46 protein-coding genes are annotated in these 47,529 nt (G+C 65.3%); 21 read left to right on the top strand and 25 right to left on the bottom strand.

The genetic code is table 11. From position 1 onward, the window contains the following. The 6 genes from ACTHN1_RS05250 to ACTHN1_RS05225 form a co-directional block, all read left to right on the top strand. A partial coding sequence (locus ACTHN1_RS05250; RefSeq protein ID WP_440469904.1) for an aldehyde dehydrogenase family protein occupies window positions 1–690 on the top strand: 690 nt, incomplete at its 5' end. 121 nt (window positions 691–811) lie between these two features. After that, window positions 812–1,840, top strand: coding sequence for an alcohol dehydrogenase AdhP (gene adhP, locus ACTHN1_RS05245; RefSeq protein ID WP_440469903.1), 1,029 nt, complete (start codon window positions 812–814; stop codon window positions 1,838–1,840). Between the two features lie 75 nt (window positions 1,841–1,915). Further along, on the top strand, window positions 1,916–2,269 hold the full coding sequence (locus ACTHN1_RS05240) for a DUF779 domain-containing protein (RefSeq protein ID WP_440469906.1): 354 nt from the start codon (window positions 1,916–1,918) through the stop codon (window positions 2,267–2,269). A gap of 122 nt (window positions 2,270–2,391) precedes the next feature. Continuing rightward, the gene (locus ACTHN1_RS05235; protein ID WP_440469902.1) at window positions 2,392–2,670 is read left to right on the top strand and encodes a hypothetical protein; all 279 of its coding nucleotides are present in this window, start codon (window positions 2,392–2,394) and stop codon (window positions 2,668–2,670) included. Window positions 2,671–2,799: 129 nt separating this feature from the next. After that, on the top strand, window positions 2,800–3,201 hold the full coding sequence (locus ACTHN1_RS05230) for a DUF4124 domain-containing protein (RefSeq protein WP_440469901.1): 402 nt from the start codon (window positions 2,800–2,802) through the stop codon (window positions 3,199–3,201). A 143-nt stretch (window positions 3,202–3,344) separates the two neighbouring features. After that, a complete protein-coding gene (locus ACTHN1_RS05225) occupies window positions 3,345–4,370 on the top strand; it encodes an NADP-dependent oxidoreductase (RefSeq protein ID WP_440469900.1) in 1,026 nt (341 codons plus the stop codon). 75 nt (window positions 4,371–4,445) lie between these two features. On the opposite strand, the gene ACTHN1_RS05220 is transcribed toward ACTHN1_RS05225, so the two are convergent. The 4 genes from ACTHN1_RS05220 to ACTHN1_RS05205 all read right to left on the bottom strand — a co-directional run bounded on the left by ACTHN1_RS05220 (window position 4,446) and on the right by ACTHN1_RS05205 (window position 7,961). After that, on the bottom strand, window positions 4,446–4,775 hold the full coding sequence (locus ACTHN1_RS05220; RefSeq protein WP_440469899.1) for a MoaF-related domain-containing protein: 330 nt from the start codon (window positions 4,773–4,775) through the stop codon (window positions 4,446–4,448). Beyond that, entirely contained in the window at window positions 4,772–5,887 is a 1,116-nt protein-coding gene (locus ACTHN1_RS05215) for an alkene reductase (RefSeq protein WP_440469898.1), read from the bottom strand. Before ACTHN1_RS05215 ends, ACTHN1_RS05220 begins: the two co-directional genes overlap by 4 nt. Before the next feature lie 9 nt (window positions 5,888–5,896). Then, window positions 5,897–6,700 (bottom strand): 2,5-didehydrogluconate reductase DkgB, encoded by an 804-nt coding sequence (gene dkgB, locus ACTHN1_RS05210; RefSeq protein ID WP_440469897.1) that lies wholly within the window; start codon window positions 6,698–6,700, stop codon window positions 5,897–5,899. Between the two features lie 76 nt (window positions 6,701–6,776). Then, a complete protein-coding gene (locus tag ACTHN1_RS05205; protein ID WP_440469896.1) occupies window positions 6,777–7,961 on the bottom strand; it encodes an MFS transporter in 1,185 nt (394 codons plus the stop codon). A gap of 114 nt (window positions 7,962–8,075) precedes the next feature. On the opposite strand from ACTHN1_RS05205, the gene ACTHN1_RS05200 reads away from it, so the two are divergent. Together ACTHN1_RS05200 and ACTHN1_RS05195 are read left to right on the top strand one after the other, a co-directional pair. Next, complete coding sequence (locus tag ACTHN1_RS05200; protein WP_440469895.1) at window positions 8,076–8,978, top strand: LysR substrate-binding domain-containing protein; 903 nt, start codon at window positions 8,076–8,078, stop codon at window positions 8,976–8,978. A 124-nt stretch (window positions 8,979–9,102) separates the two neighbouring features. Further along, window positions 9,103–9,879, top strand: coding sequence for a phytanoyl-CoA dioxygenase family protein (locus ACTHN1_RS05195; protein WP_440469894.1), 777 nt, complete (start codon window positions 9,103–9,105; stop codon window positions 9,877–9,879). Between the two features lie 13 nt (window positions 9,880–9,892). Here the strand turns inward: ACTHN1_RS05195 and ACTHN1_RS05190 are convergent, their stop codons facing one another. Beyond that, window positions 9,893–10,525: a DUF2306 domain-containing protein gene (locus ACTHN1_RS05190; RefSeq protein ID WP_440469893.1), complete on the bottom strand. Its 633-nt coding sequence runs from the start codon at window positions 10,523–10,525 to the stop codon at window positions 9,893–9,895. A 372-nt stretch (window positions 10,526–10,897) separates the two neighbouring features. Here ACTHN1_RS05190 and ACTHN1_RS05185 point away from each other — a divergent pair, with 372 nt between their 5' ends. Together ACTHN1_RS05185 and ACTHN1_RS05180 are read left to right on the top strand one after the other, a co-directional pair. Beyond that, window positions 10,898–11,155: a hypothetical protein gene (locus tag ACTHN1_RS05185; protein ID WP_440469892.1), complete on the top strand. Its 258-nt coding sequence runs from the start codon at window positions 10,898–10,900 to the stop codon at window positions 11,153–11,155. A 44-nt stretch (window positions 11,156–11,199) separates the two neighbouring features. Then, window positions 11,200–11,505, top strand: coding sequence for a hypothetical protein (locus ACTHN1_RS05180; protein WP_440469891.1), 306 nt, complete (start codon window positions 11,200–11,202; stop codon window positions 11,503–11,505). Between the two features lie 91 nt (window positions 11,506–11,596). On the opposite strand, the gene ACTHN1_RS05175 is transcribed toward ACTHN1_RS05180, so the two are convergent. From ACTHN1_RS05175 to ACTHN1_RS05160, 4 genes are all read right to left on the bottom strand, one after another. After that, window positions 11,597–14,266 carry a TonB-dependent receptor gene (locus ACTHN1_RS05175; protein ID WP_440469890.1) on the bottom strand — a complete coding sequence of 890 codons (2,670 nt, stop codon included), beginning with the start codon at window positions 14,264–14,266 and terminating at the stop codon, window positions 11,597–11,599. A 69-nt stretch (window positions 14,267–14,335) separates the two neighbouring features. Then, complete coding sequence (locus tag ACTHN1_RS05170; protein ID WP_440469889.1) at window positions 14,336–15,553, bottom strand: MFS transporter; 1,218 nt, start codon at window positions 15,551–15,553, stop codon at window positions 14,336–14,338. Between the two features lie 16 nt (window positions 15,554–15,569). Beyond that, a complete protein-coding gene (locus tag ACTHN1_RS05165) occupies window positions 15,570–16,517 on the bottom strand; it encodes a carbohydrate kinase family protein (RefSeq protein ID WP_440469888.1) in 948 nt (315 codons plus the stop codon). Window positions 16,518–16,578: 61 nt separating this feature from the next. Next, entirely contained in the window at window positions 16,579–17,829 is a 1,251-nt protein-coding gene (locus tag ACTHN1_RS05160) for an ROK family transcriptional regulator (RefSeq protein ID WP_440469887.1), read from the bottom strand. A 135-nt stretch (window positions 17,830–17,964) separates the two neighbouring features. On the opposite strand from ACTHN1_RS05160, the gene ACTHN1_RS05155 reads away from it, so the two are divergent. From ACTHN1_RS05155 to ACTHN1_RS05145, 3 genes are all read left to right on the top strand, one after another. Beyond that, window positions 17,965–19,821, top strand: a complete 1,857-nt coding sequence (locus ACTHN1_RS05155; RefSeq protein WP_440469886.1) for a glycoside hydrolase family 9 protein — start codon at window positions 17,965–17,967, stop codon at window positions 19,819–19,821. A gap of 145 nt (window positions 19,822–19,966) precedes the next feature. Beyond that, window positions 19,967–21,277: a hypothetical protein gene (locus tag ACTHN1_RS05150; RefSeq protein ID WP_440469885.1), complete on the top strand. Its 1,311-nt coding sequence runs from the start codon at window positions 19,967–19,969 to the stop codon at window positions 21,275–21,277. A gap of 106 nt (window positions 21,278–21,383) precedes the next feature. Next, window positions 21,384–21,800 (top strand): hypothetical protein, encoded by a 417-nt coding sequence (locus ACTHN1_RS05145; RefSeq protein WP_440469884.1) that lies wholly within the window; start codon window positions 21,384–21,386, stop codon window positions 21,798–21,800. Between the two features lie 567 nt (window positions 21,801–22,367). Here ACTHN1_RS05145 and ACTHN1_RS05140 read toward each other — a convergent pair. The 10 genes from ACTHN1_RS05140 to hxsD all read right to left on the bottom strand — a co-directional run bounded on the left by ACTHN1_RS05140 (window position 22,368) and on the right by hxsD (window position 29,816). Further along, window positions 22,368–22,706, bottom strand: a complete 339-nt coding sequence (locus ACTHN1_RS05140) for a hypothetical protein (RefSeq protein ID WP_440469883.1) — start codon at window positions 22,704–22,706, stop codon at window positions 22,368–22,370. Window positions 22,707–22,808: 102 nt separating this feature from the next. Continuing rightward, window positions 22,809–23,228 carry a hypothetical protein gene (locus tag ACTHN1_RS05135; protein WP_440469882.1) on the bottom strand — a complete coding sequence of 140 codons (420 nt, stop codon included), beginning with the start codon at window positions 23,226–23,228 and terminating at the stop codon, window positions 22,809–22,811. Between the two features lie 3 nt (window positions 23,229–23,231). Continuing rightward, window positions 23,232–23,705, bottom strand: a complete 474-nt coding sequence (locus tag ACTHN1_RS05130; RefSeq protein WP_440469881.1) for a hypothetical protein — start codon at window positions 23,703–23,705, stop codon at window positions 23,232–23,234. Between the two features lie 125 nt (window positions 23,706–23,830). Continuing rightward, entirely contained in the window at window positions 23,831–24,034 is a 204-nt protein-coding gene (locus tag ACTHN1_RS05125) for a hypothetical protein (protein ID WP_440469880.1), read from the bottom strand. Window positions 24,035–24,092: 58 nt separating this feature from the next. After that, on the bottom strand, window positions 24,093–24,305 hold the full coding sequence (locus ACTHN1_RS05120; RefSeq protein WP_440469879.1) for a hypothetical protein: 213 nt from the start codon (window positions 24,303–24,305) through the stop codon (window positions 24,093–24,095). Window positions 24,306–24,387: 82 nt separating this feature from the next. After that, window positions 24,388–26,148: a hypothetical protein gene (locus ACTHN1_RS05115; RefSeq protein ID WP_440469878.1), complete on the bottom strand. Its 1,761-nt coding sequence runs from the start codon at window positions 26,146–26,148 to the stop codon at window positions 24,388–24,390. A gap of 59 nt (window positions 26,149–26,207) precedes the next feature. Continuing rightward, the gene (gene hxsA / locus ACTHN1_RS05110; RefSeq protein WP_440469877.1) at window positions 26,208–26,846 is read right to left on the bottom strand and encodes a His-Xaa-Ser repeat protein HxsA; all 639 of its coding nucleotides are present in this window, start codon (window positions 26,844–26,846) and stop codon (window positions 26,208–26,210) included. Then, window positions 26,846–28,021: a His-Xaa-Ser system radical SAM maturase HxsC gene (gene hxsC, locus ACTHN1_RS05105; protein WP_440469876.1), complete on the bottom strand. Its 1,176-nt coding sequence runs from the start codon at window positions 28,019–28,021 to the stop codon at window positions 26,846–26,848. The genes hxsA and hxsC overlap by 1 nt, the downstream gene beginning before the upstream one ends. Beyond that, window positions 28,021–29,517: a His-Xaa-Ser system radical SAM maturase HxsB gene (hxsB, locus tag ACTHN1_RS05100; protein WP_440469875.1), complete on the bottom strand. Its 1,497-nt coding sequence runs from the start codon at window positions 29,515–29,517 to the stop codon at window positions 28,021–28,023. The genes hxsC and hxsB overlap by 1 nt, the downstream gene beginning before the upstream one ends. Then, on the bottom strand, window positions 29,514–29,816 hold the full coding sequence (hxsD, locus tag ACTHN1_RS05095) for a His-Xaa-Ser system protein HxsD (RefSeq protein WP_440469874.1): 303 nt from the start codon (window positions 29,814–29,816) through the stop codon (window positions 29,514–29,516). Before hxsD ends, hxsB begins: the two co-directional genes overlap by 4 nt. 556 nt (window positions 29,817–30,372) lie before the next feature. Between hxsD and ACTHN1_RS05090 the strand changes: the two genes are divergently transcribed. The 3 genes from ACTHN1_RS05090 (at window position 30,373) to ACTHN1_RS05080 (ending at window position 32,799) form a co-directional block, all read left to right on the top strand. Further along, complete coding sequence (locus tag ACTHN1_RS05090) at window positions 30,373–31,011, top strand: acyltransferase family protein (RefSeq protein WP_440469873.1); 639 nt, start codon at window positions 30,373–30,375, stop codon at window positions 31,009–31,011. Window positions 31,012–31,134: 123 nt separating this feature from the next. Further along, complete coding sequence (locus ACTHN1_RS05085) at window positions 31,135–31,518, top strand: nuclear transport factor 2 family protein (protein WP_440469872.1); 384 nt, start codon at window positions 31,135–31,137, stop codon at window positions 31,516–31,518. Between the two features lie 162 nt (window positions 31,519–31,680). Beyond that, window positions 31,681–32,799, top strand: coding sequence for a serine hydrolase domain-containing protein (locus ACTHN1_RS05080; RefSeq protein WP_440469871.1), 1,119 nt, complete (start codon window positions 31,681–31,683; stop codon window positions 32,797–32,799). Between the two features lie 143 nt (window positions 32,800–32,942). Here the strand turns inward: ACTHN1_RS05080 and ACTHN1_RS05075 are convergent, their stop codons facing one another. The 4 genes from ACTHN1_RS05075 to ACTHN1_RS05060 form a co-directional block, all read right to left on the bottom strand. Beyond that, on the bottom strand, window positions 32,943–33,149 hold the full coding sequence (locus ACTHN1_RS05075) for a hypothetical protein (RefSeq protein ID WP_440469870.1): 207 nt from the start codon (window positions 33,147–33,149) through the stop codon (window positions 32,943–32,945). 314 nt (window positions 33,150–33,463) lie between these two features. Then, entirely contained in the window at window positions 33,464–34,000 is a 537-nt protein-coding gene (locus ACTHN1_RS05070) for a GFA family protein (protein WP_440469869.1), read from the bottom strand. Between the two features lie 154 nt (window positions 34,001–34,154). Then, window positions 34,155–35,114 (bottom strand): alpha/beta fold hydrolase, encoded by a 960-nt coding sequence (locus ACTHN1_RS05065; protein WP_440469868.1) that lies wholly within the window; start codon window positions 35,112–35,114, stop codon window positions 34,155–34,157. Window positions 35,115–35,571: 457 nt separating this feature from the next. Beyond that, complete coding sequence (locus ACTHN1_RS05060) at window positions 35,572–36,618, bottom strand: LacI family DNA-binding transcriptional regulator (protein ID WP_440469867.1); 1,047 nt, start codon at window positions 36,616–36,618, stop codon at window positions 35,572–35,574. 461 nt (window positions 36,619–37,079) lie between these two features. Here ACTHN1_RS05060 and ACTHN1_RS05055 point away from each other — a divergent pair, with 461 nt between their 5' ends. Next, the gene (locus ACTHN1_RS05055) at window positions 37,080–38,915 is read left to right on the top strand and encodes a CocE/NonD family hydrolase (protein WP_440469905.1); all 1,836 of its coding nucleotides are present in this window, start codon (window positions 37,080–37,082) and stop codon (window positions 38,913–38,915) included. A gap of 42 nt (window positions 38,916–38,957) precedes the next feature. Here the strand turns inward: ACTHN1_RS05055 and cueR are convergent, their stop codons facing one another. Further along, window positions 38,958–39,413 (bottom strand): Cu(I)-responsive transcriptional regulator, encoded by a 456-nt coding sequence (gene cueR, locus ACTHN1_RS05050; protein ID WP_440469866.1) that lies wholly within the window; start codon window positions 39,411–39,413, stop codon window positions 38,958–38,960. A gap of 9 nt (window positions 39,414–39,422) precedes the next feature. After that, a complete protein-coding gene (locus ACTHN1_RS05045) occupies window positions 39,423–41,843 on the bottom strand; it encodes a heavy metal translocating P-type ATPase (protein WP_440469865.1) in 2,421 nt (806 codons plus the stop codon). Between the two features lie 158 nt (window positions 41,844–42,001). Here ACTHN1_RS05045 and ACTHN1_RS05040 point away from each other — a divergent pair, with 158 nt between their 5' ends. The 4 genes from ACTHN1_RS05040 (at window position 42,002) to ACTHN1_RS05025 (ending at window position 47,353) form a co-directional block, all read left to right on the top strand. Beyond that, the gene (locus ACTHN1_RS05040) at window positions 42,002–42,253 is read left to right on the top strand and encodes a heavy-metal-associated domain-containing protein (protein ID WP_440469864.1); all 252 of its coding nucleotides are present in this window, start codon (window positions 42,002–42,004) and stop codon (window positions 42,251–42,253) included. A 225-nt stretch (window positions 42,254–42,478) separates the two neighbouring features. Next, window positions 42,479–43,048 (top strand): RNA polymerase sigma factor, encoded by a 570-nt coding sequence (locus tag ACTHN1_RS05035; RefSeq protein ID WP_440469863.1) that lies wholly within the window; start codon window positions 42,479–42,481, stop codon window positions 43,046–43,048. A gap of 28 nt (window positions 43,049–43,076) precedes the next feature. Continuing rightward, window positions 43,077–44,006, top strand: a complete 930-nt coding sequence (locus ACTHN1_RS05030; protein ID WP_440469862.1) for a FecR family protein — start codon at window positions 43,077–43,079, stop codon at window positions 44,004–44,006. An 89-nt stretch (window positions 44,007–44,095) separates the two neighbouring features. Next, the gene (locus ACTHN1_RS05025) at window positions 44,096–47,353 is read left to right on the top strand and encodes an outer membrane beta-barrel protein (RefSeq protein ID WP_440469861.1); all 3,258 of its coding nucleotides are present in this window, start codon (window positions 44,096–44,098) and stop codon (window positions 47,351–47,353) included. The last annotated feature ends 176 nt before the right edge of the window (window positions 47,354–47,529 follow it).

Here is a 47,529-nt window from a genome sequence, read left to right as displayed (position 1 = left end):
CAGGACGATGCGTATCTCGACAAGGCGCTCGAAGGGTTGGCGATGTTCGCGCTGAACCAGGGCGAAGTGTGCACGTGCCCGTCACGCGTTCTGATCCAGGAATCGATTTATGACCGGTTCATCGAGAAAGCGATCGCGCGTGTCGGCAAGATCAAGGCCGGGCATCCGCTCGATCCGAATACGATGATCGGCGCGCAGGCTTCGCAGCAGCAACTCGACAAGATTCTGTCGTACATCGATATTGGCCGCGAAGAGGGGGCGACGTGTCTGACGGGCGGTGCGCGCACGGCGCCGCTCGCCGAACTCGGGGATGGTTTCTACGTTCAACCGACGATGCTGCTGGGCAACAACAAGATGCGCGTCTTCCAGGAAGAGATCTTCGGGCCGGTCGCTTCGGTGATGACCTTCAAGGACGAGGCGGAGGCGATCGAACTGGCCAACGACACGTTTTATGGCCTGGGCGCCGGCGTTTGGACGCGTAATGGCACGCGCGCCTATCGCATGGGCCGTGAGATCGAGGCGGGCCGCGTCTGGACGAACTGCTATCACTTGTATCCGGCACATGCTGCGTTCGGCGGCTACAAGCAGTCCGGCATCGGCCGCGAAAACCACCGGATGATGCTGGACCACTACCAGCAGACCAAGAACCTGCTGGTCAGCTACTCGCCCAAGGCGCTGGGCTTCTTCTGACCTCCCCGAAGGGCGTCGTCCGACGGACGGCGCCTCCGTACCGGAAACGATTGATTGGAATCAACGAGCGCCGGGAACCATCGCGCTACGGTGGTTCCGGCCCAGAGACAGGAGAGAACACATGGACAAGACGATGAAAGCCGCGGTGGTGCGTGAATTCGGCAAGCCGCTGGCGATTGAAGAGGTCGCCGTGCCGCGTCCGGCGGCGGGCGACGTGCTGGTCAGGATTGAAGCCTGTGGCGTCTGCCACACCGACCTCCATGCCGCCGAGGGCGACTGGCCGGTCAAGCCCAACCCGCCGTTCATTCCGGGCCACGAAGGCGTCGGCCACGTGGTCGCGGTCGGCGCCGGCGTGACCCACGTGAAGGAAGGCGATCGGGTCGGCATTCCCTGGCTGTACTCGGCCTGCGGGCACTGCGAGCACTGCCTGGGTGGCTGGGAAACCTTGTGCGAGCAGCAGCAGAACACCGGCTATTCGGTCAACGGCGGCTTCGCGGAGTACGCGCTGGCCAACGCCGACTACGTGGGGCATCTGCCGAAGGCGATCGGCTTCGTCGAGATCGCGCCCATCCTGTGCGCCGGCGTGACCGTCTACAAGGGCCTGAAGGTCACCGACACCCGTCCGGGCAACTGGGTGGTGATTTCCGGCATCGGTGGATTGGGACACATGGCGGTGCAGTACGCCCGCGCGATGGGCCTGAACGTGGCGGCGGTCGACGTGGACGACGCCAAGCTGGACCTGGCCCGTCGCCTCGGCGCGACGGTCACCGTCAACGCGAAGACCACCGACCCGGTGGCCTACCTGAAGAAGGAAATCGGCGGCGCCCACGGCGCACTGGTCACCGCGGTCTCGCCGAAGGCGTTCGAGCAGGCCATCGGCATGGTCCGGCGCGGCGGCACGGTCTCGCTCAACGGTCTGCCGCCGGGCCAGTTCCCGCTCGACATCTTCGGCATGGTGCTCAACGGCGTGACCGTGCGCGGGTCCATCGTCGGCACCCGCCTGGACCTGCAGGAATCGCTGGACTTCGCCGCGCTGGGCAAGGTGAAGGCCACGGTATCCACGGATCGGCTGGAGAACATCAACCAGGTCTTCCAGCGCATGCACGAGGGCCGTATCGAAGGGCGCGTGGTGCTGGACCTGGCCGCCTGAGCCTGCCTCGCCGACTGGAAGGCACCGCCCGTGACCGAAGCCTCGTCCACCGCGAACACCCCTCCCTTGCAGGTGATGGCGACGCTGCCGGCGTTGCAGCTGATCGAAACGCTGCGCGCCCGGCACGGGCCGGTGTTGTTCCACCAGTCCGGCGGCTGCTGCGATGGCTCCTCGCCGATGTGCTATCCGGTGGGGGAGTTCATCGTCGGCGACCGCGATGTCCGCCTGGGCGAGATCGGCGGCGCCGGTTTCTACATCAGCCCATCGCAGTTCGAATACTGGAAGCACACCCAGCTGATCATCGATGTCGTTCCCGGGCGGGGCGGCATGTTCTCGCTGGAGAACGGCGAGGGCGTCCGCTTCCTGGTGCGTTCGCGACTGTTCAGCGATCAGGAATACCTCGCGCTGGAGCGGGCCGGGCGACTCTGACGTCCGCGCCACGACGACGGTGCTCACCAACGTTCACGGCGCCGGACGAGATAACCAACGATCATTTGTATTTAGTGACGCGTCACGTAATATGCCGCCATCAACGGACAGGAGCTTGCGTGATGCGTGACGAAAAGGATCCCGGCACCCTGGAAATGGTGTTTCCCCGTCGTCGCGGCCGTCCGCCGCTGCATGGCGTGGCGATGACCGCCGCCGAGCGCGCCCGCAACTATCGCGCCAACCGGCGGCACCGGCGGGAGAGTGGAACCCGCGTGCTGCATGTGCAGAGCGATACGACGCTGCTGGACAAGATCCGCGACGCGATCAGCGCCGGACGATCGCCCTCGGTGATCGCACGCCTGGTGGCGGAGCTGGCGGCCCGGTATCCGTCGGCGGACTGAGCGCGTCCGTCGACACCGGCTTGCTCCCCCTGAGGGCGCGCGCGCGGAGGCTGTGGGGCGGTTCGCGACCGGCATCGCGCCAGGGAAAATCCCTGCGTGCTAGGGTGCCACCTCCAGGAGGAGCGTTTCATGATCAGGATGATCGCCGGGTTGCTGCTGGCATGGCCGGCCACCCTTGCCGCACAGCAGTTGCACAAATGCGTGGATGCACGCGGACATGCCAGCTACCAGTCCGCGCCCTGCGAGGCCGGCCAGCGGCAGGTCTGGGTCCGTGATGCGGCACCGGAACCCGTACAGCCAACTCAACTCGTGCGGCCGGCGACGGCACGCCAGGTGGACCCGCCGCCCACGTCACCGCCGCTGGCCTCCGGTCCCGCGTCCGCGCAGCTGCCGGCCTATCCGGCGCGCGAGCCCTCCGCCTGCGAGGCGGCGAAACAGCGGCGCGAATCCACGCTGCGGAAAGTCGGGCTGAAGCGCGATTTCAACCTGCTGCGGCGGCTGGACGACGCGGTCTGGAACGCCTGCAGGTAAGCGCGGCGGAGAGCGGAGGAGACGCGTCCGGTCGGCTCGAAAGGCGGCGACCGCACGGCGATGGAACACAGTTTTCGCGCCCGCCCGGTGTCATCGCCACGGACCGGATGCGATGCTGGCCCGCCGTCCGCGAGCGTTCCCGCATGAGCGAACTTCTCAACACCCGCATCGTCCTGGCGTCCCGCCCGCGCGGAGAACCCGATGCCTCCAACCTGCGCCTGGAACGCGTGCCGATCGCCACGCCCGGACCGGGCCAGGTGCTGCTGCGCAATCGCTATCTTTCACTGGATCCGTACATGCGTGGACGCATGGACGAAGGCCGTTCGTATTCCCCGCCGGTGGCGATCGACGACGTGATGGAAGGGCGCACGGTGGCCGAAGTGCTGGCTTCGGAGCACCCGGGTTTCAGCGTCGGTGACCAGGTCGTGGCCACCGGCGGCTGGCAGACGTACGCGCTGGTGGACGGCGACAGCGTGACCCGCAAGCTCAATCGCCTCGATCTTCCCCTCAGCACCGCCCTGGGCGTCTACGGCATGCCTGGATTCACCGCATACGCCGGCCTGCACGAGATCGGCAAGCCGCAGCCGGGGGAAACGCTAGTCGTGGCCGCGGCCAGCGGACCGGTCGGCGCGACGGTGGGGCAGATCGCGAAGATGCAGGGCGCGCGCACGGTCGGCATCGCAGGTGGCGAAGCCAAGCGCAGCTACCTGGAAAGCCTGGGCTTCGACGTGGCGCTGGACCATCGCGCCGAGAACTTTGCCGATCGCCTGCGCGCCGCCGTCCCCGACGGCATCGATGTCTACTTCGAGAATGTCGGCGGCAAGGTGTTCGACGCCGTCATCCCGCTGCTCAACGATTTCGCGCGCATCCCGGTGTGCGGCACCATCGCCACCTACAACGAGCGCGGCCGCGTGCTGCCGGGCCCCGATCGCCTGCCGGGCTTCTTCAGCCAGATCCTGCGCCAGCGCCTGACCGTGCGCGGATTCATCCAGCGCGATTTCATCCATCTGTTCCCGCGCTTCCTGGAAGACATGGGGCAATGGCTGCGGGACGGCCGCGTGCAGTACCGGGAGGACATCGTCGAGGGACTCGAAAACGCGCCGGAAGCCTTCTTCGGCCTGCTCAAGGGCCGCAACTTCGGCAAGTTGGTGGTGAAGCTGGCCGGGTGACAAAGCCCCGCGGCCGGACGCGGTGGCGCCGACGACGTCTGCCTGTCGTCCGCGCCATCGCGGCAGCGTGTTTCCTCAATCCAGCCGTGCGCGCAGCCGGCCGTCCAGCCGGTGGAACCGCCCGTCCGGCGTGGTGAAGAAGGACAGCGAGGTGCCCCGGTCGAAATCGTCCACATGCACCACGGTCGAGCCGTCGGCTTCCTGCCAGGAAATGGCGAATATCCCTTCGGCCACGCGCGTCCACTGGTAATGCGCTTCGCCCTCGGCGCCACGCAGCGGCCCTTCGGTGATCCGGTAGCGCATCGTCCGGCCGTCGGCGTCGTACTGGTTGATGGCGGCGAGGCCCTCGTAGCGGACTTCGAAACTGCGGCCCGCGAAAGGCGCGGATACGGCGAAACCCTTCATGCGGCGGCTCGCAGGGTGGGGTAGTCGGTGAAGCCGCGCGCATCGCCGCCGAACAGCGTGGCGCGGTCGTGCGGCGCCAGCGGCGCGCCGATGCGCAGGCGCTCCGGCAGGTCCGGATTGGCGACGAAGGGGCGGCCGAATGCAATCAGATCCGCCCAGTCCGCCTCCAGCGCGGCGCGCGCGCGTTCGGCGGTGTACTTGCCGGCATAGATCAGCGTGCCGGGGAACACCGCACGCAGTTGCTGCTTGAACGCGTCGGGCATGTGCGGCGCGTCGTCCCAGTCCGCCTCCGCGATATGGATGTAGCCCACGCCGATCTCGGCCAGCTTTTTCGCGGCCGCGATGTAGGTCGTTTCCGGATCCGCATCGACGCAGCCGTTGAGCGTGGTCAGCGGCGCCAGGCGGATGCCGACGCGCGCGGGATCGCCGGTGGCCTCGACCAGCGCCCGCGAGACCTCGTCCAGGAAGCGCAGGCGGTTGTCCAGCGAACCGCCGTAGGCGTCGCTGCGATGGTTGGCGTTGGAGTCGATGAACTGGTTGACCAGGTAGCCATTGGCGGCATGCAGTTCGACGCCGTCGAAGCCGGCGGCCATCGCGTTGCGCGCGGCCTGGCGGTACTCCTCCACGATGACGCGCACTTCGGCGGTCGACAACGCGCGCGGCGGCGAAGCCTGGACGAAACCGGGCTGGCCGTCGGCCTCGTCCACATAGACCTGGACGCCTTCGGCCTGCAGCGCCGAGGACGACACCGGCGATTGGCCGTCGAGCAGGCGGACGTGGCTCAGGCGCCCGACATGCCAGAGCTGGGCGAAGATGCGTCCGCCGGCGCCATGCACGGCATCGGTGATCGCGCGCCAGCCTTCGATCTGCCCGGGCGTATGGATGCCCGGCGTCCAGGCATAGCCCTTGCCGAGCGGTGAAATCCAGGTGCCCTCGCTGACGATCAGGCCGGCGCTGGCGCGCTGGGCGTAATACTCGGCCATCAGCGCGTTGGGGATGTCGCCGGGCTGGCTGGCGCGGGAGCGGGTCATCGGCGGCATCACGATGCGGTTGGGCAGCGTCAATCCGCCCAGGCTGTGGGAACGGAACAGGGGATCGCGAATCTCGGACATCACGGCGCCTCAGTCCCACGCCGGCGCCAGACCGGCGGGATCCACTTCGCGGCCGTTGCGCTCCAGCGCCGCGATCGCGGCCATGTCCTCGGCGTCCAGCGGCAGATCCCGCGCCAGCAGGTTGCTGGCGAGATTTTCCCGCTTGGTCGATGACGGAATCACCGCGTAGCCCAGCTGCAGCGCCCACGCGAGCGCCACCTGGGCGACGGTGGCCTGGTGCTTGTCGGCGATCCGCGCCAGCACCGGGTCCTTCAGCACCTTGCCGTAGGCCAGGGTCATGTACGAGGTGACGGTGATGCCTTGTTCCTTGAGGAACGTGGCCAGCCTGCGGTTCTGCAGATAGGGACTCAGCTCGATCTGGTTGGTGGCGAGCTCGCCCTTGCCGACCACTTCGATGGCCTGCCGGGTGAGTTCGATGTTGAAGTTGGAGATGCCGATCGCGCGGGTCAGTCCCAGCGCCTTGGCCTCGGCGAGCGCGGCCATGTATTCGGCCAGTTCTACGCCGTTGCCGGGTGCCGGCCAATGGATCAGGGTCAGATCCACGCGATCGGTGCGCAGCTTGTCCAGGCTCTCGCGCAGGCTCGGGACCAGCCGGTCGCGCGCGTAGTTGTCGGTCCAGATCTTGGTGGTGAGGAACAGATCGTCGCGGGCGACGCCGCTCCCGGCGATGGCCTGGCCGACCTCGGCCTCATTGCCGTAGATCTGCGCGGTATCGATGGCGCGGTAGCCGACATCGAGCGCGTTGCGCACCGAATCGATGACGGTCTGGCCGGTCAGGCGGAAGGTGCCGACGCCGAAGGAGGGAAGATTCATGGGAGGCTCCAATGGGTTGGGAAATACGACGAAAAAAACGGGACGAAAGAAACGGGAGGAAAGAAGATTGACGCGGTCAGGCCCGGACGGGCAGGACGGCCGGCGCGCGCCGGTCGAGTCGGCCCGACAGCGTGGTCAGGCCAAGCGCGCCCAGCGTCACCAGCGCCGCGATCCACGGCGTGTGCGCCAGGCCAAGATGGGCCACCACCTGCGCACCGGCCCACGAACCACCCGCCACGCCCAGATTGAACGCCGAGATGTTGAAGCCCGCCGCGACGTCGGTCGCATCCGGCGCCACCTGTTCGGCCTGGCGCACGACATACACCTGCAGGCCGGGCACGTTGCCGAACGCGACCGCGCCCCAGGCCAGCACGGTCAGCACGACCAGCCACGGGTTCGAGGCGGTGAAGGTGAGCACCAGCAACACCGCCGCCAGCAGGCCGAAGATGATCTTGAGCGCGCCCACGGGCCCCTTTCGATCCGCCAGGCGACCGCCCCAGACGTTGCCGATGGCGACCGAGACGCCGTACGCCAGCAACACCAGCCCGACCATCTGCGGCTCGAAGCCGGCGATGTCCTCGAGGATGGGGGCCAGGAAGGTGAAGGCGATCAGCGAGCCGCCATAGCCGACCGCGGTCATCGCGTAGACCAGCAGCAGGCGCGGCTGCAGCAGCACGTTGAGCTGCCGACGCAACGGCGCCGGTGCGGCGTGCGCGATGTTCCGCGGCACCAGCAGCTGCGCGCCGATCATCGCCACCAGTCCAAACACCGCGACCGCCAGGAAGGTGGTGCGCCAGCCGAAATGCTGGCCGATGAAGGTGCCCAGCGGAATGCCGGTGACGAAGGCGACGGTCATGCCGCTGAACATGGTGGCGATGGCGCTGGCGGCCCTTTCGCGCGGCACCAGGCTGGTGGCGACGATCGAGCCGACCGAGAAGAACACGCCGTGGGCCAGGCCGGTCAGCAGCCGGGCCACGATCAGCGTGGTGTAGCCCGGCGCCAGCCAGGCCACCAGGTTGCCGACGGTGAACAGCACCATCAGGCCCACCAGCAAGGGCTTGCGCGGGACGCGCGCGGTCATCGCGGTGAGCACGGGCGCGCCAATCGCCACGCCCAGCGCGTAGAGGCTGACCAGCAGGCCGGCCGAGGGCAGCGACACTCCCAGGTCGGCGGCGATGGTGGGAATCAGGCCGACGATGACGAACTCGGTCGTTCCGATGGCGAAGGCCGCCAACGTCAGGGCGAACAGGGCAAGGGGCATGGCAGGCTCCGGAAGCGGGATTCCCCGGGGAGGGGGGAGGCTGCGCAGTCTCGGCGCTTTACATTCCCGGAAAAACACCCTAATAAGCCAAATACTTTTGATTTGGCGGCAACAATGAAAATCACCCTCGACGAACTGCGGGCCTTCGCCACCGTCGTCGACAGCGGCTCGATCACCGCCGCGGCCGAGCAACTGGAGCAGACGGTCTCGGGCATCAGCCGCAGCCTGGGACGGCTGGAAGCCAAGCTGGACACCACCCTGCTGCGGCGGACCACCCGCCGGCTGGAACTGACCGAGGAGGGCGCCGCCTTGCTCGCCCGCGCGCGCGACATCCTCGACTCGGTCGAGGAAGCCGAGGAACAGATGGCGATTCGCCGCCAGCAGCCGGTGGGCCGCCTGCGGGTGGATGCGGCCACGCCCTTCATGCTGCACGTGATCGTCCCGCGGGTGGCGGGATTCCGCGAGCGTTTTCCCAGGGTCGAACTGGAACTCAACAGCAACGAGGGCATCATCGACCTGCTGGAGCGGCGCACCGACGTCGCGTTCCGCATCGGCGCGCTCAAGGATTCCACCCTGCATGCGCGACCGGTCGGCAGCAGCCGCCTGCGTCTGCTGGCCAGTCCCGCCTATCTCGAGCGCGTCGGCACGCCCGGCCGCGTGGCCGACCTGGCGGCGCATTCGCTGCTCGGCTTCACCCAGCCGGAATCGCTGAACCAATGGCCGGTGCGCGACCCGCGCGGGAATCCGCTGCATATCCGCCCGGCCATCGCCTCCTCCAGCGGCGAGACCCTGCGCCAGCTCGCCATCGCCGGCGAAGGCATCGTCTGCCTGTCCGATTTCATGACCCGGGAAGACCAGAAGGCGGGACGCCTGGTCCAGCTGATGCCGAAGGCGACCGTGGACGTCCGCCAGCCGATCAACGCCGTCTACTACCGCAACACCGCGCTCGCTTCCCGCATCACCTGCTTCATCGACTACATGATCGCGTCGGTGGCGCCAGGGCGTTTTGACGACTGACGCGCATCGCGTCGGGCAAATAGGAACATTTTCTACAGACTCAATATAAGCGCGCGCCATTGATCGCCCGCGCCCGGAAGCATGTACTGGCCGCCACCTTCGAGCCATTCTTCCGCGGGCCCTCATGTATCCCGACGCAGACGCCGACCAGATTGCCTTCTTTCGGACGCATGGCTACCTGGTCGTCAGGCAGGCCATCCCGCAGCCGGATCTGGATGAACTGGAAAAGCACTGCGATGTGCTGATCGCCCAGAAGCACGAACTGGCCAATGACTGGGCCTGGCGCGAAGGCGAATCGCGGGAAAACCGCACCTTCCGCATCGTGCAGTCCTCGCCCAGCAAGGTCTGGGCGGAGATTGCCGTGCAGCCCTATCGCCAATGGCTGGAACGGTTCGCGTCGCAGTTGATGGCGCTGGACATGGCGTTCTGGTACGACCAGTTCCTCGGCAAGCCGCCAGGTCACGGCGCGGTGACCGAATGGCACCAGGACGAGGGTTACTGGGGCCGCAATCTCGCCGACCGCGGCATCACCGGCTGGATTCCCCTGCAGGACGTCGATGTCATCAATGGCTGCATGCACTTCATCGACGAAGGCCATCGGCTCGGCATCCTGCCGCACCACCTGGTCGAAGGCGTGCAGAGCGATCTGCTGACCTGCGAAGTGGATGAATCACGAACGGTGGTCTGCCCCATGCGGCGCGGCGACGTGGCCTTCCATCACTCCAAAACGCCCCACATGAGCACCGCCAACCAGAGCCCCGCATGGCGCAAGGCGGTCACCAACCATCTCCAGCAGCGCGGCGCCGGCGGGGAAGGGGACCACTACCCGTGGCGGGTGAAGGTCAACCAGCGTACCGGCGAGCGCAAGGCGGTCGGCGCGATGGGCGCGGGAAATTCCTGACGACGGAGGCCGGTCAGGAGAGGGAACGCTTCGGCGGGAACCGCCGCCACTCCGGCGCGACGGACGCGGCGCGGATGAACCATTCGGCGACCAGCAGGTTGGGCACCCAGCACAGCCATGCGATGGCGGAATACGCGGCGGGGAATGGCATGCCTGCGATCTGGCTGGCGGGCAGATAGAGCCGCAGCGTCACCGCCGCGAACGTTAGCGCGAAGCTGCGAATCATCCACCGGCGGTGAGCCGCCACATCACCGCCGCGGATGCGGCGATAGGCCACCAGCGTGCAGCCCAGCCAGCACACCGCCATCAGCGCGAAGCCGGCCTGCGCGACCGGGCCGCCGGACGACTTCAGCGCCAGCAGGAATCCGGAGACGCCGCCGATGGCGACACCCGCCACGTAGCCGCGCCCCAGCCAGCGGTGCAGGCCCGGCGCGCGGGATCGCAGCCAGGCATTGAGCTGCATCCCGCCGATCGCCAGCGCCAGCGCGCTTCCGGCGAAGTGGGCGATCGCGGTCGCCGGACGCTCGTCCATCAGCGTCCGCACGAGTGACGGACGGAACTCCGGAATCGCCAGCAAGGCTGCCGCATAGCAGGCCACGAGCAGGGCCAGCAAGGTCATCACCAGCCACGCCAGTTTCTTTCCCATTGGAGAACGCTCCCGGATCCGCCCGGACAAGGCCAGCACAGGGTGCGGATTCCGGATCGCGTCGCGGAGTGCCATTTGTCAGCCTGCCGTTCGTCAGGCCAGCGCCGGACGCAAGGGGGGCGGGAAGTGAAAGGCATGCGAAGAGTACCGGGGCCGCGCATGACGCATCTTCGATGCGCGCCGCGATCAGATTTGGGCCGTTCATCCGATCTCCATGCATGCGTTGAGATGGCATGAGCAAAGATTCGCCGGTTCCTTGCGTCCCCGGGGGGAAGGGCGTATACGTGGTGGTGCTGCGCAATCGCCGAGCACGCACCCGTACACGGGCGCGCTCTCCCGACAACGGCGTTTCATGAGTGCCTCGGGAGAGACATGAAGAACCACCGGCAAGTCTTCGTGCTTCATGTGGGCACCGGTCAATCGATTGGCCCCGACGACCTGCGGGTCATGTGGGCGACGGCCTGCGAATCCCTCGACATCAGCGTCAAGCGCAGGATGTCGGGCGCCAATCCCCCCAGCTACGGACTCTGGGCAGGCAATGGATTCGATCGCAAGTCCGCGGAAACGAGAATGCGCGGGCTGCTGGTGGCGCGCGGCTATCGCTTCACTCTCACCAACACCGCCTTCTAGGAGAACACATGGCATTCGACATCGGCATTGGAAAATGCCGCTCCATGGCCGAAGCGTCCGTCGACGTGTGGGTCGACAGTTCGGTCGTGCGTCGGCTCCTGCCCGACGTGGCATGGAAGCAGGCCGGCATCAGCGTGCTGAGGGTGCCGTTGTCGGTCTGCAGCACCACGCGCCCGATGGCCGAGGGAAAGGAAGTTTTCCTGGGCAGCGATGCGCTGACCGCCCAGAGTTTCGGTCAACTCGACTTTCACGGCACCGGCGACTTCAGGCGGGTCGGCCTGGGCAAGCTGGTGCCCGTGCTGGATGACACGCCACCGCCGCCGATCACGCGCAGGAACAGCTGGCGCTGAGATGGTACGGAAACCGGAAGCCGCCCTGGCCGGCGGCTTCCGGTGATGCCGGTGATGCCGGTGATCGTGCCGATCACCGGCCATGGCGGCATCAGTAATCGAAACGCACGCGCAGGCCGACCGTGCGCGGATCGTTCCAGTAGCCGCGGATGAAACCGCCCGCGTCGTCGGCCCAGTTCTTGGTCATCTTGTCGGTGGCGTTGAGCACATACAGTTCCGCGCGCCAGAACGACGGCGATTGCAGGCTCAGACTGGCATCGACCGTGGTGTAGGCTTCCTGTCCGTCCGAAATATGCGGGTTGTCCAGGTTGCGCAGGGTGAAGTACATCTTGTCCTGCCACTTGACGTTGAGCCACGGCACCAGCTCGTACCCGTTGCCGAACCTGAAGGTGTGGGACACGTTGACGCCAGCGGTGAACTTCGGGGTCATCGGCAGATGGTGGCCGGTGATGTCGTAGATCTGGCGGCCGGCGAACTCGGGATTGGGGCCGTTGTAGGGCTCCGGGCAGGGCACCGCGCCGAACTCTTCGCGCACGCCGCAGTTCCACTCGTCGCTGAAGGTGGGGTAGTCCTTGATCTTGCTGTTGATGTACGAGAAGAAGCCGCCGATGCGGGTATTGGCCGTGGGCAGGTAGTCGAATTCCACCTCCACGCCCGGGATGTTCACGGTGCCGACGTTGACGGTCTGCCACTTCTTGACCACGTCGCAGGTCGGATCCCATTCCGGACACGGTTCGTTGACATGCACCTTGGCGGCGAAGAAATCGCCGGTCACCTGCATGTCCTTGTAGCGGCTGTAGAACGCGGTGACCGACAGGCTCAGGCGCTTGTCCAGCAGCAGTCCCTTGTAGCCGAATTCCAGGTTGGTGACGGTTTCCGGCCGGTACGGGAAGAAGGTGTAGTGCGGGCCGGGAGGACCGTCCACGCAGACCTTGCCGTCGCAGGCGTCGTCCTTGTCGCCGAAGCCGCCCGCCTTGTAGCCGGTGGACAGCGAGGTGAACAGGATTTCGTTCTCCGACAGATCCTTGGTCAGGCCCAGGCGATAGGTGAACTTGCGCCAGGAATCGGAGTGGGCGTTTTCCGCCGGCGGTCCCCACAGGTGGTAGGCGCCGATGCCGGCGAACGGTCCCATCCCTTCGGTCAGATCGCGGCCATTGTGCGGGCGGAAGCCCGGTTCGCCCGGCGTGCCCGGGTCGTACAGACCGTTGTAATAGGCCGTCGAGGTGGTGTCCCAGCCGCCGTACACCTGGCCGCCGCGGTCGGTCTTGGAGTCGCGGCTGAAGCGCGCGCCGAAGGTCGCCGTCCAGGTGGGAGCGAAGCGCCAGTCGGCCTGGGTGAAGATCGCCTTGGCGTCGATCTGGCGGTTGGGCTGGTGATAGAACTGGCTGATCGGATAACCGAACGGCGCGTTGACCAGCATTTCCTGCGCGTAGTCGATTGAATTCTTCTCGTGCATCCAGAACAGGCCCGATACCAGCTTCAGGCGTTCGCCCTGGTGCTTGAACTGCAACTCGTGCACGAACGACTTGTACTCCGAATCCAGGGTGATGGAGGTGTTGTCACGCACCGGCCACACGCCCCAGTCGCCATCCGCAGGCACCGGCAGGGTGGCGGTGACCTGCGAGGGGATCTCGTGGTAACCGCCGTCGTCATCGGAGATCTGGAAGCGCTTCTGCTTGGCGAAGGCCACGCTGTACTCGATGCTGTTGGTGTCGCTGAGGTACCAGTTGAGGTTGGAGCGGACCGTGTCGATGGACATGTCGGTCCGGCCGGGCACGTTGATCTTCACGTCCCACTTGCCGCCCGTACAGGCGAAGCGGGTGCCGGCGGCCTGGTCGCAATCCTTCATGCCCACCTGGCCGGCGCCGGAGTTCTGGAACTTCTCGTAGGCCAGCAGCCATTCGACGTTGTCGGTGATCGCGAAACGGGCGGCGATGCGGGCGGCCCATTCGTCGCGGTTGTAGTAGTACTTGCTGCGCGGCACCCTGACGTTGCGGCGCTGGTCCACGTCCGGGATGCCGTCGGCGATGAAGCCCCGCTCGGGGATGTCGACGTCGGTGAAGTCCTGCTGCTGGTCGATCCAGCCATCGCGCTCGACCTTGGTGGCGGCCACGCGCAGGGCGAAGCGATCGTTCACCGCGAGGTTCTGGATCAGGTTGATCTGGCGCAGGTTGTAGCTGCCCAGTTCGATTTCGGTGCTGCCGAAGGTGGAGTCGAAGCGGGGCTTGGCCGGAATGATGTTGATGCTGCCGCCGGTCGAATTGCGGCCGAACAGGGTGCCCTGCGGACCGCGCAGCACTTCCACCTGGTCCACGTCGAACATCAGCGCGAGCGCGCCCTGCGGGCGCGGCGAATACAGGCCGGCCACGTGCAGGCCGACCGCCGGGTCGCCAATCTCGGTGAAGTTGTTGGCGCCGATGCCGCGGATGCTGACCTGCACGCCCGAGTCGGGGCCATTGGCGATCTGCAGGTTGGGCATGCTGCCGGACAGGCCGCGCACGTCGCGGATGCCTTCTCGGGTCAACGCCTCCTGGGTGACGGCGGTGACGGTCACCGGCGTCTTCAGCAGATCCGACTCCAGGCGGGTGGCGGACACCCGCACGGTCTGCAGGGTGGTCGGCGCCTCGTCCTTGCCGGCCGGCTTTTCCTCGTCGGCCGTGCTGGACTGCGCCAGGGCCGGGGCGGTGGCGCAACTGATCAATACCGCTGCCACCGCGGCGGCGATGCCGGTCGGTCGAACAGCGCTGGGATGCTTCTTCATCATGGGCTCCTGGTGTTGTACGGCGACTCGGGCCGGCGGGCCCTCGCATGGGTGGGTGCGGCTGCCTGGTCAGGGCGAAGCGGGGGTGTTTTTCGCGGAGTACAGGGTCTGGTTGCGCACCAGTGGCCTGGCCCAGGCACTGACGCTGAGGATGTAGAGCAGGGGAATGAAGACCAGCGAGAGGCCCACGCGCAGGCCCCAGTGATCGGCCACGAAACCGATCAGCAGCGGCACGATGGCGCCGCCGAGGATGCCGCTGCACAGGATTCCCGAGAACGCGCCGTGGTGTTGTCGCACCGAGTTCAGTCCCAGCGAGAAGATCACGGAGAACATCACCGACAAGAAAAAGCCCGCAGCGGGGAAGGCCAGTGGAGAGACGGCTGCCGGGCCGAAAAGGGCGAGCGCGAGGCAGGCCATGGCCAACATCGAGAAGATCGCCAGCACGAGCTTGGAATCCAGCAGTTTCAACAGCCCCAGTCCGACCAGGCAGCCCAGCGACATCAGGCCCCAGAAACGGCTGACCGCGACGGCGCCCTGCTCGGTGGCCGACAGGCCGTGATAGCTGTGCAGGAACTGCGACATCCAGTTGGCGATGGATTGCTCGGTGCCGACGTAGGCCACGATGGCCAGGAAGAACAGGCGCACGTCGCGCCGGCGCAGCAGGCTGCGGTAGGCCTCGCGGCTGCCGGCGCGCTCGTCTTCCTTCAGTTCCACCTTCGGCAACGGCAGCTTGTGGTTGAGCAGGGCCAGCAGCACGAACGCCGCGCTGAAATACCAGTAGAAGGTCAGCCACGCCAGCGGCTGTCCCTCCACGCCGGGGCGCTGCATGTAGAGCTTGAACGCCAACGGGCTGAGGAAGGACGCCAGTCCGAACACCAGCTGCGCCATCACCGAGAAGAAGGCGAAGTGCTCCTCGCCGCCGGCGGTGCGCATCAGCGGATTGATCACCACCTGCAACAGCGCCATGCCCAGGCCGATGACGAACAGGCCGGCGACGACCGAGACATAGCCGGGAATCAGTGCGATCGCCAGGGCGCCGACGAAATTCAGCGCGAAGGCGGCAAACAGGGTAAAGCGGGTGCCGCGGACTTCGATCAGCATTCCGCCCGGAATGGAAATCAGGCCGTAGGCGAGAAAGAAGGAGAACGGCATGAAGCCGGCCATCGTCAGGCTCAACTTGAAGTCCTGGATGGCGATGGGCATCAACGGCCCGATCAGATTGGTGATGAAGGAGATCGCGAACCAGATCAGGAGGATGTAACCGATGATCAGCGGCCTGTGCGTCATGGTCGTGCCTCCGGGCTCAGGGATACGACTGCAGGCAATGGGAGAGCTCGCCGGCGGCGATGCTCTTGCGCGGGAAGCGCGGCAGGATCGCCGCGGCGGTCCGGCAGCCTGCGCCGAGCGCGTCGTGCAGGCCAGCCTGGTTCAACCGGGCCGCCAGATAGCCGGTATTGAAGCTGTCGCCGGCGCCGACCGTGTCGAAGATTCCGGGCGCGACCTCGGTCGCGAAGTACGTGCTCTCGCCGTCGACATGCCCCAGCGCGCCGGCGGCGCCCAGCTTGATGATCAGGTGCGCGCCGGGCTTGAGCAGGTGGGCGATGCGCTGCACGGCGAGCGTCAGTTCCTGGGTGCCGGCGATGCTGGTCGCTTCCAGTTCGTTGATCAGCAGGTGATCGCAATGGGCCAGCCAGCCTTCGACTTCCGCGTGGACGCCAGGCGTCCAGCCTTCCGGCGGCCAACCCGGGTCCAGCGCGATCTGATAGCCGCGCGCGGCCGCCTGGGCCAGCAACTGGTCGTAGCCATCGCGCACGCCGGGCAGCAGGAACGGGGCGGTGAACAGGGCGATGCTGCCCGCCGGCGCCGGCGGCAGGTGCTCCAGCACGAATGCCGGCGTCAGATGCTGCAGATGCCCGCAGCTGGTGAAGAAGGTGCGTTCGCCATCGGCATGCATCAGGCCGACCGACATGGTGGTGTCGCTGGCGCAGGTCTGCAGTTCGACCGGGATGCCGGTCAGTTGCAGCAGCAGCCACTGGGCCAGGTCGTCGTTGCCGATGGCGCCGATCAGGCGGGGGCTCAGGCCAAGGTGGCGCGCGGCGAGGGCGGAGTTGGCCGCCGAGCCGCCGGCCCGCAGCTCGCTGCGGGGCAGCAGCTGTTCGGTGCCGATCTTCGGCCAGCTGTTCAACGTGCCCAGCACCAGGTCCACGCTGACGTCGCCGATGATGCTGAATTGGGGCTGATCATGCTTCATGGGGGCGACTATAGACACCCCGATTCGGCACTGTCAATAAAAATATCCAGTGGAAGTTTAATTAAATACGACGCCCGCCGTTGGCCGGCCGGTGGCCGAGCAGTTCCGCCGCCTGCACCTCGCCCAGGTCATCCTTCTGCAGCACCTGCAGGCGCGGGGACAGCAGCTCGTGGATGGGCAGCACCGCGGCGCCCAGCAGCGAGCAGTCCTCCTCGCGCTGGGAAATCATCACGCGCGGCAGTTCCGGGGCAGGGCGGCCGCGGACCGAGCGATGCAGCGGCTGGGCCAGCTCGACCAGTCGCCGGACCAGCTTCTGCGGCGCGGACCCGCCGATGACGATGGTCTGCGGGTCCAGCAGGTTCTCGATCATGCAGATGGCGTCGCGCAGCCGCTGGCCCGCCTGGTGGCACCACTGCCGCAACGCCTGGTCATCGGGGTCGTCCAGCCGGTCGAGCAGGTCCGGCGTGCGGATCTGGCCGTCGTCCAGCCCGAGCGCCTCGGCCAGCGAGTGCAGGGACAGGTAGCGCTCCAGGCATCCCTGGTTGCCGCAGTAGCACGGCGTGCCGCCGGGCACGACCGGCACGTGGCCGATCTCGGTGGCGTTGCCATCGGCGCCACGGTAGTTGTTGCGGCCCACGATCAGCGAACCGCCCAGGCCCATGCTTAGATGCAGGTAGAAGAAGTTGTCCAGATGCCGCGCCACTCCGTACAGGGTTTCGCCCAGCGCGCCGGCGACGCTGTCGACGCTGTGGAACAGCGGCAGGCCGGTGGCTTCCTGCAACTGGTCGAGGATGGACAGATCCTTCCAGCCCTCCAGCGCGGTGGGGCCGACGAAGCTCAGTTCGGTATCGCCCAGCGGACCGGGCAGGGCCACGCCGATGCCCCACAGCCGGGCATTGGCCTGCCGGCGCAGGTTGGCCACCAGTTCCAGCAGGCCGGCCAGCAACTGTGGCCGGTCGCAGCCCTGCAACTGCACTTCGTAGCGGGCGTCGATCCGGCCGACCAGGTTGACCAGCGCGCCGGAGGCGCGGCCGGGTTCCAGGCTGATGCCGATGGACTGGCCGGCGTCGGGATTGATTTCGAAAGCGATCGGCGGCTGGCCGCGGGTTTTGAGGTCCTTCTGCCGGCGCGAGACGATCAGGCCGATGGACTCCAGCTCATTGGTGATGTTGGCCACGGTCTGCGGGCTGAGCGAGACCTTTTCCTGGATGTCCTTGCGCGAGGCCGCGCCGTGCTGGCGGATGAAATCCAGCACGAGGCGGCGGTTGTAGGGCGCGCTGGACTGCTGGGTGGCGCCGCGGCCAATGTTCATAGGCGTGGAAACCGGTTGAGCGTGGGGGAGGGGAGGCAGGCGCCCATATTATTCATACATCCATATGAAATATTTATTGACGCCGGTCAAATGCGTGGCTAAGTTGCGATGCCTAGTCTATCCGGAAGCAAGCCGATGCCCGCTGCGTTGCATGCCCGCAAGACCGGACTCCACCTGATGGCCGCGCTGGTCGCGGGGCTGTCACTGATGCATCCGGCGCCCGCCGCCGCGCAGACACCGGCGACCACCGTTTCGGTGAGCCTGCCCGGGGAACCGCTGCTGGTCCAGATCAACCAGGTGGCACTGGAGCGGCGGGGGCCCAAGCGGGCCATCGTCGAATACACGGGCCAGGCCACCGAGGGCACCTACACCGTCCTGCGCGATGGCAAACCGGTCCGGCACGGCGCCCTGCGGCCGCTGCCACCGTTCACCGGATGGAGCCCCGGCAAGCGCTACTTCAGCGTCGATTTCTCGGATGCCGAGCAGGGCGGCGAGTATCGCGTGGAGGTCGGCATCGGCAAGCAGCGTGCGACGTCGGCATCGGTGCCGGTGCGCGACCAGGCCGTGTTCGCCACGACCGGCGCGCAGTTGCTGGGGTACTTCAAGCGCAGCCGCCACACCGACGAAGCCGATCGGGATCTCCCCATCTTCCAGACCTCGCGCAGGGTGAACGCATGGGGCGGCTGGCAGGACGCCGGCGGCGACAAGGGCAAGTACCTGTCCCATCTGGGGTACGCCAACTATTTCAATCCGCAACAGGCGTCGATGGCGGCGTGGGTGCTGGCCTATGGCGCGCACGCGCGCAGGGCGCTGTTCGCCGCGCACGGCCTGCAGGCGCAGATCGAGGACGAGGCGTTCTGGGGAGCGGACTACCTGCATCGCATCCTGGATGCGGAGGGCTATTTCTACACCACGGTGTTCGACCAGTGGGGCACGCCGGGCGCGGTGCGCATGGTCACCGGCTACGAGGGTGCGGCGGGCACCTATACCACGCTGTATCGCTCGGCGTTCCGCGCCGGTGGCGGCATGGCGATCGCCGCGCTCGCGCGGGCCTCGATGCTGGCCCGGGAATCCGGACGCCATGGCGAATTCGACGGCGCGACCTACCTGGCCGATGCGCGGCGCGCCTATGAACACCTGCGCCGGTTCAATCCGCAGTACTGCGCCGACGGCAAGGAAAACATCATCGATGACTACACGGCGCTGATGGCGCTGGTGGAACTGCACCATGCCACCGGCGAGCAACGCTATCTCGATGACGCGCGCGAACGCGCGGCCAGCCTGATGGCGCGGCAGCAATCCGACGGCGGTTTCATCAGCGATGGCGGCAGCCGTCCTTACTACCACGCGGCCGAGGCAGGCCTGCCGGTGATCAGCCTGTCCGCCTACACCGATATCGAACCGGAGCAGGCGCGCCGCCAGCACGCACTGGATGTCATCGGACGGGCGTTGGAACACGAACTGGACATCACCGACGCGGTCGCCAACCCGTACGGCTACGCCCGCCAGCGCTTCCAGCTGACCCAGGACGGAAAGGCCGCGGGGGAGGTGCTGGAAGGATTCTTCATCCCGCATCGCAATGAAACCGGCTACTGGTGGCAGGGCGAAAGCGCCCGGCTGGCCTCGCTCAGCGCCGCCATGGTCATCGGTGGACGCAAGTTGGCCAACCATGGCACGGCCGGCTATGGCCTGTCCGCCCGGCAAGCCGGTTATGCACAGGCCCAGCTCGACTGGACGCTGGGTCGCAATCCCTACGGCATGTCCATGCTGTACGGCTTCGGCGCGAAGAATCCGCCCACCGTGCTGGAGAGCGCCGGCGAGATGTTCGTGGGCGGTATTTCCAACGGCATCACCGGCGCCGTCGGCAGCGACACCGGCGCGGGCATCAGTTTCGCTCCCGGCCCGGACTCCGAACAGTGGCGCTGGGTGGAGCAGTGGATTCCCCACACCACCTGGATGCTGTTCGCCGTGATGGAGATGAGCAGGCAGTGAGGACAGGCGGGCGGGGCAGGTGCGCCGGCGTGAAGTGGCACGGTAGCGCGCCCGTAAAGTAGACCGGCAGCTATCCAACCAATGGCACTGCGCCGGAAACCGCCTCGATGGTATCCAATGCCCCATCTGGCCGACGGGGAACGAAATGGGACATCGAATCCTTGGAGCGACGCTGTTCCTGTTGAGCGCCGCGATGCCGGCCCTGGCGCAGGAACCGCAAATTCCGCTTGCCGACGCGCGCGCGGTGTTCACCCAGGCCCAATCGCTGTGCGAAGCGGACGGCGGTCGTCTTTGGGGCGCCTCGTTGTGCGGTCCGATCATGCTGGTCGATCCGAAGACGCGCCGGATCGTCGCCTCGCACGTCGATGCCAAGGGCGCGCTGCGGGAACTGGACGGCGTGTTCGTCGGTGATCTGCCTGCGGATGCCAACGCGGCCAATACCGCTGTCGAATGGTCGGGCACGCGTTGGACGCAGATGCTCTGGCCCTTGCCGGAAGACGCCGGAAAGCGCGGCACGCTGATTACGCATGAGATGTTCCATCGCCTGCAACCCGGCTTGCCAATCGCCACCGCGAAGGGCGGTGACAACCCGCACCTGGATACATTGGAAGGGCGCTATACCTTGCAACTGGAATGGCGGGCGCTCGCCCGAGCGCTCCAAGCAAGCGACAGAGACGAAAAGCGGGCCGCGCTGGTCGATGCCCTGGCGTTCCGCGCCGAGCGCTACCGGCATTTTCCCCTCGCCCCCGTGGATGAAGCGGCACTCGAAACCAACGAAGGACTGGCCGAATACACCGGTGTGATGCTCGGGAACACGACACCACAGGCCCGCCTGCAGGCCGCGCTCCGCGACCTGCGCTCGCATGTCGATGACCCCAGCTTCGTCCGCTCCTTCGCGTATGCGACGGGCCCGGCCTATGGCATGTTGCTGGACGAATTCGCACCGGGTTGGCGCAAGCGTCTGGACGAGAAACAGCTCGATCTCGGCACGCGCCTGCGTGACGCCGCCGGCATCAAGGTGGCGACGGACGAAGCAAGCCTGGCCACGGCGGCCTCCCGTTACGACGGCGCCGCGTTGCGCGAGGCGGAAACGGCGCGGGAACAGAAGCGCCAGGCCCAACTCGCACACAATCGCGCACGCTTTGTCGACGGCCCGGTGCTGAGGCTCGACCTGAAACACATGAGCATCCAGTTCAATCCGAGCAACCTGCAGCCGCTCGACGACATCGGAACCGTCTATCCGACCATGCGCGTTACCGACGACTGGGGCACGCTGGAGGTGGAAGACGGCGCGGTCATGAGCGGCGACTGGAAGGCCGTCATCCTCGCCGCACCCGAAGCCACCGGAACGGCCATGCCACACGGCCCAGGCTGGAAACTGGCGCTGAACCCCGGCTGGAGTCTGGAGCCCGGCACCCGTTCCGGTGATTACGTACTGAAAGGACCTGATGCCTGATGGGTGTGAGGGGAGCTTGCGACCGGATGGCAGCAACTGCTTCCAATGTACTGAGGAAATCGGCGTCACAGTGAGGTACGCTGCGCCCAGCAGCAGAGGTAGGGGTATGAAAAGGACGTTCTTGGCGACCGCTCTGGTCGCCTATTCAGTTGCTGTAGTCGGACAGGTCCAGAGCGCGCGCGGCACGGGCACACCTCGGGTGACGTCGACGCCAAAAGCAGCCCACAACTCGATGACCAACGGCACAACGCCGTTCAAATGCGACCAGTATCGCAACCACCCGCATCCCGGCATGTATGGCTTCTGCCAGAGCATGGAGAACACAATCCTTGCTGACGAGGCGCGCCGCGCGGGTAGACCGGGGCCTTCCCAGAGTGTTGTTGAGCTTCCCGCGCTTGGAACGCCAGAGGCCAAGCAACTCGGCTACGCCTGTATTGGCGGACAGGCATTCAAGCGCTTGGCGAATGGCTGGGAACAAGTGCATGCACGTGAAGGTGGTTGGCAAAGATGCCGTGGCGGATAGCGAACCAGCCGTGCCATTCGCCGTCGAGGCCTATCTGCATGCTTCCAAGCGCCGGTTCACCGTGGGGGAGCCATCGCCATGCAGGAGCCGGTCCAGCAGGAGTTTGAGCAGCAGCCAGCAGTAGCGCCAGACCCGCAGTGCCTGGCCTATCCGAATTCTTACATAATATGCATTATGCGAAAAGGTATGCCGACGTGTCCTAAGGGTCTGGCGGTACTACTGGTCCCTGCTGCGACTGGTGCTGGACCGGCTGTTGCAGGGAAACCGGGACGATTCCCAAGCCATGGGGAGGCCCTATGCCTTTGAACCGTCCCCCGTGCTGGCCCAAGGACCGCACCAAGCCCACCCCGTGCGCATTGGCGCACTACGCCTGCGTCGTTGACGGCCACACCGACCTGACCGCCGACGCAACGCATCACGAAAAGCGGTTCGGCAGCAGTTGGTAAAGGTTGTCGTTGTGGACCTTCAGGACTGGCACGCCCAGCGCTTCGGCACGCGCGCCGGGTAAAAGCGTCACCGTAGGGGCGTTGCCCCTACCCCCTTCAAGTGGACTAATGGACCTGTAACTCAAGGTACGAGTAACCCTATCTTGCCTTTCTTTAGCTTCAGATTGTTCTCTTGCCAGTTGTTCACCATTATGGGTAAAACCATCGGCACGGAGAACTGAATTTTGTGAACCGCTTTGTCTGTGGTTTCGGTTCGGCGCTGGGTGCCGAGTCCGATCGTTGCGACAATCACACCAACCTTGCCAGTATTTCCCTGGCCGCTAGTGGCTTCCACAGAAACATCAAACACAACATCCACAATGCGCCGATGAGTTTCCGGCTCGAATGGCACTTCAGTACCCGCAACTACCGGGCTAAGGTTGCCGCCCAAAGTAGAAATGACCCCATTTGCATTGGCCACCCCTGCGCAATTTCGGTCAGAACGGAAGTCACAAAGTCCCCTAACTCGGTCACTGCTGCACCCTCCAATCTGTAGTCAATTTGGCCCCGGTAAGTCTCACGCCTAGCCGCCCTCGCAGCGCTGCCAACCGCCCTCCGGGGCCATCAATTGGGACCAGCCGTTGGAAAGTCGCTCGAACGCCTGACCACCAATACATACGAAACCAAGCTGCTTGGCTTCGGGGCTACCCAACGACGGCAGCGCAACCACAGATGCTGACGGCGCGGGTCGCCCGACGCGCTTGGACTCATCCTGTAGTAACCGCCGTTCCCAGCGTTCGCATAGCAAGCGCACGCCCGGGTGCGGGTTGTACTTGACATCAGGCCGGCTGCAGTTGAGCGGTGTAGTGTCTTTGGCTGCGGAATTGTTCGCTGGTCGCGGGCCAGACTCGACGCGCCGCACGCCCTTACCAGCAGCGGATTGAACTTGCGCGAACCCAATCACCGGCACGAGCAGCAACAATAAGATCAAAGTCTGTTTCACAGCTCACCCGTTCGTCTTCTTTCTTCCGCCTAGCGGCAAGGTGCTGAAGACATCATCCAAAGGCACTTCATCATCTTGGTGGGCAATACTCTCAGCCATGCTAACAAGCCTCCCTTCAATCAACCGCGCCTCAATTGAGAGACTGTTGAAATCTTCCTTAGAAAGAGCAAATTCTCTCACTACACCGCCTCTTTTTGTGTTCTTCTGCTTGTAGCCGTGCGCGATTAAATAATCATCCTCTCCTTTATGGAAGCCTGTGAACCAAAGCCCGTGAATAAAATCATTTCGGGTTTCTATGAGCTTCTGAATGCTGGCAAAAACGTCATCCTGAGGCGTTGCGCCTATCTCCATTTTGACTGCCTCAGCCCAAAGTGAGCGCAGCTTGCGAAGCGTTGGCTCCGCAGTGTCACCGGTGCTTAGCGCATTGAAAAACTGCTGATTTCTAAGTCCTCCGCCAAACTGGAGCACCTTATACATAAGCCAGTTCATTCTCCAACAAACATGCTCAAAGCCAACCACGAACCTTCCTAGGGCGCTATAAAGCTCATCCGACTGTAGAATCATCTTGTGGAACCCACTCGGCTCCTGGACATCATCCGCCGTCATTTCCCAGCCCCTAGCAAGCGCGGAAAAATCAGTAGCATAAAAATGACCATGCCGCCGCCGAATACGAGTTGCGCTGTCAGCTTTTGTAGTCGCTTATTGGCACCACCGAACAGCTTGCCGGCGATGACGCCCAGCACCATGCAGATGACCATGGCTATCGCGAAGCCGTAGAAGGCCCGCGTCACGAAAGAAACGTCCATATTGCCCCCTTGAATCCGCCGACTTGATATCACGTCGGCGACGCAGTTTCAAAGGGTCTCAAAAATGCGGCTCAGGGGCACTCACCACATTGCTGGTCTCCCCTACTTCGGTCAGATTACCCGGCAGCGACATGGTCACCGGATTGCCCTGGGCTTCCCTACCCGGCTTCTCAGTGGTCGCCACCTCGCCACGCGAATACGAGTGATAGATGTTCATCGGGAAAGGCTTATCCACGATGAGGCGGCACTCAGCCTGCGACTGGTCAATCAACAGACCATCCGTGTTCCAGCAGCGGCATCCCCGGTCCGACGGGAATACAACTATGGATCGGCGTCCTCTGCTGATCGCCCGTCTATGGCTTGCAGTACACAGCCGGGTAGCAGGCATTTCCTTGGCACGAATGAATAAAGGAGGAAATGATCCAGAAAAGTTGTGTGATATGCCCTTTGACTACCAGGCCACGCTTGAGCTTTTCAAGCTCAACCGTCACATCTCTTTTCGAAAGTGATGAGCAGGCCACAACGCATTTCCGATGAAGTCGCGGGTCTGCCAGTAGTACCTTGATGTCATTGTTGGCGTTCCTGTAGTTGCCTTTTCTTGTTCTCTCTATCTGGGATCCCTTGTACTTCCTATTGAACTTCTGGTTGACCTTCGCTGAGAAGGTAGTAGACGTGAAGTGCATGCTGCCGAGATTCTTTATGGCTTGGCCGATGACTTCATGAAGGGCGCTGGCTGAGTTGCTTGATTTCTTAGCATGCTTTGAATGAACGAACGTGATGCGTGCCGCATCCAGGTCGATGGCTATATGGTCAGCCCATTCAGTGCCTAGGTCATCGCAGAACACGTACTTGTCGTTTCGATGAATGTGTTCGACCCTCGCAAAAAGCGAGGAAGGATCAAATGCTGTGCTATCGGCGACCACGTCGCCCTTTTCGCTCATGGCCGTTGAGAAGCTTTTCATAGGCTCCAGGCATGTGAGAATGGCGTCAACTTCAGCCTTTCCGGCGCGATTCTCAAAGCAGCTCTTCTTGATGTATAGGTAGTCCGGCCGATCAAAGGAGACGACGAAGTATCCGTGATCTGTGATCCAGGACTGGAAGGTGATGTAGTCCTTCGGACCTTTAACTTTCAGTCTACTGAGCGCAGCAGAGTATGGTGACAAGGTCTTCTTATTGATTCGAAGCTTCCCGCTTCTTGTTCCGATCATGTTCTGGTGATCGTCAATTTCGAAAGCGACATCAAGCGTGTCGAGAAATCGCTTTAGAGACGCAGTCTTAAGTTTGTGGTACTTCCCGTTCTTGGTATACCAAAGGTCGATACTGTCTTCAGTCAAGTGCTCCTCAATCGCGAATCGCTCGAAAAGAATGCTGGCAGGACGGGCGACTTTGAGTACCTCTTCCAGCGAAATTCTTCGGGCAAACGAAGAGAAGAAGCTCTTGTTGACCCTTCTTCTCGACATCGATGTGAAAACCTTCGCCGACCACTCAATAGCTTTACCGACGCTCACGCGTTCGGTCAGCTGGTTGATACGCCCTGTATTCAGGCTGATTGAGCGCACTTCGTTCTTGGTGCGAACCTGGGTAAAGCGAGGTATCGAACGGCCAGCCGCATGAGGAGACATATGACCTTTCAAGTCGGCAGCTTCGTAACTCCTGGCGCGCAGGCCTTTGTCGGATACATTCATCTCCCTGGTACTCAATTTCTGAATCTGTGACCTTGAGTCATCAAAAGTATTCAGAAGCTCCTCGTACTCAGCGACCTCGTAATCCTTCTCCAGAAGGGGTGTCAGAGTGGCGCAACTTTTCTTGAAGAGCGTGAACTCCCGCAGCCCTGTCTCTACGACGACAAGGTATGAAGCGATCGTGTCAAAGAGTTCATGTTGTGGAGCGAAGTACGCCTCTCTTTTTGAGTAGAAGACAATTGCCGAGACTTTGGCGGCGCCGATGGCCCTCCTCCTTACTTCAAGGAGAAGATCGTGGTCACTGTCCTCGTTGGCACGAGCAGCCTCTATGAGCTTCTCGATATCGCGATCATCAATGTCGTTAGACGACCTGACGAACGTGCCGTTAAGAGTGATACGAAGGTCTTCGAGCCGGAGCGGGATGGCGTTCACTTGGAGTCCTTTCGAAGCTGTTCTCGCCGATTGGAATGCGCGGTATACCTGCTATGTGCTTAGGGAGATAGAGCGACGCCCAAAGCATTGAGGGTGGGTGTCGTCATGGTTCCCGTGGCCGGTAAACCATGCGAAGCTTGGAATGAGGCTAGAGCCGCTTTTGTTTGCATGCCCATGACGCCATCAATGGCACCAGGATCGTACCCGCGTGCGTAAAGTGCCGCCTGCACCCGCATGATCATCATTTGCAGTTGGTCGGAGGTGGGGCGAGGCGTCAGGCCTTGTCTGGTCCTCTGCGCCGGTTCCAGCGTCAGCGGCTGCGAATCTGTGTTGGGAGTGCTCGAGCTACCTGAGCTGCTTCCTCCGTTGAAAGACGACCGCGGTGTTGGCTGATAGGTTGTAGGAGGCGGTGGAGGCGGTGGTGTATAGGCCGGAGCACGATAGGAGCCTCCACTTCCCGAGTAGTGCGAGCTATGTGACCGATGTGAGCTGTGCGACCGGTGCGAGCTATGTGAGCGATGGCGCGCGTACATATTGAACTGCTCGTGGTTCAACGGTGCTGTCAACGTGGTAGTGAACTTGCTCTCATTGAGCGCCAGTTCGGTAAGTCCACTGACCTGCCAGCCCTGATCTGCCATCCCGCCCATTGGACTGGCGCCATTGATGATGGCTGTAGCGAATGCGAGAGTCTTGCTCATCAGGCTTGCTCCAGTTGATTGATAGGTGCAATGCCACGACTAAGCCAGTCAGGTGTCACCCAAGAAAAGAATCCTCCGCAGCGCTGGCGAACTTGGCAGGGTTCGCATTCGGGGCGGTAGTCTTGCTTCCAGTGGGAGATGCTCTGGCGAGAGAAGGGCCAAAGTTCGCGAGGAAGCGTGCACAGTGGGAGGTTGTAGATTGAAACGGCGATGTTGCGCGAACTAAGGAACTGTACGGAATCCGAGAGCGCTGGGCCCATATCGATGGGGTCCATCCAAAGTGACTGATGGTGTGCCTTGGCAAAGCCAATGGGCTCCACGCCCATCAGCGCGACATGCTCGAGGAACGGCAGGTTTCTGTAGATGAAACGGGCAATGCTTTCCAGGCGCTGCACGGCGTCCTTGACAAGCACGATGCGAATTTCGATCCGCTGCTTGGCTTGCTCCATCGCGTACAGGCCCCGCAAAGTCTGTGCGAAAGCACCTTGGCGTTGGACGATGTAGTCGTGCAGCAACGGAGTGTCGCCGTAGAGCGGGATGCCCCAAGTGAGCGACTCATGCAAGCCCGTGAAGCGACGGGCATAGCCACCCTCCCCCGCCAAACGTCCATTCGAGAGAACATGGACGTGGGTCTGAGGCAGCGCGGCTTGGCAGTGGGCGATGACCTCGACCAGGCCGTCTCCCAGCAGCATCGGTTCCCCGCCGCTAACGGCGAGAGAAGGTTCATCCTTGTCGATCAGGTCGATCAAGGCATGGAGTTGCTCAAGCCGCCAGTAGTCGTCAATCACCCTTGGCGGCTGGGAACACATGAGGCAATAGCTGTTGCACTGCTCAGTCGCGAACAGCACGTTGCCATTGTCGCCGCGGCGGTAACGCAATGCGGCACGGCTTGCCGAGGGCTGCAGTTCCAATACGTCCCCGGGCGAGGTCCAGTCCTGGTCCGTCTCGCACATCATCCAAGGCCTATCAGGCGACACACAGCCAGCCTCGTCGACCATGAAGCCTCCCCAAGGCAACGCGATCAGTGAGTCGATGTCAGCGGTCGGCGCGCGGCGAAGATCCAGCAGCATGCGCTCCAGGGGGTACAGTCCGGCGGCAAATTCTTGCAGCCCGGCAACCTTGTAGTAGCCATGCTCAAGCCCCGAGAAGGTTGCTTTGGCTTGTTGAGGGCGCATCAGTGGACCGGCTCCATCACAGGCGCGATCTGCATTGCGCCGATGGCCCAGCCCTCCAGGATGCGCCGCTCCGCCGGCGAAGCGTTTTCCATGCGCTCCAGCAGCAGATCGAACATGCCCATTTGCTTTGTGCAGAAGTCCGAGGTGGGTCGGTGGCCGACGACATCGCCCTGACGCGCGAAGTGATCGACCGGATCGGCGCCGCACAGTGGGACGTAGGCACAGTCCGAGCAACCCGGCAGTGCCTCGGCCACGCCCCCGGCTTGGAGTTCCTGCATCGCCGGCGAAGCAAGCCACTCGTGCACGGGCTGGTCCAGCGTTCCGAGGCAAAACCTGTCCTCGCCCTGAGCCGCGAGCATGCGCGCTTCATCCGAGGGGTAGACTCGACCATCGTAGTCATACACCACTGCCCCCACGCCGGCTCCCATAGGCGAACGCAGGTCCACATAGCCATGACTGAAGGGGGTAAGTAGCTGAGTCAGCAGCAGGCTGGCGTGGGTCTCCTCCAGGGCAAAGCCGTCCTGGTTGACCTGGATGATCGTGTCGAGGGCGCGCCTGTAAAACGCCAGAAAGTCGCGCATCGTGTAGCCGATACGGCTGGCAGTCTTGCGCGCGAAGCCGTACGGGCTAAGCGGCCGCAGCGAAATGCTATGAAACCCTTGTTGCCGGTATTCCTCGATGATGGCTTCCGGGGCCGTCAGGCTTTTGGCCGTCAACGTCGTCAGGGCCGACACACAATCGTGTCCCAACGCCGCTCGTGCTTTGTCGATGCCTGCGATCGTGCGCTCGTAGCTATCACGCGTGGGCGTGGGGCGATTGGCGTTATGCAGCCAAGCGGGACCATCGAGCGAGGTGGACAGCTCGAAGCCGTGAGTTCCAAAAAACTCAAGTTGGGCATCGGTGATGCCATGCAACGTGGATGCGATGACGAAACGCAGCGCCCTGCCCTCACTACGGTTACGCGCTTGGATCAACTCCGTCAGTGCTTTGACCTGCTCGAAATTCAGTAACGGCTCGCCGCCCTGGAATTCGATGGTCAAGGTGGGCGATGGCCACTGGAACAGGCGCTCGACCAGTTGAACGTTGAGGGCCTCCTGCAAATCGAACTGCCGCTTCAGGGTGTTCTGTCGGGAAACCTGACAATAGCTGCAGGAGTGATGGCAACGCAGGGACACCACAATGATATGCAGTGCCGGCCCTCCTTCCAGATAGCCCTTGCGCGTCCGCAGCTGCGAGAGCAGTGGCGAGAGGGTCAACGTTTCCAGCGGCCCGGCGACGATATGCCGGGCCTGGAGGTCCTGCATCAGCGCCGAGTCGACGGGTAGATCCCCGTTGAGCAGTTGTACGAGTTCTTCGTGCTGGCAAGTCAACCAGTCACCGGCAGTAGAACTGACGAACACCCGGGCCGGATCCCAGGGCAGGCGCCGGAATCGAAGGGGTAGCAACTGATAAGCAGGGGCGCTACCAACAAAGGCGGAGGCAGGCTGGAACTTCACGTGGAGGCATCACCCACGGACACTGCACGCTCGATCGCCGCGCGCATCAGCAAGCGCTGCAGATCGCCGGTCTGAAGTGCAACCTGCTCGCGCAAACGATCATCGCAGGCATCGGTCTGGAAGCGCTCTGCCAACTGGCTTGTATTGATTCCAGATGTGCGCGGCACCAGAGTGATGCGATGTACCTTCGTCGCGCGTTCGACCTGCACGTAATAGTCGCCGGAATACCGGTAAACCGTGCGCGCAACGACGTCCGCCGAAAAGAACTGGGCGTCGAGCTCCAACTCGATGCTTTCCATGGCTCCCCCTCCGTGTGCCCAGTTCGTATGCTGCGCCGGTCCTAAGACTAGTTCAAGTCCTCGAGAAGGCGTGCAGACGGGGGCTTCGGCGTCCACACTGCTTTGGCCTTCGGTTGCGACGCGCGCACCGCCTGCAACGTGTTCCCCGAGCCTCGGCGGCCGCCGCCGCGACACTGGCCAGGCGCAGTCGCTCCTGCAAGTCGGCCTGGGCGATGGTCATCCGCTCAATCGCCTTGTATTGCGGCCGTTGGTCGAGCTGGCAGCGCTGGATCCCCATGTGCTGGCACGCGAGGCCGCTACCGCCGCGCGGGGCGGTTGGGGTCAGGCCGCTACGGGCGTGCCCTGTCCTGGCCGGTGCCCGAACCAGTGGTGATCGAGTTCCTGGTCGATCACTGACCAGGCGGACCGCCCGCGGCCGAGTCTGCGACCTGCCACCGGGGCTGGATGCCGCCTTGGTCGCGGCGGGCCTCAAACAACGCCTCGGGCCGCTGAGCCGTGATACCGTCGTGCACCGTTCTCGCCGGCCCTGCGGCGCCTGGGTGACGCCGTCACCCGCGTGCTGGCATCCCGCGCCGGACCACCGTTGCTGGCCCTGCCGTTGGCGGTCGCGTTGGCGAGCACGCCAAGCTGGTATGCGTTCTTCGGCGTTCCCACCCCGGATCAGTCGTTGTATCCCCCGCTGGCGGCGTGCGTCGCCTTCGGCAGCGCGTTCCTGTTCGGATGGTGGTTGCATCGCGGGCGCGACCTGCTGCCCGGACTGGCGCGTCATTCGTGGATGCATCTCGTCGTCGCGGTGGCATGCACGCTGATCTGCCTGGCGCTGCTGCGTGGCCAGATGATGCTGGTCCCCGCTCCGCAGGAGCCGCGTACCTGGCTGTACGCGGCGCTGTATGCATTGGGCGCATGGAGCTGGACCTTCGGCCTCACCGGCATGGCGCTGCGGGCGTTCGCCCACGCGCATCCCGTCCGCCGCTACCTCGCCGATGCGTCCTACTGGATCTATCTGGCGCACATCCCCGTGGTGATGGCCCTGCAGGTGCTGGTCGTGCGCGTCCCCGGCCCGGCCGGTTTGAAGTTCATCGCCATCCTGCTGGCCACGCTGGCGCTGCTGCTGGGCAGCTACGGATGGTTCGTCCGCACGACCTGGCTGGGCGCCTGGCTCAACGGACGCCGGCACTCTCGTCGGTGGTCGTGACGGGCCTGGCATGGCCAGCCACATTGACCGCCCTTGGCGTTCGTTGGCCCATCACGATGCCATGACGGCACTTGAACGCGCCGTATGAGAAACCCGTTTCCTCTCCTGGCGTGCAGACTCGACATGACTACGCAGAATGACATCATGGAACTGGAACGGCAGTTCTGGCAGGCGATAGTGGAGATGGATGCCGACACGGCAGTTTCGTTACTGGATGGAGAATCGGTTTCCGTCTCCGGCTGGGGCATCCACCACTTCAGCCCGGCCGAGTACCGGGAAATGGCTCTGTCCGGCGATGCACGGGTCACCGCCTTCAAGTTCTCCGAGGAACGGGTGATTTTCCCAACGCCGGATGTCGCCATTGCCACCTATAAAGCGGATCAGTCCATCACCATTGGCGGAAAGAGCCAGGACATGGTGGTTTACGACACCACCACATGGGTCCGCAAGGAGGGGGCCTGGGTGGCATCGGCTCACACCGAAACCCTCCGCCAGGCCAACTCCTAGTCAGGCTTCGAACACGGGCGGTTTGCGCGCGCCCCTGTCGCGACTCGACAGAAGTGCCGCGTGAATACCCGAAGGGTCGGCGCGAGGAAAGGAGCGGCCAGTAGCCGAAGCCGCCGTTGCCGCTCTACCATCGCCGTCTACCGAACCGACAGCGAACCGCCGATGCAGACCGACCCGACGCGACGTCGCTTGTGTACCGCACTGCTCGCCGCGGGTGCCGGACTTGTGGTGCCTGGCGCGCGCGGAGGCAGCCGCGCGCCGGAGAAACGCCCATCCCTGAGCGCTCTGCTGGAAGCGGAACACCAGCCGGGAATGGCCGCGGTACTGGTGGACCGGGGACGGATAACCGAGATGGCGACCGCGGGACGGCGCAACGATGCCGGCGACGCGCGTGTCGAACGCCATACCGTGTTCGAACTGGGGTCCATCACCAAGGTATTTACCGCGCTGCTGATCTTCCGGCTTCGGCACCGTGGCCTGCTCGACGTGGATGCTCCCATCGGCCGCTACGTGGACGACCTGCCCGCGGCGTGGCAGCCGATTGCGCTGTCCCGGCTGCTCAGCCATACGTCCGGCATCCCGAACTACCTCAACGAAGGCAACTTTCTCAAGTTGATGCCGGTGGACTCTCCACCCCGGGATCTGTTGGCGTTGGTCGCGCAGGCGCCTCTCGACTTTGCTCCGGGCACGCGACACGCCTATTCCAATACCAACTACATCCTGCTCGGGCTCGCCATCGAGCAGGTGGCCGGCGCGGACTACTGGCAATTCCTGCACGACGAAATCCTGGGCCCGTTGGACATGCGCACCGCCGGGCCGCGTCGCGCCGGCGACCGCCGCATCGTCGCCCAGGGACACCTCTACCAGGACGGCCATTGGCTGGATCCGCCCATCACCGCGCCGGGTTCCGCCTGGGCCGCTGGAAGCCTGCTTGCCAGCATCGGCGACATGGCGCGTTTCGCCGTCGCGCTGGATCAGGGCAAGCTGCTGCCCGATGCCCTGCTCCGTCAGATGTGGCGCGATACGCCGCTTGCCGACGGTGCTACCGCCGGCTGGGGCGCGGGATGGGAACTGGCTGACGGCGGCCAGGTGGTGGGCCATGGCGGGGGAACGGCGGGATTCACGGGATACCTCCGGCACGTCCCCGCCCTGCGGCGAACCGTCGTGGTGCTCATCAACCGTGCCGGGGACATCAGCCCACAGGGCATCGCCGAGCGGCTGGATCTGGGCTTGCGTCCGGGCAAAGCCCGGAACAGCGGCACGGCTACGAGCACTGCCTGATTTCCCGCCAAGTTAGACAGCCGTATGGCGACGACCTGGAAGCATCGCGCGCCATGCACCGGGTTGGGCATCCATGATCCTGGCGATCATGCCGCTCGATGCCTGGCGGGTTGAACCGCGGAAATGGTTCGCGGCCTGAACCGTCAGCCAAACGTAGCGCTGCTCCTGGGAGCTTCCCGCATCTCGAACGGCGCCGCGGCCGCAGGTTGTTCGTGCTCGACGCCATCGCCCGCGCCTTGTTCCGTGGGCGTGGCGAACGGCCTTTCAAGCGGCGCCACGGGGCTGCTGGATTCCACCAGACACGGAAACACGAACCCCATCAAGGCTGCGTACTTCTTGGCGCGTGCCATATCAATATCCCGGTTTGCTTTGGGCGCATCGGACGATGAGCCCCCCCTTGCCCGGCAGCGTAGCAAACCGGATTCCCGCAATCCTGATGCCATTGGTCATGAAAATGGGGCGGGCGCCGGGCGCATGCCGCCGCCGAGGCAACCGCCCTGACCGGCGCGCGTCGTTCCTGCCTGGCGGAACAGGCGGCACCGCCCGAATCCGGGAAAAAATTGGTCCGGCGGACGGTCGGTCCCAGTGCCGGTGGCCGGCATGAGCGTGTATTGAGCCTGCCCTGCTTTCCGATGACAGGGGGGTCGCCGACACCTCGTCGATGTCAGGCCCGGATTTCTCCCTTCACGTCGATTGCCGGACTCCGGAATCCCATCGCTATCCATGCCTTCATCAGTTTGGCGAAGAACGACACGGACTGGTTCCTGAGATTCGGGACATCGTCGGGAAGGAACGAGGCGTCCGCGAGATCGCCCGTCATGGTGCGCATTTCGAGCAGCGGCAGCGTGCCGTCGGGCCATAGCCCGGCATACAGGCTCAGCCAATGCCCGCCCTTGAACTCCAGGAACACCGGCGTGTTGCAGCACGAAGCGAGGACGCGCCGGCTGCCCGCGCCAGGCGACAGACGAAATTCCCTGAGCTGGTCCGCACCCGCGGTGAACCGGACGCGATCCTTCCGGTAGAGGACGAACCGCGTCCCGCCCTGAGGTCCCAGCATGGAGCGCGCGCAGGGCAGCTTTCCCAGGCGTGCGCCGGCGGCGCGGCAGCTGTCGCAATGGCATTCGACGCTGGTGATGGGATCGCCCTGGACAAGCAGATTGAACCGCCCGCAGGCACAGGCGAGAGATTGGGATGACGACATGCCGGACCTTTCTGTCATGGGTTCTCTTCAACGACGAACAGGCGGGCTTCATTTCGACAGGACATACCGGGCGAATCGAATGGTTTTCGCGCGCATCACGCCGCTTCGCGGACCGATGCCGTGCGATCAGAAGGCCGAACCGGTGCGCCGCCCACTAGACACGCCAGAGCGCCCTCGCCTCGTCGGCCACCACTTCCGGCAACTCTTCCGGCCAGAAGAGCTTCCCGCCTTCGACCCGTCGCACGCCGCGGGAACCGGGCAACGCCTGGTCGAGCCAGTTCGCCCACGTGATCGGGAACAGCGGATCCGCCGTGCCCCACAGCATCCGCGTCGGCGTCTTCAATCGACGCAGCGCCGGTTCGATGGCAAGCAGCGGATTGGATTCAAGTTCCGCCAGATAACGGTTGAGCTGCGCCTTCCGTCGCGGCGACGCGACAAGTGGATTGAAGTAGTACTCGATCGCGGCGTCCGCCACGTTCGCGGGAGTCATGTAGGCCGATCCGAAAATGCCTTTCTCCGACCTGGCGTAGACGGGATCGTCCAGATGCCGCTGCATTTTCTGATCGTATGTGCCCGCCTTCGCGGCGTTGATGGAGTTGCGCATCTGCGGCGGCGGACAGTTCTCGTGGACGTCGCAGTTGGTCAGGAGCATCGTGCGGACCCGCGCGGGGTGCCGGGCGACGAAGAGCTGCGCGATGGTACCGCCACTGTCGTTGGCGACCAGATCGACCGATGACACCTGCAGGCGATCAAGCAGGGCCACCAGCATGTCCGCTTGCGCCTGGGGCGAAAGGTCCTGCTGATCGGGGACCTCCGTATATCCCAGCCCCATGAAGTCCGGCGCGATGCACCGCCGGTGGGGCGCGAGACGTTCGAGCGAGCCACGCCAATGAAAGCCGTTCAAGGGAAACCCGTGGAGAAACAGCGCGGCTGGCCCGGTTCCCTGTTCCACGTAGGCGACGCGTCCGAAAGGCGTATCGGCGAAGCGCCGCCATGCGGCGTATTTCGCCACCTCGGAAGTTGCGCCCTGCGCACACTGCCCCGCGCGCACAACCGCGAGGGCGGCGGCGCCCGCCGCTGCCGTGCATGTCGCCAGGAAGTCTCGTCGCCTCATTTGAACTCCACAAGAAGTCGCGTGCGCGGGCACCCGATCTCGCGCCAATGCCTGATCGCATGAACGCGATACACGCATCATCGCCGCGCGGTCGCGGCCCCGACCACGCGAATGCGGGCAAGCAGGCCAAGCCAGACTTGGGGTTGGCATGGCGGCGGCAGGGTTCCCATGTGCCGGGAAGCCCGCCGTTCCGGCGCGCCGAGCGGGAGGTGGGCAACGGCAACCTCCTGCGCATCGTCGCCCGGCGCAATCGTTCGTGGAACCTGTTCATCCGGCATGCGCGCTGGAATGGCGGCACTGTGTGCGCAACGCCGATCTGGCCGGAGGAGGCGTCCAGGAGTCCGCGACGGGGCCCGCGCAGCCTCCGCGCTTCGCGCTCCGCCCGCGGGAATTGACCGCGAGGGCGGCTGGGCGTGCTCGGGGACGGCGCCGGAGAATCCGGTTCCCCCTTCCCTCGTCACGCCCTCCGTGGCGGCGCGACGGAGTCGCGGGTGATGAGCGCGTGGGGCATCACATGGTTGACGGTGGCGGGGGCGCCTTTCTCCTGGCGCCGGATCGTCCGCAGGAGAATGTCGATGGCGGTGTCGGCCATCGAAGCGACCGGCTGCTGGATGGTGGTGAGTTCCGGCCAGACCGTGGTCGCGGCGGAGGTGTTGTCGAATCCGACCACCGACAGATCCCGCGGCACGCCCAGGCCCCGTCGATGCGCGACGGACACGACCGCGGCGGCCATGTCGTCGTTGCTCGCGAAGATCGCGGTCGGGCGCCGGTCGAGCGTGAGCAGCTTCTCGGCCGCTTCCAGCCCCGAACGATAGGTGAAGTACCCCTGCTGGACGAGATCACCATCCTGCGGCAGGCCCGCCTCGGCAAGCGCTTCCTGGAATCCCTTGAAGCGATGCGCGCTGGCCGTCTGGTCGGGATTTCCCTTGATGTAGCCGATGCGGGCATGGCCCTGGGCGATCAGGTAGGCGGTCATTTCCCGGCTGGCCTGGAAATCGTCGATGCGCACGCAGGAAATCTCGCGGCTGAACTGGCCGGACGCGATCGAGACGACCGGGATCCCGGCGCGGACGAACTCGGTCACCACCGGTTTCGATTCGCACAGGGGCGGCGGCAGGATGACCCCGGCCACGCTTTTCGCCAGCAGGCGCGCGGCATCGCGCAGGGCGTCCGCCTTGAGCGTGTCCCAGTTCGCGATCACCAGCTGCGCGGCGGCGCGGCTGGTGCCGCTGAGCGCGCCCACGAGCAGCTCGCGCAGGTAGGCCGAACTGGGGTTGGTGTAGATCAGCGCGATGCAGGTGTTCTGCGCGGCCGCCAGCGAGCTTGCCGCCAGATTGGGGCGATAGCCGAGCTCCTCCACCGCGCGCAGGACACGCTCCCGGGTCGCTTCGCGCACGGTGCTGAGGCCGTTGACCACCCGCGAGACCGTCATCGGCGACACCCCCGCATGCGCCGCCACCGTGTCGATGGTGACGGCGTGCCCTTTCCGGCGAATGGACTTCATCGGTCCTTCCATCCTCTCTTGTCGAAGGTTTCCCTGCCACCGTCGCCGGGCACGAATCCCGCGACGGCGCGACGGGCCGGCGGCGGGTTCACCGTCCTTCGCGTGGCCCGGAAAACGTCAAAGGTAACGCTAGCAGGATGGCGCGGAAACTGCCCGCCATCGGGCTTCGCCGCGCCGGCGACGGGAAACGCCCGGCCAGGGACCTTCGGCAGAGCCCGGCGCGTTGGGTGGCGCCTGCGCGCGGAGCGCTTCGGCCGGCCCCGCCGGTCGCCGTTCCGTGAAAGGCGTACCGGCCGCCGCACTGGCTACGGCCGACCGGGCGCTGTCTAATCGGCGGGTCACGCAACCACCCACCAGGACGATCCATGAAGATGACTTGCAAGGGCCCGTGGCGCCACGGGCTGGCGGCATTGGCGTTGTCGCTCCTTCCCGCCGCCGCATCGCTGGCGCAGACGCCGGCGATGACGCCGGACATCACCGGCAAGGAATTCGTCGTGTCGAAGGGCAACTTCGACTACGACAAGCGCGTGGTCATGGTGCCGATGCGTGACGGGGTCAAGCTGTACACCGTCATCGTCGTGCCCAAGGGCGCGAAGAACGCGCCCATGCTGCTGACCCGTACGCCGTACGACGCGGCCGGCCGCACCCAGCGCACGGATTCGCCGCGGATGATCGACATCCTGCCGCAGGGGGACGAGGTATTCGTGCGCGCCGGCTACATCCGCGTGTTCCAGGATGTGCGCGGCAAGTACGGTTCCCAGGGCGACTATGTGATGACCCGTCCCCTGCGCGGGCCGTTGAATCCGACCAGGGTCGACCATGCCACCGACGCCTGGGACACCATCGACTGGCTGGTCAAGCACGTGCCCGAGTCCAATGGCCGGGTGGGCATGCTGGGATCGTCCTACGAGGGCTTCACGGTGGTGATGGCGCTGACCGACCCGCATCCGGCGCTGAAGGTGGCCGCGCCGGAGAGTCCGATGATCGACGGCTGGATGGGCGACGACTGGCTCAACTATGGCGCATTCCGGCAGGTCAATTTCGGCTATTTCTCCGGCCAGCTCACCAAGCGCGGCAAGGGCGCGTCGCTGCCCGGCGACGGATACGACGACTACACCACCTTCCTGCGCGCCGGCTCGGCCGGCGACTACGCGCGCGCCAACGGGTTCGAGCAGATTCCGTGGTGGCGCAAGATGACCGAGCATCCCGCCTACGATGCGTTCTGGCAGGAGCAGGCGCTGGACCGGAAAATGGCGGAGACGCCATTGAAGGTGCCGACCCTGTGGCTGCAGGGCCTGTGGGACCAGGAGGACATGTGGGGCGCGAACCACAGTTACCAGGCGATGGAAGCCCGCGACACCGGCAACGACCTCAACTACCTGGTGATGGGACCGTGGCGGCACAGCCAGGTCAACTACGAGGGGCGCAACCTCGGCGCGCTGAAGTTCGACGGCGACACCGCGCTGCAGTTCCGCCGCGACGTGCTCAAGCCGTTCTTCGATCAGTACCTGGTCGAGGGCGCGCCCAAGGCCGACACGCCGCCGGTGCTGGTCTACAACACCGGCGAGGATCACTGGGATCGCCTGCCGCGGTGGCCGCGCAGCTGCGCGCAGGGTTGCGCCGCGTCCGCCCGGCCGCTGTACCTGCGCGCGGGTGGCCAGCTTTCGTTCCAGCCGCCGACGGTGGACGAAACCGACTTCGAGGAATATGTCTCCGATCCCGCCAAGCCGGTGCCGTTCGCGCCGCGTCCGGTGCGTTTCGGCGATCGCGACATGTGGACGACCTGGCTGGTCAAGGATCAGCGCTTCGTCGAAGGGCGACCGGACGTGCTGACCTTCATCACCGAACCCCTGGCCGAACCGCTGCGCATCGCCGGCACGCCCTGGGTCAACCTGCAGGCTTCGACCAGCGGCAGCGACAGCGATTGGGTGGTCAAGCTGATTGACGTCTATCCCGAGCAGATCGCTTCCACACCGGAAATGGGCGGGTATCAGCTGCCGGTGTCGCTGGCGATCTTCCGCGGACGCTATCGCGAGAGTTTCGAACACGCCAAGACCATCGCGCCCGGACAGACCCTGCCCTACCGCTTCGCGCTGCCCGAGGCCAACCACGTGTTCCTGCCCGGACACCGGGTCATGGTGCAGGTGCAGTCGACGCTGTTCCCGCTGTACGACCGCAATCCGCAGACCTTCGTGCAGAACATCTATTTCGCCCAGCCTGCGGACTACCGGAAGGCGACGCAGCGGGTCTGGCATACGCCGGAAGCGGCGAGTTCGATCGAACTGCCGGTCTATTGAACCCCTGCGGGCGCGGGGCGTCGCGCCCCGCGCTCGAGGCGCTCACCGGATCGGTGTGGCCAGGTCTTCCAGGATGGGACACTCGGGCCGGTCGTCGCCGTGGCAGCGCTGGGCCAGATCCAGCAGGGTCCGCTGCATGGCCTGCATCTCCTCGATCTTCCGGCCCAGATCGTCGGCATGCGCGCGGGCGAGTTTCTTGACCTCCGCGCTGGCGCGGCTGCGGTTGTCCCACAGGCCCAGCAGCACTTCGATCTGCTTGATCGGAAAGCCCAGCAGCCGCGCGCGCTTGATGAAGCGCAGGCGATGCACGTCGTTGTCCGGATAGACCCGGTAGCCGGCGAAGGTGCGGCCCACCGGCGCCAGCAGGCCGATGCTTTCATAGTGCCGGATCATCTTGGCGCTGACGCCGCTCAGCGCGGCGGCTTCGCCGATGTTGTGCAGCCCCTGCTGGCGGGCTTCGGCCAGTTCCGGGCGGGGTTGCTTCGAGGGTCGGGTCATGGCGATCTCCTAGGCATCCAAGGTGGGATGCCAACGGCGCAAAAGCAAGGTATTGGCGAGCACGCTGACGGATGAGAGCGCCATCGCCGCGCCCGCCACCACCGGATTGAGCAGGCCCAGCGCCGCCAGCGGAATACCCACCACGTTGTACGCGAACGCCCAGAACAGGTTCTGGTGGATCTTGCGCGTGGTGCGGCGCGAGACCTCGATGGCCGCCGCGACCAGGCGCGGGTCCGGACGCATCAGGGTCACCCCGGCGGCATGCATCGCCACGTCGGTGCCGGAGCCCATCGCCAGTCCCACCGAGGCGGCCGCGAGCGCGGGCGCATCGTTGATGCCGTCGCCGACCATGGCGACGGTACCGCTCCGCTGGAGTTGGCGGATGACGTCGGCCTTGCCGTCGGGCAGCACGTTCGCGCGCACCTCGTCGATGCCGAGTTGCGTGGCGACCGCCTGCGCGGCGCCCGGATTGTCGCCGGAGATCATCACCGTGCGCAGGCCCATCGCATGCAGTCGGGCGATGGCGCCGGCGGCGCTCTCGCGCGGCTCGTCGCGGAACGCCAGCAGGCCGCGCAGGCGAATCCCGCCGCCCTGCTCTTCCGCCAGCCACGACACCGTGTGTCCGGATGCGCTCAACCGCTCGGCCTGCGCTTCCAGCGAAGACAGATCAATCCGCAGTTCACGCATCAACTGCGTGCTGCCCAGCCATACGGCGTTGCCGCCGGCCCGGCTGGTGAGACCGCGTCCCGCCAGCGCCTGGACCTCGGTCGCGGCGATCAGATTGCGGATGTCCACCGCCGCCAGCACCGCCCTGGCCAGTGGATGCTCGCTGCCCGCCTGCAACGCGGCGGCGCGCGCCAGCAGTTCCTCAGACGAGCCATGCGCCGGGACCACCTCGCTCAGCACCGGACGTCCGCGGGTCAGGGTACCGGTCTTGTCGAACGCCACCGTGGTGACCCGGCGGGCGACTTCCAGCGCCTCGGCATCCTTGAACAGGATCCCGGCGCGGGCGGCGACCCCGGTGCCGGCCATGATCGCGGTGGGCGTCGCCAGCCCCAGCGCGCACGGACAGGCGATCACCAGCACCGCCACCGCGTTGAGGATCGCCTGGTTCCAATCGCCGGTGGCCACGCCCCAGCCCGCCAGGGTCAACAGCGCGATGCCGATCACCACCGGCACGAACACCGCGCTGACGCGATCCACGATCCGCTGGATGGGCGCCTTGCGCGCCTGGGCGTCCTCCACCAGCCGGATGATGCGGGCCAGCGCGCTTTCCGCGCCCACCGCCACGGTCGTCACCGCGATCGTGCCTTCGCCGTTGACCGCGCCGCCGGTAACGCGGTCGCCCGGATTCTTCGCCACCGGCAGGGACTCGCCGGTGATCAGGGACTCGTCGGCATGGGTCCTGCCTTCCAGCAGATCGCCGTCCACCGGAATCTGCTCGCCCGGCCGCACCAGCACCACGTCGCCCACCCGGACCTGATCGATCGGCAGTTCCATCTCACCCTGCGGACGACGCACGCGCGCGGTGGCCGGACGCAGCGCCTGCAGCGCCCGGATGGCCTCGGTGGTCTGGCGCTTGGCGCGCGCTTCCAGCCATTTACCCATCAGGATCAGGGTGATGATGACCGCCGACGCTTCGAAGTACAGCGGTTGCGCGCCGTGATGGGAGGGCCCGGCCAGCAAGTGGTACACGCTCAGGCCGTAGCCGGCGCTGGTGCCCAGCGCGACCAGCAGATCCATGTTGCCGGTCCGGGCCTTGAGCGCTTTCCAGCCAGCCTTGTAGAAACGCGCGCCCAGCCAGAACTGCACCGGCGTCGCCAGCGCGAACTGCAGCCAGCCCGGCAGCATCCAGTGTTCTCCCCACAACAAGGCCACCATCGGCAACACCAGCGGCAAGGAAAGCAGCGCGGCCCATTGCAGGTGGCGGACTTCGCGCGAGCTGGCGGCTTTCCGTTCGCCGGCGCCTTCCTGCGCGCGCACGCTGGGCGATGCGCCGTAGCCCGCGGCCACGACGGCGGCCACCAGCGCGGCGTCTTCGACTTCGGTGCCGAGACGCACGCGCGCCCGTTCGGTGGCCAGGTTCACTGTTGCCTCGACCACGCCCGCCACGCGCTTCAGCGCGGCTTCGATGCGCGCCACGCAGGAGGCGCAGGTCATGCCCTGGAGCGCGAGTTCGACCTCGCGGGTGGCCAGTTCATAGCCGGCGTCGCGTACGGCCGCGTCCAGGACCGACAACGCCAAGGGCTGATCCGAACGGACTTCGGCGGTCTCGGTCGCGAGGTTCACCGACACGTCGGTCACTCCCGGGACGGCGCGCAGGCCGCGCTCGACATGGCCGACGCAGGAGGCGCAGGTCATGCCGGCGATGCCGAACCGGAAGCGTTGGTCGCCAGCGGCGGCGTGGGCATGGGACAGGGAGGCATTCATGACGGCGGTCCATCGGTGGGAATGGCCGGCACGTTGCGGCTTCCCATCGTGGGAAGGTCAAACCCCGACCCGCCGCCATCGCGGCGCTTGACCTTCCCATGGGGGCAAGCCCGACGGTAGCCATGCCGGCGATGGGCCGGTCACTGCTTCGAGCCAACATGAAACTCACCGTTGAAGGCATGACCTGCGGCCACTGTGTCCGCACGATCACCTATGCACTGCAAGCACTGGACTCCGATGCGCGGGTCTCGGTGGACCTGCCCGGCAAGACCGTCATGGTCCAGGGCCGGATCCGCGCCAGCGATGCCGCCACGGCGCTGGCGGCCCAGGGATACACCGTCGTGACCAGCGACGCCGGCGACGCACCTGAAAGCGCGGGTTCGTGCTGCGGCAGTTGCAAGGCCGCCTGAGCGGGGCCGCCTCGCCCATTGGTCGAGGCGACTTTCCCCAATCGCGCAGTGGACGCGTCGACCTGGTCCCGGGCGGCTCCGGCCGAAACACGGTTGTCATGCGCGGTCCCTAGCATCGCTGCTCATTTGCCGGATGGATGACGGGGAACCGGGGTGTCTGAGCGGGTCGAAGCGACGGGGCGCAGGGAGGCGGTCCGGGATGATGTCGAAAGGACACGCTGGTTCATGCACCACATCCTGCCGCACGAGGCGGCGCTGAGGAATTGGCTCTCCCGCCGGAGCGCGCCCGCCGCGTTCGATGTCGAGGACATCGTCCAGGAAAGCTACGCCGTGCTGGCCGAACGCGCCTGCGTGGACGACATCCTGAATCCGCGCGCCTACCTGTTCCAGGTGGCCCAGTCGCTGGTCGTCCGCAACATCCGGCGGGCGCGGATCGTCTCGATCCTGGCGGTCGAGGATCTGGGCGCGGTGGATTTCGCCGACGAAGCCGCCACGCCGGAACAGAGCGCCATCGCCCACGACGACCTGCGCCAGCTCGCGCGGGTGATCGCGAGCATGCCGGGGCAGACCCGCGAGGCCTTCATCCTGCGGCGGATACGCGAACTGCCGCAGCGGGAGATCGCCGCGCGGATGGGCATTTCGGAGAACACGGTCGAGAAACACATCGTCCGTGGCATCCGCTGGCTGGACCAGTGGTTCGCCAGTGGCGGAAACCCGCCCGCCAAAACCTCTAGTCAGTTGGAGCGGGAAAGAAGGCGTGCCAATGGAAGAGCGCGAAACCAGCCGGAACATTGAAGAAACCGCGGCGCGATGGGTGGCGAGGATGGATCGCGCGCCCCTGTCCGAGCGCGAAACCCAGGCCCTGGACGAATGGCTCGCCGGCGATCGGCGACGCTTCGGCGCCTTCGTGCGCGCCAAGGCCATCTGGATGCGCGGCGAATCGGCGCGCGCGCTGGGCCCCCGGTATGACCCGCTGGACTTCCTGCCGCCGGATTCGGCTTCCCCTCCCCGCCCCGGCTTGCGGCGTCGCCGATGGATGGAATGGGGCGGCGCGCTCGCCGCGTCGCTGCTGCTGGTGGTGGCGCTGGCGGTCACCCTGCAGATGCCCAGTGCCTACGCCACCGCCAAGGGCGAGATGCGCATGGTGCCGCTGGGCGATGGCGCCACGGTGACCCTCAATACCGACACCCGCATCCAGGTCTACGACGAACGCGGACGCAAGCGGATACGCATCCTGCGCGGGGAAGTCCTGGTGGAAGACGCCAATCCGGCCACGCCCACGCTGGTCGAAGTCGAAGGACGGCGGTTGACCGCCAGCCGCGCCAGCTTCGTCGTGCGCAGGCTGGAAGGCCGGCCCGCGCAGGTGCTCGTGCAGGAAGGCCGCGTGGATGTCGCCGGCCCGGTCCGCGCGGAGCGGATGTCACTGACGGCGAACACCGGTCTGTCGCTGCCGACGGATGGAACCCGGGCCTGGCGGCCCGCGCCGCTCGCGGCCGGGCAGATGAACCGGGAACTGGCCTGGCGCGAAGGCAAGATCGCGCTCCAGGGCGAAACCCTGGCCGAAGCCGCCGCCATCTACGCGCGCTACAGCGATACGCCCATCGTCATCGCGGATCCCGAATTGGCGCGCATGCAGGTCACCGGCTTGTTCGCCACGCACAATCCGCTCGGTTTCAGCCGCGCGATCGCGGAGGTGTTCGATGCGCGCGCCGTCCGCGAACCGGAACGCATCGTGCTCACCCGCGCGCATTAAATTTTTTTGACAGATAGCGGAACGCCTCTCCGCCACGGCTCTCTGTTCTCAGTACCGCTCATCCGCAGCTTGCCGAGAACACATCCCCCATGAATCGCTACAAGAAAGTCCTGTTGACCAGCGCGATCGCCGCCGCCATGGCCTGCTCCTCGCAGGCGATGGCCCAGCAGCGCACGTTCGATGTCCCGGCCCAGCCGGCCGTCACCGCCATCCCCGAACTGGCGCGCCAGGCGCAGGTGCAGATCATCGCGCCGGCCGGCTCCCTGGAAGGCATCGACACCCCGCAGATCACCGGCGAGATGGATGCTCGCGAAGCGCTGTGCCGTCTGCTGGAAGGCACCGGGCTGGAGATCAAGTCCGACGAGAACGGCGTGATCCTGCTGCAGAAATCCGGCGCCGGCGAAGCCGAACGCGGCCGGTCCGGGCAGAAGATCGGGACGGGCAGCGTGCGCGGCCGCATCCTCAACACCGCCACCGGCGAATACGTGCGCAACGCCGAGATCCGGGTGGAAGGCGCGCCTCTGGTCACCTACTCCGGCGATGGCGGCAATTTCCGCCTCACCGGCGTCCCGACCGGCGAAGCGACCCTGGTGGTGCGCTACACCGGCCTGCAGGACGCGCGGAGCACCGCCACCGTCGGCGGTGGCGAAGTCGCCACCCTGGATTTCGACCTGAAGGTGCCCTCCTACGCCGCCAACGGCGGCGAAGCCACCGAGATGGACATGATCATGGTCACCGCCAAGCGCGAGGGCCAGGCCAGCGCGATCATGGAGCGGCGCGCGGCGATGAACGCCAAGAACGTGGTCGCCGCCGACAACTACGGCGCCCTGACCATGGGCGATGTCGGCGAGTTCATGAAATCCATGCCGGGCATCTCGCTGGACTACACCGAAGTGGATGCCACCGCGGTGCGCATCGGCGGCCTGGATCCGAAGTACTCGACCTTCACCATCGACGGCGCGCGCATGGCGACCGCCACCTCCAACAACAACACCGGCCGCCAGAACTCGTTCGAGCAGATGTCGATCACCGGCATCGAATCCATCGAACTCAACAACACCCTGACCGCCGCCATGGACGCCGACTCGCCCGGCGGCCAGATCAACCTGCGCAGCAAGTACGCCTTCAACCGCACCGGCCGGCAGGTGGTCGCGCAGCTGGGCGGGGTCGGCACCTCCGACTCGACGCTCGCACGCAAGTATTTTCCCGACGACCGCAAGCATTCCACCCTGTATCCGTCCGCCCAGTTCGGCTTCGGCGACGTATTCATGGAAGGCCGGCTGGGCGTCGAGTTCAACACCAGCTACAACGCCAACTACGTGCAGCAGGATCGCATCCAGACCGACTGGTCCTACCTGCCGGACGGCCGGGTCATGCCCTACCGGGTGATGTGGCGTCCGGGTCCGAAGATGACCAGCCGCACCGCCGCCAACCTGAGCACGGACTACCAGATCACCGACGAACTGGTGTTCTCGCTACGCAGCACCTATTCACTGTACGACGTGGAGTACTTCAACCAGTACACCTTTCTCTATTTCGGCACCCCGACCGCGTCGTACGCCACCCCGGACTCCACCCCGACCCACATCGTGGTGAACCCGAACGGGACCAACACCCGCCTGCGCACCGAATACTCGCACCGCTACGCCGGCACCCCGACCTACACCATCGCGCCCAAGCTCGAGTTCAAGGGCGAGACGCTGGAAGCCACGCTGCGCGGCAGTTACTCGCGCTCCGAGTTCAACTTCCGCGACAACAGCGAAGGCTTCTTCCAGCGCACGGACAGCTGGCTGACCGGCATCGGCTTCACGATGGACCGGCCCAGCGAAAGCTCCAACGCCTGGAACCTCAACCAGACCGCCGGCCGTCCCTGGGGCGATCCGACCAGCTTCAACCGCGATGCCGACATCGGCAACAACGTGCGCACCGCCGAGTCCGACGCCGTCAACGACCAGTACGGCGCCTACCTGGATCTGAAGAAGCAGCTCAGCTTCCGCGACCAACCGATCACGCTGATGGGCGGCCTGGGCAGCCGCAGCAACGACTGGCGCACCAACGAGGGTTCCTACCGGCAGTTCCAGTACGTCGGGCCCACCGGCGATCTCAGCCAGCGGGATCCGGCTGCGGTCATTCCGTGGACCCACCACTACCAGTTCGCCATCCACGGCTTCGACGCCGGCAACATGAACGCACAGAACTGGCGCGCCGACAGCCACTACGCGATGTACGACATCTACCAGGCGCATCCGGAGTACTTCGTTCCCGACACGGTCGGCAACCTGAAGCGTTCGCTGGACAACAACAAGCGCATCCAGGAGCAGGTCGACGCGGCCTACCTCGAAGCCCAGACCCGCATCGGCGCGGCCCGCTTCGATCTCGGCCTGCGCTACGAGAAGACCCGCACCGCCGCGCGCGTGGCCAGCGTCCGCCCGGTCAGCGAAGTGACCGCCGCCGGCCTGTCGGTCAACACCGTCGAGGGCCTGCTCTACCAGTACAACAACGGCGCCTATTCGATGCGCCGCGGCGAATACGAGGACTGGTTCCTCAGCGGCGGCATCAAGTACGACTTCAGCGAGCGGCTGGTCGGCCAGCTGGCTTTCAGCCAGTCCATCCTGCGCCCCGACTACGGCAACCTGGGCGGGGTGGTATCGGTGAACGACGACACCCTGATCGTCAACGTGCCCAATCCGCTGCTGAAGCCCGAGCATTCGACCAAGTACTACGCCAGCCTGCAGTACTACCTGGAACCGTCGGGCATCGTCGGCCTGTCGTACTACAAGCTGGACATGACCGACATGCAGGTCACCGGCATCACGGTCAATCCCGAGGATGTCGGTTTCGATCCCGACGAGTACGCCGGCTACACCTTCCGCAGCGCGCAGAACCTGCCCGGCACCAGCACCAACGAAGGCCTGACCCTGGAATACAGCCAGCAGCTGACCTTCCTGCCGGACGCGCTGCGCGGGCTCAGCCTGTACGGCTCGTACACCCGAGTCAATCCGGATGGCGTGCGCCAGAACATGCCGGAACAGGCCGCCAACTGGGGCATCCGCTACAACTACGGCCGCTTCGACCTGCAGATCAACGGCAACCGCCAGGGCGAGTACCGGGTGAGCGCGCTGAGCAACACGCCGACCACCGCCAACAACGGCGTGCTCTACCACACCGCGCGCGAGCTCTGGAACATCAGCGCCAGCTACAAGCTCACCGACAACATCGAACTGCAACTGGCCGGCCGCAACATCTTCAACGAACCGGACATCATCTATTCCAACGTGCCCGGCCGGGTCCAGCAGTACACCGTCTACGGTTCGATGTGGAACTTCGGAATCAAGGCGCGGTTCTGAGCCGCTTCGCTGTTGCTTCATCGCTCCGCGTCGGCGCTTCCCGAGTGGCCGCCGCGGATTCCGTCGCGGGGGTGGGGGGCCGGGTAATTACCCACACACCGGGGTGCTTAAAAAAACCAGGAACACACAAACGCGATGAAAATAAAACAACCCCCCCCCCGGTCCCCCCCCCCCCC

This window comes from Pseudoxanthomonas sp., assembly GCF_051953815.1.
In the GTDB taxonomy this organism is placed as follows: Bacteria; Pseudomonadota; Gammaproteobacteria; order Xanthomonadales; family Xanthomonadaceae; genus Pseudoxanthomonas_A.
Note: the sequence above shows the minus strand (reverse complement) of the source record. Positions and strands in the feature narration are given on the sequence as shown.

Coding starts and splice junctions, on each gene's coding strand:
- hxsC (WP_440469876.1), bottom strand. CDS start 28,021: ATGCGCCCTCAACAAGCCAAAGCAACCTTCTCGGGGCTTGAGCATGGC.
- ACTHN1_RS05045 (WP_440469865.1), bottom strand. CDS start 41,843: ATGAATGCCTCCCTGTCCCATGCCCACGCCGCCGCTGGCGACCAACGC.
- ACTHN1_RS05215 (WP_440469898.1), bottom strand. CDS start 5,887: ATGTCCGAGATTCGCGATCCCCTGTTCCGTTCCCACAGCCTGGGCGGA.
- adhP (WP_440469903.1), top strand. CDS start 812: ATGGACAAGACGATGAAAGCCGCGGTGGTGCGTGAATTCGGCAAGCCG.
- ACTHN1_RS05125 (WP_440469880.1), bottom strand. CDS start 24,034: ATGGACGTTTCTTTCGTGACGCGGGCCTTCTACGGCTTCGCGATAGCC.
- ACTHN1_RS05230 (WP_440469901.1), top strand. CDS start 2,800: ATGATCAGGATGATCGCCGGGTTGCTGCTGGCATGGCCGGCCACCCTT.
- ACTHN1_RS05055 (WP_440469905.1), top strand. CDS start 37,080: ATGACGCCGGACATCACCGGCAAGGAATTCGTCGTGTCGAAGGGCAAC.
- hxsD (WP_440469874.1), bottom strand. CDS start 29,816: ATGGAAAGCATCGAGTTGGAGCTCGACGCCCAGTTCTTTTCGGCGGAC.
- dkgB (WP_440469897.1), bottom strand. CDS start 6,700: ATGAATCTTCCCTCCTTCGGCGTCGGCACCTTCCGCCTGACCGGCCAG.
- ACTHN1_RS05080 (WP_440469871.1), top strand. CDS start 31,681: ATGCAGACCGACCCGACGCGACGTCGCTTGTGTACCGCACTGCTCGCC.
- ACTHN1_RS05040 (WP_440469864.1), top strand. CDS start 42,002: ATGAAACTCACCGTTGAAGGCATGACCTGCGGCCACTGTGTCCGCACG.
- ACTHN1_RS05130 (WP_440469881.1), bottom strand. CDS start 23,705: ATGTATAAGGTGCTCCAGTTTGGCGGAGGACTTAGAAATCAGCAGTTT.
- cueR (WP_440469866.1), bottom strand. CDS start 39,413: ATGACCCGACCCTCGAAGCAACCCCGCCCGGAACTGGCCGAAGCCCGC.
- ACTHN1_RS05035 (WP_440469863.1), top strand. CDS start 42,479: ATGCACCACATCCTGCCGCACGAGGCGGCGCTGAGGAATTGGCTCTCC.
- ACTHN1_RS05170 (WP_440469889.1), bottom strand. CDS start 15,553: ATGACGCACAGGCCGCTGATCATCGGTTACATCCTCCTGATCTGGTTC.
- ACTHN1_RS05025 (WP_440469861.1), top strand. CDS start 44,096: ATGAATCGCTACAAGAAAGTCCTGTTGACCAGCGCGATCGCCGCCGCC.
- hxsA (WP_440469877.1), bottom strand. CDS start 26,846: ATGAGCAAGACTCTCGCATTCGCTACAGCCATCATCAATGGCGCCAGT.
- ACTHN1_RS05060 (WP_440469867.1), bottom strand. CDS start 36,618: ATGAAGTCCATTCGCCGGAAAGGGCACGCCGTCACCATCGACACGGTG.
- ACTHN1_RS05160 (WP_440469887.1), bottom strand. CDS start 17,829: ATGAACATTGGCCGCGGCGCCACCCAGCAGTCCAGCGCGCCCTACAAC.
- ACTHN1_RS05145 (WP_440469884.1), top strand. CDS start 21,384: ATGAAAAGGACGTTCTTGGCGACCGCTCTGGTCGCCTATTCAGTTGCT.
- ACTHN1_RS05185 (WP_440469892.1), top strand. CDS start 10,898: ATGAAGAACCACCGGCAAGTCTTCGTGCTTCATGTGGGCACCGGTCAA.
- ACTHN1_RS05220 (WP_440469899.1), bottom strand. CDS start 4,775: ATGAAGGGTTTCGCCGTATCCGCGCCTTTCGCGGGCCGCAGTTTCGAA.
- ACTHN1_RS05150 (WP_440469885.1), top strand. CDS start 19,967: ATGGGACATCGAATCCTTGGAGCGACGCTGTTCCTGTTGAGCGCCGCG.
- ACTHN1_RS05240 (WP_440469906.1), top strand. CDS start 1,916: ATGGCGACGCTGCCGGCGTTGCAGCTGATCGAAACGCTGCGCGCCCGG.
- ACTHN1_RS05180 (WP_440469891.1), top strand. CDS start 11,200: ATGGCCGAAGCGTCCGTCGACGTGTGGGTCGACAGTTCGGTCGTGCGT.
- ACTHN1_RS05235 (WP_440469902.1), top strand. CDS start 2,392: ATGCGTGACGAAAAGGATCCCGGCACCCTGGAAATGGTGTTTCCCCGT.
- ACTHN1_RS05175 (WP_440469890.1), bottom strand. CDS start 14,266: ATGAAGAAGCATCCCAGCGCTGTTCGACCGACCGGCATCGCCGCCGCG.
- ACTHN1_RS05225 (WP_440469900.1), top strand. CDS start 3,345: ATGAGCGAACTTCTCAACACCCGCATCGTCCTGGCGTCCCGCCCGCGC.
- ACTHN1_RS05075 (WP_440469870.1), bottom strand. CDS start 33,149: ATGGCACGCGCCAAGAAGTACGCAGCCTTGATGGGGTTCGTGTTTCCG.
- ACTHN1_RS05200 (WP_440469895.1), top strand. CDS start 8,076: ATGAAAATCACCCTCGACGAACTGCGGGCCTTCGCCACCGTCGTCGAC.
- ACTHN1_RS05085 (WP_440469872.1), top strand. CDS start 31,135: ATGACTACGCAGAATGACATCATGGAACTGGAACGGCAGTTCTGGCAG.
- ACTHN1_RS05070 (WP_440469869.1), bottom strand. CDS start 34,000: ATGTCGTCATCCCAATCTCTCGCCTGTGCCTGCGGGCGGTTCAATCTG.
- ACTHN1_RS05155 (WP_440469886.1), top strand. CDS start 17,965: ATGCCCGCTGCGTTGCATGCCCGCAAGACCGGACTCCACCTGATGGCC.
- ACTHN1_RS05205 (WP_440469896.1), bottom strand. CDS start 7,961: ATGCCCCTTGCCCTGTTCGCCCTGACGTTGGCGGCCTTCGCCATCGGA.
- ACTHN1_RS05030 (WP_440469862.1), top strand. CDS start 43,077: ATGGATCGCGCGCCCCTGTCCGAGCGCGAAACCCAGGCCCTGGACGAA.
- ACTHN1_RS05190 (WP_440469893.1), bottom strand. CDS start 10,525: ATGGGAAAGAAACTGGCGTGGCTGGTGATGACCTTGCTGGCCCTGCTC.
- ACTHN1_RS05195 (WP_440469894.1), top strand. CDS start 9,103: ATGTATCCCGACGCAGACGCCGACCAGATTGCCTTCTTTCGGACGCAT.
- ACTHN1_RS05065 (WP_440469868.1), bottom strand. CDS start 35,114: ATGAGGCGACGAGACTTCCTGGCGACATGCACGGCAGCGGCGGGCGCC.
- ACTHN1_RS05165 (WP_440469888.1), bottom strand. CDS start 16,517: ATGAAGCATGATCAGCCCCAATTCAGCATCATCGGCGACGTCAGCGTG.